General features: G+C 64.8%; 55 protein-coding genes (2 of these 55 cut by a window edge). 20 read left to right on the forward strand and 35 right to left on the reverse strand.

The window, feature by feature from the left end; genetic code table 11:
• The 7 genes from LZ016_RS14180 to LZ016_RS14210 all read right to left on the reverse strand — a co-directional run.
• Window positions 1–295, reverse strand: partial view of a thermonuclease family protein gene (locus LZ016_RS14180; RefSeq protein ID WP_241448105.1) — the 5' portion only. The gene continues 164 nt to the left of window position 1, outside the view; only the first 295 of its 459 coding nucleotides appear in the window; the start codon lies at window positions 293–295; its stop codon lies beyond the left edge, outside the window.
• Between the two features lie 182 nt (window positions 296–477).
• Window positions 478–1,374, reverse strand: coding sequence for a diacylglycerol/lipid kinase family protein (locus tag LZ016_RS14185; RefSeq protein WP_241448106.1), 897 nt, complete (start codon window positions 1,372–1,374; stop codon window positions 478–480).
• A gap of 16 nt (window positions 1,375–1,390) precedes the next feature.
• On the reverse strand, window positions 1,391–1,786 hold the full coding sequence (locus LZ016_RS14190; protein ID WP_241448107.1) for a VOC family protein: 396 nt from the start codon (window positions 1,784–1,786) through the stop codon (window positions 1,391–1,393).
• Window positions 1,783–2,295 (reverse strand): DUF3617 domain-containing protein, encoded by a 513-nt coding sequence (locus LZ016_RS14195; protein WP_241448108.1) that lies wholly within the window; start codon window positions 2,293–2,295, stop codon window positions 1,783–1,785. Before LZ016_RS14195 ends, LZ016_RS14190 begins: the two co-directional genes overlap by 4 nt.
• A 19-nt stretch (window positions 2,296–2,314) precedes the next feature.
• Window positions 2,315–2,866: a DUF3617 domain-containing protein gene (locus LZ016_RS14200; RefSeq protein WP_241448109.1), complete on the reverse strand. Its 552-nt coding sequence runs from the start codon at window positions 2,864–2,866 to the stop codon at window positions 2,315–2,317.
• 70 nt (window positions 2,867–2,936) lie between these two features.
• Window positions 2,937–3,197: an HNH endonuclease family protein gene (locus LZ016_RS14205; protein ID WP_241448110.1), complete on the reverse strand. Its 261-nt coding sequence runs from the start codon at window positions 3,195–3,197 to the stop codon at window positions 2,937–2,939.
• Window positions 3,190–3,912 carry an aspartate/glutamate racemase family protein gene (locus tag LZ016_RS14210; RefSeq protein ID WP_241448111.1) on the reverse strand — a complete coding sequence of 241 codons (723 nt, stop codon included), beginning with the start codon at window positions 3,910–3,912 and terminating at the stop codon, window positions 3,190–3,192. The genes LZ016_RS14205 and LZ016_RS14210 overlap by 8 nt, the downstream gene beginning before the upstream one ends.
• A 45-nt stretch (window positions 3,913–3,957) precedes the next feature.
• Here LZ016_RS14210 and uvrB point away from each other — a divergent pair, with 45 nt between their 5' ends.
• Window positions 3,958–6,153, forward strand: a complete 2,196-nt coding sequence (gene uvrB, locus LZ016_RS14215) for an excinuclease ABC subunit UvrB (protein WP_241448112.1) — start codon at window positions 3,958–3,960, stop codon at window positions 6,151–6,153.
• An 89-nt stretch (window positions 6,154–6,242) separates the two neighbouring features.
• Window positions 6,243–7,544 (forward strand): L,D-transpeptidase family protein, encoded by a 1,302-nt coding sequence (locus LZ016_RS14220; protein ID WP_241448113.1) that lies wholly within the window; start codon window positions 6,243–6,245, stop codon window positions 7,542–7,544.
• 34 nt (window positions 7,545–7,578) lie between these two features.
• Here LZ016_RS14220 and LZ016_RS14225 read toward each other — a convergent pair whose 3' ends face one another.
• The 3 genes from LZ016_RS14225 to LZ016_RS14235 form a co-directional block, all read right to left on the reverse strand.
• Window positions 7,579–8,025 (reverse strand): hypothetical protein, encoded by a 447-nt coding sequence (locus tag LZ016_RS14225; RefSeq protein ID WP_241448114.1) that lies wholly within the window; start codon window positions 8,023–8,025, stop codon window positions 7,579–7,581.
• Window positions 8,026–8,145: 120 nt separating this feature from the next.
• Window positions 8,146–9,975: an autotransporter domain-containing protein gene (locus tag LZ016_RS14230; protein ID WP_241448115.1), complete on the reverse strand. Its 1,830-nt coding sequence runs from the start codon at window positions 9,973–9,975 to the stop codon at window positions 8,146–8,148.
• A 107-nt stretch (window positions 9,976–10,082) separates the two neighbouring features.
• Entirely contained in the window at window positions 10,083–10,223 is a 141-nt protein-coding gene (locus LZ016_RS14235) for a hypothetical protein (RefSeq protein ID WP_241448116.1), read from the reverse strand.
• A gap of 184 nt (window positions 10,224–10,407) precedes the next feature.
• On the opposite strand from LZ016_RS14235, the gene LZ016_RS14240 reads away from it, so the two are divergent.
• On the forward strand, window positions 10,408–10,755 hold the full coding sequence (locus tag LZ016_RS14240) for a hypothetical protein (protein WP_241448117.1): 348 nt from the start codon (window positions 10,408–10,410) through the stop codon (window positions 10,753–10,755).
• On the opposite strand, the gene LZ016_RS14245 is transcribed toward LZ016_RS14240, so the two are convergent.
• Window positions 10,752–11,765: an MBL fold metallo-hydrolase gene (locus tag LZ016_RS14245; RefSeq protein WP_241448118.1), complete on the reverse strand. Its 1,014-nt coding sequence runs from the start codon at window positions 11,763–11,765 to the stop codon at window positions 10,752–10,754. The two genes, LZ016_RS14240 and LZ016_RS14245, sit on opposite strands and share 4 nt — an antisense overlap.
• A 99-nt stretch (window positions 11,766–11,864) precedes the next feature.
• Here LZ016_RS14245 and LZ016_RS14250 point away from each other — a divergent pair, with 99 nt between their 5' ends.
• Window positions 11,865–13,157, forward strand: a complete 1,293-nt coding sequence (locus LZ016_RS14250) for a L,D-transpeptidase family protein (RefSeq protein WP_241448119.1) — start codon at window positions 11,865–11,867, stop codon at window positions 13,155–13,157.
• Between the two features lie 4 nt (window positions 13,158–13,161).
• Here the strand turns inward: LZ016_RS14250 and LZ016_RS14255 are convergent, their stop codons facing one another.
• Window positions 13,162–14,190 (reverse strand): glycoside hydrolase family 43 protein, encoded by a 1,029-nt coding sequence (locus tag LZ016_RS14255; protein WP_241448120.1) that lies wholly within the window; start codon window positions 14,188–14,190, stop codon window positions 13,162–13,164.
• Between the two features lie 94 nt (window positions 14,191–14,284).
• Here LZ016_RS14255 and LZ016_RS14260 point away from each other — a divergent pair, with 94 nt between their 5' ends.
• Window positions 14,285–15,673 carry a glycoside hydrolase family 43 protein gene (locus LZ016_RS14260; RefSeq protein WP_241448121.1) on the forward strand — a complete coding sequence of 463 codons (1,389 nt, stop codon included), beginning with the start codon at window positions 14,285–14,287 and terminating at the stop codon, window positions 15,671–15,673.
• A 37-nt stretch (window positions 15,674–15,710) separates the two neighbouring features.
• Window positions 15,711–16,748, forward strand: a complete 1,038-nt coding sequence (locus LZ016_RS14265; RefSeq protein WP_241448122.1) for a glycoside hydrolase family 43 protein — start codon at window positions 15,711–15,713, stop codon at window positions 16,746–16,748.
• Window positions 16,749–16,777: 29 nt separating this feature from the next.
• On the opposite strand, the gene LZ016_RS14270 is transcribed toward LZ016_RS14265, so the two are convergent.
• The 6 genes from LZ016_RS14270 to LZ016_RS14295 all read right to left on the reverse strand — a co-directional run bounded on the left by LZ016_RS14270 (window position 16,778) and on the right by LZ016_RS14295 (window position 25,646).
• On the reverse strand, window positions 16,778–18,292 hold the full coding sequence (locus tag LZ016_RS14270) for a tryptophan halogenase family protein (protein ID WP_241448123.1): 1,515 nt from the start codon (window positions 18,290–18,292) through the stop codon (window positions 16,778–16,780).
• Between the two features lie 87 nt (window positions 18,293–18,379).
• The gene (locus LZ016_RS14275; protein ID WP_241448124.1) at window positions 18,380–21,424 is read right to left on the reverse strand and encodes a TonB-dependent receptor; all 3,045 of its coding nucleotides are present in this window, start codon (window positions 21,422–21,424) and stop codon (window positions 18,380–18,382) included.
• A gap of 134 nt (window positions 21,425–21,558) precedes the next feature.
• Window positions 21,559–22,866 carry an ABC transporter substrate-binding protein gene (locus LZ016_RS14280; RefSeq protein WP_241448125.1) on the reverse strand — a complete coding sequence of 436 codons (1,308 nt, stop codon included), beginning with the start codon at window positions 22,864–22,866 and terminating at the stop codon, window positions 21,559–21,561.
• Window positions 22,863–23,699, reverse strand: a complete 837-nt coding sequence (locus LZ016_RS14285; protein WP_241448126.1) for a carbohydrate ABC transporter permease — start codon at window positions 23,697–23,699, stop codon at window positions 22,863–22,865. Before LZ016_RS14285 ends, LZ016_RS14280 begins: the two co-directional genes overlap by 4 nt.
• On the reverse strand, window positions 23,683–24,567 hold the full coding sequence (locus LZ016_RS14290) for a carbohydrate ABC transporter permease (protein ID WP_241448127.1): 885 nt from the start codon (window positions 24,565–24,567) through the stop codon (window positions 23,683–23,685). Before LZ016_RS14290 ends, LZ016_RS14285 begins: the two co-directional genes overlap by 17 nt.
• The gene (locus tag LZ016_RS14295; RefSeq protein WP_241448128.1) at window positions 24,564–25,646 is read right to left on the reverse strand and encodes an ABC transporter ATP-binding protein; all 1,083 of its coding nucleotides are present in this window, start codon (window positions 25,644–25,646) and stop codon (window positions 24,564–24,566) included. Before LZ016_RS14295 ends, LZ016_RS14290 begins: the two co-directional genes overlap by 4 nt.
• A 155-nt stretch (window positions 25,647–25,801) precedes the next feature.
• Here LZ016_RS14295 and LZ016_RS14300 point away from each other — a divergent pair, with 155 nt between their 5' ends.
• Window positions 25,802–26,287, forward strand: a complete 486-nt coding sequence (locus tag LZ016_RS14300; RefSeq protein ID WP_241448129.1) for a hypothetical protein — start codon at window positions 25,802–25,804, stop codon at window positions 26,285–26,287.
• An 11-nt stretch (window positions 26,288–26,298) separates the two neighbouring features.
• Here LZ016_RS14300 and LZ016_RS14305 read toward each other — a convergent pair whose 3' ends face one another.
• From LZ016_RS14305 to LZ016_RS14335, 7 genes are read right to left on the reverse strand one after another with little or no spacing between them, the layout of a single operon-like run.
• A complete protein-coding gene (locus tag LZ016_RS14305; RefSeq protein WP_241448130.1) occupies window positions 26,299–26,697 on the reverse strand; it encodes a hypothetical protein in 399 nt (132 codons plus the stop codon).
• A complete protein-coding gene (locus LZ016_RS14310; protein WP_241448131.1) occupies window positions 26,694–27,998 on the reverse strand; it encodes a M20/M25/M40 family metallo-hydrolase in 1,305 nt (434 codons plus the stop codon). Before LZ016_RS14310 ends, LZ016_RS14305 begins: the two co-directional genes overlap by 4 nt.
• Before the next feature lie 31 nt (window positions 27,999–28,029).
• Window positions 28,030–28,866 (reverse strand): S-formylglutathione hydrolase, encoded by an 837-nt coding sequence (gene fghA / locus LZ016_RS14315; RefSeq protein WP_241448132.1) that lies wholly within the window; start codon window positions 28,864–28,866, stop codon window positions 28,030–28,032.
• Window positions 28,863–29,249 carry a VOC family protein gene (locus LZ016_RS14320; protein ID WP_241448133.1) on the reverse strand — a complete coding sequence of 129 codons (387 nt, stop codon included), beginning with the start codon at window positions 29,247–29,249 and terminating at the stop codon, window positions 28,863–28,865. Before LZ016_RS14320 ends, fghA begins: the two co-directional genes overlap by 4 nt.
• Before the next feature lie 12 nt (window positions 29,250–29,261).
• Window positions 29,262–29,618, reverse strand: a complete 357-nt coding sequence (locus LZ016_RS14325; RefSeq protein WP_241448134.1) for a cupin domain-containing protein — start codon at window positions 29,616–29,618, stop codon at window positions 29,262–29,264.
• Window positions 29,618–30,730, reverse strand: a complete 1,113-nt coding sequence (locus tag LZ016_RS14330) for an S-(hydroxymethyl)glutathione dehydrogenase/class III alcohol dehydrogenase (RefSeq protein ID WP_241448135.1) — start codon at window positions 30,728–30,730, stop codon at window positions 29,618–29,620. Before LZ016_RS14330 ends, LZ016_RS14325 begins: the two co-directional genes overlap by 1 nt.
• Before the next feature lie 34 nt (window positions 30,731–30,764).
• Complete coding sequence (locus tag LZ016_RS14335; protein ID WP_241448136.1) at window positions 30,765–31,442, reverse strand: type 1 glutamine amidotransferase; 678 nt, start codon at window positions 31,440–31,442, stop codon at window positions 30,765–30,767.
• 61 nt (window positions 31,443–31,503) lie between these two features.
• On the opposite strand from LZ016_RS14335, the gene LZ016_RS14340 reads away from it, so the two are divergent.
• Genes LZ016_RS14340 through LZ016_RS14360 form a run of 5 tightly spaced genes read left to right on the forward strand, consistent with a single transcriptional unit; the run spans window position 31,504 to window position 36,169 of the window.
• Window positions 31,504–32,274, forward strand: a complete 771-nt coding sequence (locus LZ016_RS14340) for an SDR family NAD(P)-dependent oxidoreductase (RefSeq protein ID WP_241448137.1) — start codon at window positions 31,504–31,506, stop codon at window positions 32,272–32,274.
• Complete coding sequence (locus tag LZ016_RS14345) at window positions 32,271–33,080, forward strand: enoyl-CoA hydratase family protein (RefSeq protein ID WP_241448138.1); 810 nt, start codon at window positions 32,271–32,273, stop codon at window positions 33,078–33,080. The genes LZ016_RS14340 and LZ016_RS14345 overlap by 4 nt, the downstream gene beginning before the upstream one ends.
• Window positions 33,070–34,200 carry an acyl-CoA dehydrogenase family protein gene (locus LZ016_RS14350; protein ID WP_241448139.1) on the forward strand — a complete coding sequence of 377 codons (1,131 nt, stop codon included), beginning with the start codon at window positions 33,070–33,072 and terminating at the stop codon, window positions 34,198–34,200. Before LZ016_RS14345 ends, LZ016_RS14350 begins: the two co-directional genes overlap by 11 nt.
• On the forward strand, window positions 34,197–34,589 hold the full coding sequence (locus LZ016_RS14355) for a RidA family protein (RefSeq protein ID WP_241448140.1): 393 nt from the start codon (window positions 34,197–34,199) through the stop codon (window positions 34,587–34,589). The genes LZ016_RS14350 and LZ016_RS14355 overlap by 4 nt, the downstream gene beginning before the upstream one ends.
• Window positions 34,586–36,169 (forward strand): AMP-binding protein, encoded by a 1,584-nt coding sequence (locus LZ016_RS14360; RefSeq protein WP_241448141.1) that lies wholly within the window; start codon window positions 34,586–34,588, stop codon window positions 36,167–36,169. The genes LZ016_RS14355 and LZ016_RS14360 overlap by 4 nt, the downstream gene beginning before the upstream one ends.
• Window positions 36,170–36,556: 387 nt before the next feature.
• On the opposite strand, the gene LZ016_RS14365 is transcribed toward LZ016_RS14360, so the two are convergent.
• Window positions 36,557–37,075, reverse strand: coding sequence for a Panacea domain-containing protein (locus LZ016_RS14365; RefSeq protein WP_241448142.1), 519 nt, complete (start codon window positions 37,073–37,075; stop codon window positions 36,557–36,559).
• A gap of 182 nt (window positions 37,076–37,257) precedes the next feature.
• Between LZ016_RS14365 and scpA the strand changes: the two genes are divergently transcribed.
• From scpA to LZ016_RS14380, 3 genes are read left to right on the forward strand one after another with little or no spacing between them, the layout of a single operon-like run.
• Window positions 37,258–39,390: a methylmalonyl-CoA mutase gene (gene scpA, locus LZ016_RS14370; protein ID WP_241448143.1), complete on the forward strand. Its 2,133-nt coding sequence runs from the start codon at window positions 37,258–37,260 to the stop codon at window positions 39,388–39,390.
• The gene (locus LZ016_RS14375) at window positions 39,387–39,749 is read left to right on the forward strand and encodes a hypothetical protein (RefSeq protein ID WP_241448144.1); all 363 of its coding nucleotides are present in this window, start codon (window positions 39,387–39,389) and stop codon (window positions 39,747–39,749) included. The genes scpA and LZ016_RS14375 overlap by 4 nt, the downstream gene beginning before the upstream one ends.
• Complete coding sequence (locus LZ016_RS14380) at window positions 39,750–41,756, forward strand: acetyl-CoA carboxylase biotin carboxylase subunit (protein WP_241448145.1); 2,007 nt, start codon at window positions 39,750–39,752, stop codon at window positions 41,754–41,756.
• A 6-nt stretch (window positions 41,757–41,762) separates the two neighbouring features.
• On the opposite strand, the gene LZ016_RS14385 is transcribed toward LZ016_RS14380, so the two are convergent.
• The 5 genes from LZ016_RS14385 to LZ016_RS14405 are packed head-to-tail and all read right to left on the reverse strand — an operon-like array spanning window position 41,763 to window position 45,148.
• Window positions 41,763–42,410 carry an alpha/beta hydrolase gene (locus LZ016_RS14385; protein WP_241448146.1) on the reverse strand — a complete coding sequence of 216 codons (648 nt, stop codon included), beginning with the start codon at window positions 42,408–42,410 and terminating at the stop codon, window positions 41,763–41,765.
• 20 nt (window positions 42,411–42,430) lie between these two features.
• Entirely contained in the window at window positions 42,431–42,850 is a 420-nt protein-coding gene (gene mce / locus LZ016_RS14390; protein ID WP_241448147.1) for a methylmalonyl-CoA epimerase, read from the reverse strand.
• The gene (locus LZ016_RS14395; RefSeq protein WP_241448148.1) at window positions 42,847–43,308 is read right to left on the reverse strand and encodes an OsmC family protein; all 462 of its coding nucleotides are present in this window, start codon (window positions 43,306–43,308) and stop codon (window positions 42,847–42,849) included. Before LZ016_RS14395 ends, mce begins: the two co-directional genes overlap by 4 nt.
• Window positions 43,305–43,646, reverse strand: a complete 342-nt coding sequence (locus tag LZ016_RS14400; protein WP_241448149.1) for a hypothetical protein — start codon at window positions 43,644–43,646, stop codon at window positions 43,305–43,307. Before LZ016_RS14400 ends, LZ016_RS14395 begins: the two co-directional genes overlap by 4 nt.
• Window positions 43,616–45,148 (reverse strand): acyl-CoA carboxylase subunit beta, encoded by a 1,533-nt coding sequence (locus tag LZ016_RS14405; RefSeq protein WP_241448150.1) that lies wholly within the window; start codon window positions 45,146–45,148, stop codon window positions 43,616–43,618. The genes LZ016_RS14400 and LZ016_RS14405 overlap by 31 nt, the downstream gene beginning before the upstream one ends.
• Window positions 45,149–45,537: 389 nt before the next feature.
• On the opposite strand from LZ016_RS14405, the gene LZ016_RS14410 reads away from it, so the two are divergent.
• Genes LZ016_RS14410 through LZ016_RS14425 form a run of 4 tightly spaced genes read left to right on the forward strand, consistent with a single transcriptional unit; the run spans window position 45,538 to window position 50,837 of the window.
• Window positions 45,538–46,626, forward strand: coding sequence for a glycosyltransferase (locus LZ016_RS14410; protein WP_241448151.1), 1,089 nt, complete (start codon window positions 45,538–45,540; stop codon window positions 46,624–46,626).
• Entirely contained in the window at window positions 46,623–47,807 is a 1,185-nt protein-coding gene (gene glf, locus LZ016_RS14415) for a UDP-galactopyranose mutase (RefSeq protein ID WP_241448152.1), read from the forward strand. Before LZ016_RS14410 ends, glf begins: the two co-directional genes overlap by 4 nt.
• On the forward strand, window positions 47,807–49,993 hold the full coding sequence (locus LZ016_RS14420; RefSeq protein ID WP_241448153.1) for a family 1 glycosylhydrolase: 2,187 nt from the start codon (window positions 47,807–47,809) through the stop codon (window positions 49,991–49,993). The genes glf and LZ016_RS14420 overlap by 1 nt, the downstream gene beginning before the upstream one ends.
• A gap of 19 nt (window positions 49,994–50,012) precedes the next feature.
• Window positions 50,013–50,837, forward strand: a complete 825-nt coding sequence (locus tag LZ016_RS14425; protein ID WP_241448154.1) for a phytanoyl-CoA dioxygenase family protein — start codon at window positions 50,013–50,015, stop codon at window positions 50,835–50,837.
• A 1-nt stretch (window position 50,838) separates the two neighbouring features.
• Here LZ016_RS14425 and glpX read toward each other — a convergent pair whose 3' ends face one another.
• The 3 genes from glpX to LZ016_RS14440 all read right to left on the reverse strand — a co-directional run bounded on the left by glpX (window position 50,839) and on the right by LZ016_RS14440 (window position 53,948).
• Window positions 50,839–51,828, reverse strand: coding sequence for a class II fructose-bisphosphatase (gene glpX, locus LZ016_RS14430; RefSeq protein ID WP_241448155.1), 990 nt, complete (start codon window positions 51,826–51,828; stop codon window positions 50,839–50,841).
• 65 nt (window positions 51,829–51,893) lie between these two features.
• Window positions 51,894–52,364: a DUF2721 domain-containing protein gene (locus tag LZ016_RS14435; protein WP_241448156.1), complete on the reverse strand. Its 471-nt coding sequence runs from the start codon at window positions 52,362–52,364 to the stop codon at window positions 51,894–51,896.
• 24 nt (window positions 52,365–52,388) lie between these two features.
• The gene (locus LZ016_RS14440; protein WP_241448157.1) at window positions 52,389–53,948 is read right to left on the reverse strand and encodes an alpha-L-fucosidase; all 1,560 of its coding nucleotides are present in this window, start codon (window positions 53,946–53,948) and stop codon (window positions 52,389–52,391) included.
• Between the two features lie 71 nt (window positions 53,949–54,019).
• On the opposite strand from LZ016_RS14440, the gene LZ016_RS14445 reads away from it, so the two are divergent.
• Window positions 54,020–54,580, forward strand: a complete 561-nt coding sequence (locus LZ016_RS14445; RefSeq protein WP_241448158.1) for a D-Ala-D-Ala carboxypeptidase family metallohydrolase — start codon at window positions 54,020–54,022, stop codon at window positions 54,578–54,580.
• Window position 54,581: 1 nt separating this feature from the next.
• Here the strand turns inward: LZ016_RS14445 and LZ016_RS14450 are convergent, their stop codons facing one another.
• A protein-coding gene (locus LZ016_RS14450) for an LL-diaminopimelate aminotransferase (RefSeq protein WP_241448159.1) crosses the window boundary here: on the reverse strand, window positions 54,582–55,620 show its 3' portion. The gene runs 140 nt beyond the window's last position; 1,039 of the gene's 1,179 nt are visible here — the last part of the coding sequence; the start codon falls outside the window, past its right edge — the gene reads right to left on this strand; its stop codon occupies window positions 54,582–54,584.

A 55,620-nucleotide genomic window follows, 5' to 3' on the forward strand; every position in this document is an offset into this window, starting at 1 on the left:
CGAATGCGCCCCGGTTGAGGAGTTCCTGCAGCCTGGCCGTCGCGAGTTCGCCCAGCCGCGCTTCCTCCGGACATCGCGCCGGATGCGTTTCGGGTGCGTCGATGCCGATGATCCGCACCTTCCGGTCGCCCAGCTTGAACGTGTCTCCGTCGATGACGCAGGCGTGCCCGCGGCCGGGTCCGCAGCGCGTGAACGTCTCGGCGACCCGCTCCGGGTCCGTCGAGAGCAAGGCGGGTGGCTCGACCAGCGCGGGATCGTATCCGACCCACAGGGCGCCGAGCACGGCGGCAAGCATGAAGGGCCGGGCGGCAAACGCAAGGCGGCGGAGAGGGCTTCGCCGAGGTTCGGGCCAGAATCGGATACGCTGGGGCGGGGCGAACTCGTTCAGGCCCTTGAGCCGGCGTCTTCCGCGGAACCGTACGATTTTGCTCACGCGGCCAGATGGCCGGAAAGTCCGCGGCTTCGCAACCGCTCTCCCTAAGGCGCGATGACGTTCAGGGCGCCCTTGCGGACCTTGTAGTCGAGCGGGGCAGGCGTGCTCTCGACTTCTCCGTCGACGGAGATGACCAGGCGGCTGCGGCGGCTGGCGACGCGAAGGCGCTCGACGTCGTCGAGGCGCACCATGTCGTCGGGACGGGTGCGATTGAACAGGGCGCGGATGCAGGCCGCGACGAAGCTGCGGCGGGTCTTCTTGCGCATGACGAAGACGGAGAGGCGGCCGTCCGACAGGCTCTCGCGATGGCCCGGCGCGCCGAGGTCGAGTCGGTAGTCGTTGTTGCCGACGAACAGCAAAGGCGTGTCGACCTGCGCCTTCTGGTCGTTGACCGTCAGCGTGAGCCGATGATGGCCGAAGCGGGCGAGCGTGCGGACGCTCGCAACGACCATGGCCAGGCGCTTGCTTCGGCCGAGGCGCTTCTGCTGCAGGTCTCGGTCGAGGACCATGAGCGGGTAGAGGCCGACGGCGCTGTTGTTGATGAAGATGCGTCCGTTCACTTCGGCAACGTCCAGGGCTTGAACCTTGCCGGCGGCGATGAGCTTCGCCGCTTCCTTGAGGTCGGGTGGAACGCCGATGTCGCGTGCGAAGTGATTGAGCGTGCCGAGTGCGAGGATGCCAAGCCGCGTCTTCGTGCCGGCGAGCACTCCAGCTGCTGCGCTGACCGAGCCGTCGCCGCCGGCGACGATGAGCAGTTCGGCGCCTTCATCGACGGCGCGCTGAGCCTGCTCCGTGATCCCGCCGCCGGGCAGCAGCTTCACGTCCGCATCGACGCCCGCATCGGCGAGCGCCGATCTGATTTCCTCGGCTTCCTTCTCGCCGCGCTCGAGCCCGCCGCTCGAGCGGTTGACACAGACCAAGACCTTGCGCGCGTTCGTCATGCGCGCGCTCTAACGCTCAAGCTTGCGGAGAGATGTTGAAGACCGCGAATTTATTGCCGTCGAGGTCGCGGAAATAGGCGAAATAGTAGCCGAGCTTCGCGTCGCCGCGGAAACCCGGATCGCCTTCGTTGCTTCCGCCGAGTTCCAGCGCCTTGGCGTGGAAGGCGTCGACCTTTTCCATCGAGTCCATCACCAAGGCGGTCATGGTGCCGTTGCCCGGATCGGCGGCCCGTCCGTCGTACGGGCGTGTGACGACGACCGAAGGCCGGTTCATCGCCACGCCGTACATGGTGAAGCCGCGCTGATCCTCCAGCTGCATCAGGCGGCGGCCGCCGATGCTGCCGAACAGCGCGTCATAATAGGCGCGCGCACGGTCGAGATCGTTGGTCCCGACCGTGACGTAGCCGATCATGCCTTCTTCTCAGGGGTCGCAGCGGCTGGCGGGCATTCCCCGATACGCTTGGCCGCGACGGTGCGGGTCATCGCATAGTCGCCGGTGCCCGACAGATAGGTGCTCGTGCTGACTTCAGTATCGAGGCTGTCCTTCGTGAAGGTGCCGGAGACCGACTGACGCACTTCGCCGCTGTTGCCCTTGCGCTTGCAGGTGAGGTCCAGGCTCATGCGGCCGTTCCCCATGTAGGGGTTCGCGGCCGTGCAGCTGTCGCCGTCCTCGGCGAACAGCGCCGGATCGACCGTGCCGTCTGCTGTCACGCAAGCGGTCGTCGTGCCGGTCGCGTCTACCTTGAGGTTCGTTGCGGGCGTCGTCTTGTCGACCGAGCGGATCGCGGAGACTTTCCAGTCTGCCTGGTACTGGCCCGGTGCGAGGCTCGCCGCCTCCTCTTCCTGCTTAGGCGCGGGCGCTTCGCTGCCGCACGAGGCAACCAGGACTGCCGCAGTCGCGGCGATGATCGTCTTACGCATGTTTCCCCTCCCGTTCGAACTAGCCTTGCTTGGCTTCACACTCCCCCACGCGCTTTGCGTCGACGCGCATGCGCATGCTCATTCCGGAAACCGATTCAGGACCGCCTTCGGTCCTGGTTTCCATCGTCATCTTGTAAGTCTCGGGCGAATAGGCGCCGCTCATGTTCATGACCTGCTGCATGCCCTCGTGTTCGCATTTCATCTGCGCGTCGATCTTGCCGCCGCCCATGGTGAAATGCTCGTAGCGGCATGAGTTGCTCTTGCCCGCGAAGAAGTCCTCCTTGGGCCGCTTCGCCTGCTCTGGAGTGAGGCAGCTTTCGTACGCCTGGTGCTGCGCCATCATGCCGCGCATTTGCTCGCGGACCTGCGCCGGCATGCTTGGCGCCGAGAAGTCTTCCATCGTCACGCTGGAAAGCCATTTGCCGGGCTTGATGAAACCGGGCTCGCTCGTGGCGCCGCTTACCTGCTCCGCGACTTCGGCGACAGACGCGTTGCGCGCATTCACTTCGGGCTCGGATTTCGAGCAGGCGCACGAGGCGCCCAGCGCAACCAGCAAAAGGAAATGCCTCAAGTCGCTGTCCCCCTGTTGCGGCGAAGCATAATACGCGCGCCGCCTATTACAATTGCGGCCCTCGCCAAGCCTACCGCGTCGTCGCGTGGAAGTCCGGTTCCTTGTTTGCGATCCAGGCGATGAAGCGGCCTATGCGCGGATCGGCCCGGATCGAACCGACGGCGTCACCGAATGCCGCCAGTTCCGCGTTCGAGAAGGTCTTGTGCAGCGTGCGGTGGCAGATCGGATGAATCGGCACGGTGTCGCGCCCGCCTCGGCTCTTGGGGATCGGATGGTGCCATTCGACGCGGCGGCCCAGCGGCCGTGAGCACAGCCAGCAAGCCTTAGCCAACCGGTCCGCCCCGCCAGGTGGGGAAGGGGCGCCGTCCGGTGCAGACTTCGAATGCGGCGCGGGCGAGCAGCCGCGTTGAGTCGAGAATGGGTAGTGGCGACACATCCGCGGTCACCAGCAGCGGGATTTCTGTGCAGACGAGAGCGACGCCGTCGCAGCCTCCTTCGCGCTTCAGGCGATCGATGATCTCGACGTATCGGCGGCGGGAAGGCTCGGTGAAGACGCCTTCCACCAACTCGTCGAAGATGATGCGATCGACGTCGGCGCGCTCCTGCTCATTGGCGAAGACCGGCTCGATCCCAACTGCGGGAAGCGATCGCCGGTAGACGGGGCCGCCCATGGTGAAGCGCGTGCCGAGCATGGCGACGCGCGTCATCCCGAGCGCCGCGGCCTGATCCGCGACGATGTCGCCGATGTTGAGACCGGGGAGCGGGAGGTCGGGTCCGGCGGACTCCAAGGCGATGTGAGCTGTGTTGTCGGGACAGGCAAAGAAGTCGCATCCGCCGTCCGCGAGCCGCGCAATCGACTGGGCAAGGAAGGCGCGGACCGCGGGATGATCGCCGGCGTCCCAAGCGGGCATGATCCGCCCCATCGCCTCGCAGTCGAGCATGACGTCCGGGTGCATGTGCGCTTCCTCGCGGAAGCCGTTGCGGCAGAATTCGAGGAAGCAGAGGGCCGCGCCTTCGGCGCTATGGGCCAGGATTCCGAACCGCATCGTTCCTCCGTTGTTCTACCGCGCAAGGCAACCATATAGGACGCAATGGCGATTCAAATCCGCACTTCGCTGGCAGAACCCGAAGCGGCCGAGAGCTTCGTGCCGCACCGTCCCGCGCGTCCCGACAAGGCGGAGGGCGGCAAGAAATTCAAGATCGTCTCCGATTTCGAGCCGTCGGGCGACCAGCCCACGGCGATCAAGGAGTTGGTCGAGGGCATCGCGGAAAACGGTGACGTGAGCCAGGTGCTTCTGGGAGTCACCGGCTCGGGCAAGACCTTCACCATGGCGAAGGTCATCGAGACCGTGCAGCGGCCGGCGCTGATCATCGCTCCGAACAAGATCCTCGCCGCGCAGCTCTACGGGGAGTTCAAGAGCTTCTTCCCCGACAACGCCGTCGAATATTTCGTCAGCTACTACGACTACTACCAGCCCGAGGCCTACGTCCCGCGCACCGACACCTACATCGAGAAGGAGTCGAGCGTGAACGAGGCCATCGACCGCATGCGCCACTCGGCGACGCGGTCGCTCCTGGAGCGCGACGACGTGATCATCGTCGCTTCGGTGTCCTGCCTCTACGGCATCGGCTCGGTCGAGACCTATTCGGCCATGACCTTCTCGCTGAAGAAGGGCAGTAGCGAGGACCAGCGCGAGGTCATCCGCAAGCTCGTCGCGCTTCAGTACAAGCGCAACGATGCCGCCTTCGCGCGCGGCAATTTCCGGGTGCGCGGCGATAATCTGGAGATCTTCCCGTCGCACTATGAAGACACCGCCTGGCGCGTGTCCTTCTTCGGCGACGAGATCGAGGAGATCGTCGAGTTCGACCCGCTGACCGGCCAGAAAGCGGCCAGCCTCGACAGCGTCAAGGTCTACGCCAACTCGCACTATGTGACGCCCGGCCCGACGCTCAAGCAGGCGATGGAGGCGATCAAGCATGAGCTCGAGGAGCGACTGAAGGAGTTGGTCGCGGAAGGGCGGCTGCTGGAGGCGCAGCGCCTGGAGCAGCGCACGAACTTCGACCTGGAGATGATTGCCGCGACGGGGAGCTGCGCCGGCATCGAGAACTACTCGCGCTTCCTCACCGGCCGCCTGCCCGGCGAGCCGCCGCCGACCCTGTTCGAATATCTCCCCGACAACGCATTGCTGTTCATCGACGAGAGCCACCAGACGGTGCCGCAGATCGGCGCCATGGCGCGCGGCGACCATCGGCGGAAGATCACGCTTGCGGAGTACGGCTTCCGCTTGCCGAGCTGCATCGACAACCGCCCACTTCGATTCAACGAGTGGGACGCAATGCGTCCGCAGACGACCTTCGTCTCGGCGACGCCCGGCCCGTGGGAGATGAACGAGACGGGCGGCGTGTTCTCCGAGCAGGTGATCCGCCCGACCGGCCTCATCGACCCGCCCGTCGAGATCAAGCCGGTCGAGGACCAGGTCGACGATCTCGTCCACGAGGCGAAGGAGACTGCGCGCAAGGGTTACCGGACGCTCGTCACGACGCTGACCAAGCGTATGGCCGAGGACCTGACGGAATACCTGCACGAGGCGGGACTGCGCGTCCGCTACATGCACTCCGACGTCGAGACGCTGGAGCGCATCGAGCTGATCCGCGAGCTGCGACTTGGCGTGTATGACGTGCTCGTCGGTATCAACCTGCTGCGCGAAGGTCTCGACATTCCCGAATGCGGCCTCGTCGCGATCCTCGACGCCGATAAGGAAGGGTTCCTGCGCTCCGAGACGTCGCTGATCCAGACCATCGGCCGCGCCGCTCGCAACATAGACGGGCGGGTGATCCTCTATGCCGACACCAAGACCGGCTCGATCGAGCGCGCGCTCGCGGAGACGGATCGCCGCCGCGAGAAGCAGCTGGAGTACAACAAGCTCCACGGCATCACGCCGGAAAGCATCAAGCGGCAGATCAGCGACATCATCGCCCACGTCTCGACCCGTGACGGCGTGGTCGTGGATACCGGCGACGAAGAGCGCCCGCACCTCGTCGGGCACAACCTCAAGGCCTACATCGCGGACCTCGAGCAGCGCATGCGCAAGGCGGCCGCAGACCTGGAGTTCGAGGAGGCTGGGCGCCTCCGCGACGAGATCCGCAGGCTTGAGGAGGACGACCTCGGTATCCCCCACGACCAGCGCGTCGCGCCGCGCCCGGCGGGCAATTCGACCGAGGGCAAGCCCGGCACCCGCAAAGGCCGCTTTGGGAAGCAGCAGCGCACGCGGTTCGGGCGCCGTTGAGTCGTTCAGCCTCGCGCAACCCAAACGACTGCACGGAGTTTGATCTGAAAGTCGCAACGGGAGCGCGCCGCACACGCGGCGCTAAATTTATGAACAAAAAGGTTCGATTGATTCTCGGCGCAGCAGCGCTGTTCGCTGCAACTCCGGCCTTTGCCTCCGGCGAGCCGCGTGGCGACGAGCCGGTCGCGGTGCCGCGGTCGATCAAGCAGGGCGTCGATTTCGTCTATGTCGACCCGCAGATGAGCACGGTCGCGCGGCGGCACCAGCGGCCGCAGAACTGGTTCGCCCGTCTGTTCAACCTAAACCTCGGGTCGAGCGGAAAGAGCTCGCCGAACCCGCTGTTCATCCAGCTGGCCCGGGGCATGCAGCAGTACCAGATGAGCTACGGCCGCCTGCCGCAGACGAAGATCCCGGCGGGTCCGGTGCTGAAGCGCGGGTCGACCGGCAAGCGCGTTTCGCTGCTTCGCCAACGGCTCGGCCTGTCGCCGAACGGCGGTTACGACGAGCAGCTGTTCCAGGCCGTCGCGAGCTACCAGACGGTCCACGGCATTGGGCCTGCCGACGGCATCGCCGGCAAAGGCACGATCGCCTCGCTCAACCGGGGCGCGGACTATTATCTGAAGCGGCTCGCGATCAACGTCGAGCGCGCCTACCGGCTTCCGACGACGCGGACGTTCGACCGCTACGTGGTCGTCGATTCAGGGTCGGCCGAAGCCTATCTCTTCGATCGCGACCGGGTCGTGGATGGGATGAAGGTGGTCGTCGGTTCGCCGAAGACGAAGACGCCCATGATCGCGGTCATCATGCGCAACGCCAAGGCGAATCCCTATTGGAACGTGCCGCCGGAGCTGATCCGCAGCCTGACCGCCAAGCGTATCGGCGAGCAGGGCCTCTCCTACCTGAAGGACTTCCACTACGAGGTCCTGTCGGACTGGTCGGGCAACGCCCAGATCATCGATCCGAAGACTGTCAACTGGAAGGCGATCGCGTCGGGCAAGAAACAGCCGACCGTCCTCGTCCGGCAGCTTCCGGGACCGTGGAATTCGATGGGCAACATGAAGTTCGAGATGCCCAACGATTACGGCATCTACCTGCACGATACGCCGCACAAGGAGCTCTTTGCGGAGAACGAGCGGCATCTCAGCAACGGCTGCGTGCGCCTTCAGGATTATCGGCGTTTCGCCACCTGGGTGTTCGGGCGAGTTCCGCAGCCGCAGGGACATCGCGAGGAATATTTCCCGCTGCCGCGCCCGGTGCCGATCTACCTGACCTACCTGACGGTCGAGCCGAGCAACAACGGCGTCGTCTTCAAGCCCGACCCCTACGGGTTCGACGCGCTTGCCATGCCGCAAATGTTCGGCGGAACGAGCCGGGTCGCCTCGCCGTCCTGAATTCGGGCGGCGCCCCAACGCCGCCCGCTTCAACTCACCTGAGCACGCCCTTCGCGGCCATGTTCCTTGCGTAGAGGAACAGCACGATCGCGATGATCCAGATGAAACCGGTCATCATGTACATGGCCGGCGTCGTCAGCGCTGCAGGCGGCGTGGACATGCCGAATTGGTAGATCGTCGTCAGCAGAAGGCCGAGCAATGACACCGCATAGAGCGGCACCGCCCACCGGCTGCGGATGAGCAGCGCTAGCGACCCTGCAAGGCTCCCCCACACGCCTATCGCCCAGAGGGCGACGACCCAGGCCGGGAAGCTGGTGAAGTAGGCGGCAGCCTCGTCCCCGCCCATCATCTTCAGATATTCGGCGTTCTGCTTCTGCGTCATCACATAGTCGTAGCAGCCAAACGCCGTCCAAAGCGTCGCAAGTACGCCGACGACCCAAAGATGTGTGGGCGTGCGTGCGGTCTCAGCAGTCGTTGCCATGATTTGCCCTCCCCAAGTCGCAGCACGACAGGCGCTGCTTCCAACGCAAACGGGGCCAGTGCGGGCGGTCCCCCGCACCGCCGGGGCCGATGAGGCCCCGGTTGGGGGCTCAAGTCAAGGCTAGAAGCCGGCGTGCAGTCCGACCTGCGCAGAGACGTCGTTGCCCTGGTCGCGGCCCAACGTGGCCGAGCCGATGGCGTTGATCGTCACGTTGCTGAACAGGCCCGCGCTGCCGCCGAACGACACGCGGCCGTAGGCCTTGGTCGAACGGTCCTCAAACGCCCAGGTGTTGACGATTCCAGGCGCGCTGGTCTGCGCGAACTGGACCGAGCGGCCGTCGTCGCTCAGTTCCTTTTCGAGCATTGCGGAAGCGAACGGTCTGATCGACGATCCGCCGCTTTCGAAGTCGCCGCGGATCTCGGCGCCGATGCCTGCCGTGAACGACTTGGCCGAGGTCTTGCCGACGTTGAGCGAGAGCGCCGCGTCGCCTTCCTCGGTGTAGCCGTCGACCTTTGCCTTGGCATAGTCGAGCGCGACGACCGGACCGGCGCGCATTGTGCCCAGCGGGAAGAGATAGCCCGCCTTCGCGCCCGCAAGCCAATGGTCCCCGTCGGGGCTGGAATTCAAGTTGTTGACGACGCCCGCGCGCTCGATGTCGTTATTGTCCTGGCCGTAGCCGAGATAGCCCTGCACGAAGCCGCCCGCGATCGAAAAGCCGCCGAAGCCGCCGATCTGCCAGGTGTCCACGTCGTTGCGCGACGCATCATTGCCGAAGCGCACGCGCGGACGGGTGTAGTTGGCCGCAATCCCGACGGTGCCGTTGCCGAAGCCGTAGGAGGCACCAACCGTGCCGCCGACGCCGTCGATGTCGAAGCCGTCCGTCGCGGCATCGGCCTTCACGTCGCGGGAATAGGTGTCGCCGACGATGAAGAGCTTCAGGCCCTCGGCGACATCGCCGTCGCGCGGCGCCGTGAGGTCGACGCGGCTGGAAAGGGTTCGGCCGAACTGGCGAGCCGTCTCCATCCCAGCCTCGCTCGGGGCTTCGAGCGTCAGCGGTGCCTGCAGCTGAGCAGCGATATAGCGCCCGACGATCGCGAAACCGGCGGACGTCAGGTGCAGGTTGTCCACGTAGAAGAGGAACTGGTTTGTAAGGTTCGAATCCGCGATGCACGCCGGAGCGGGAGCGCAGGCGCCGGCGCTTTGCAGGCCGTAGGCGCCAGGGTTCGCGACGATCTGCTGACCGATCGCGGTCAAGTCGAGATAGTGGACGATCACGCCATCGGCCGCGTAGCCTGCGAGAACGCCCTGCATCTGCGTGTTGAACGTGGTCGAATAGCTCTGCCGGATGGCCTGAGCGGCGGGATCGTTCGCGATCTCGGGCAGGATCGCCGTATTGCCGGCGAGGAAGCTGATGTTCTGCGCGCCGGCGTCGACCAGCGCATTGAGGCCAGCCGTAGCAAAGGCCGCCGAAGCTGTGGCAGCCGCGGGCGCTCCCGCCAGCGTTCCGCCTTGCTGCTGGTAGAAGCGTGCGTCGTTCCCGCCGACCGAAAAGGTGACGAGATCGCTGGAATCGAAGGTGCCCGACACGGCCGGGAACGGTCCGCCGCCGCCCGCGAGAAAGGCGTTCCACTCGGTGACGAAGCCGGGCAGGCCGACGCCGTTGGTGTTCGTATTGTTCGTGAGCGCTCCGCCGATCGCGAAATTATCCACCGGCACGTTGAGCAGCTGCGACAAGGTGTCGATGTAGTTGGTGCCACCCGAGAAGCGGCCGGTCGGATAGACCAGAGGCGCCGGGTTGAAGCCCAGGATCTCGAACAGGTTGCCGGTATCCGCATAGCTGTCGCCGAATGCGGTGATGGAATCGACGCGCTGCGCCGCCGCGGACGTCGCAATAGTCGCAAGTGCCGTTGCGCCCAGAAGGGCACGGCCAAAGAGGCTACAAACAGTCATGAATCCCTCCCCCAAACGGCCGCACGGCGGCCGCGGACGGGAGGGATTATGAGCCGGGATTCCGCGATCTTACAAGTGGCGGTCCGGCAACAGCCGTTTCCAATCGGCTAGCGGTGGCCACCGTGGCCGGCGTTCTGCTTGTGGCCCGTGCGGCTCGCGCTTTCGCCGTTGGCATGAGCTTTCTGGTTGCCGCCGATGTCGTTCTTGCGGGCCTGGTCGAAGTCGCCCTTCTTCTTGTGGTCGGTCATTGTTTCGATCTCCGGTTGGGGAGAGGCTGAACGCCCGCGGTGTGGCGCCGTTTCGAGGCTACGGCACGCTGCCCGACAAATCGGGCCAACCGTCTCAAAGCCTAAGAAACTAGTGCCGTCGCGGGCGTTGGAGGACCGTCGCCTGATTGCGGCAGACTCAATCCAGCCCCCGAGGAGGACTTCAATGCAGCAAGGACAATCGAGCGAGCAGACCGGCACGCGCGACGATACATATGACGTGATCTCGGTGGTTTACCACGCGCTCCAGGGCGCGGAGAATTGCGAGATCTACGCCGACGACGCTGAAGACGAGCGGCTCCGCAGCTTCTTCCAGCAGGCCTACGAACAACAGCGCCAGTTAGCCGAGCAGGGCAAGCAGGTACTGATGCATTGCCTGCAGAACGAAGGCGGACAAGGCGTCGGCCAGAGCGCATTCGGCTTCGGCAAAGGCCAGACGTCCGGCCAATCGAGCGACAGTCGCAGTGAGAGGGTGACCTCCGGCACCAGCCAGACCGACACCGGTATCGGCTAATCCACCAAGGCCCCGGCGGCTTCGGTCGCCGGGGAACTTTCCGGCCCTTCGAAGGCTGCCATGACTTCGGCGATCATCATCTCCTCCTCTTTCTCGTAGCGCGGGGAGAAGTGGAACGGCTCGAGCCGTCGCACGCCCGCAGCGCGCGCAATCTCGCCCGCAGCCTTGGTGGTCAGGTGCGCACGATGGCGCGCCTGGTCGGCATCGGCTGCCGCGAAGCGCGATTCCAGGAAGAACAGGTCCGCGCCCGCCGCGAGCTCGGCAATCGCCTCGCGGTTTTCCGGAGTATCGGCGACGTCCGTCACATAGGCGATCTTCTGACCGGGACCGATCTTCACGAGATCGCGCAACTGGCCGAGGGGAAGATGGCGGCCGTCAGGCAGGGCAATCATGACCTTGTCGTCCCAACCCGCCAGGATCCCTTTCTTCAACCGCTGCAGCCACTGGCCCGGCTCGACGTCGAGCTCGTCGAGGCGGTTCTTCCAGACGTTCGCATGTGCCGGTTCGCTCAGGGTGAAGCCGAGGCAAGGCCCATGGTGCTGGAGGAAGGTCGCGTGCACCTCGAACCCCTCGACGTTCAGAGGTGGCGGCGGGATGGGGACTTCCCAGGCGAAGCGGCGCTTGAAACGGAAGCGGGCCGCCCGTGGCGCCTCGTGCTCCCGCAATCCGGTGACCAGGAAGACGAGGTCTTGATCGTACTTGTCCGCGAGGTCCCAGTCGTAGCCCTGAAGCTTGTGATGGATGCGCTCGCAAAGACCGTCCGGGCCGATGAACCGGATGACCTTCTGGCGCCCGATATTTGCCCGGAGAAGCGCATCGAACCCGACGAAATGATCCATGTGCATGTGGCTGACGAACACATGGCTGATGCGCAGGAGGTCGCGGGTGCTGAGCGCCGACAGGTCGCCGATGTCGAACAGCAACGCTTCACGCCGGTGAAGAATTTCGACGAAGACGGCCGGGTCGCCGAAGCGGCCGTTCACGAGCCTTGGGTGGAAAGTCGGGGTCACGCGCACTCAGAACGTCGCAGCAAGCCTTCGGTTCGCCCTTGGATTCTGGAGCCGTTCATCTGGTGCTGCTACAAGACGGACGGGTGTGAAGGGGTGGTAATGCGCAAATTCGTCCTTGTTCTTGCAGGTCTCTGCCTGCCTGCTTCGGCGCTCGCCGCCGCTAGCCAGCAGCCGATCGAGCCGATCGAGGTTCCGCCGAGTGTCGAGCAGGGTCTCGACATGGTCTACATCGACCGCGAGATCGCGCCGTCGATGCAGCAGCGCGACGCGCAGCAGCACGACCAGGGAATCGACCAGTTCAAGGTCGCCGACGCCGACATGTTCGCGCCGGTGCACCCGCTCTACACCGATCTTCGGCGAGCGCTGGTTCGCTACGAGATGCGCTGGGGCGACCTGCCGCAGGTGCAGATCCCGGCCGGCCCGACGCTGAAGCTCAACATGACCGGCGATCGCGTCGCGCTTCTGCGGCAGCGGCTGGGGCTTCCCGAGGGGACGAAGTTCGACGCACCGCTGGCTGCGGCGGTCAAGGAATTCCAGGACGTTCATGGCTTGAAGGCAGACGGCGTCGCAGGCGCGGGGACGATCCAGGCGCTGAACCGTGGCTTCAAGCATTACGAGGATGTGCTGCTGCTCAATCTCGAGCGGGCGCGCCGCCTTCCGCAGACAACCGAATCCGGCCGCTACATCCTCGTCGACGCGGGCTCGGCGCGCCTGTTCATGTACGAGAATGGGAAGCCGGTGGACTCCATGCGCGTCATCGTCGGCAGCAAGGTAACCGAGACGCCGATGATGGCGGCGCTGCTGCGCTACGTCAGCCTCAATCCTTGGTGGAATACGCCGCCGGAGCTGGCGACGAAGTCAGTCGCTCCGGGCGTACTCAAGGAAGGCCTAAAGTACCTCACCGACCGCGACTATGAGGTCCTTTCGGACTGGACTGACGACGCGACGCCGATCGATCCATCGACGGTGGATTGGCAAGCGGTCGCCGACGGAAAGGCGACCGTTCGCCTCCGGCGTGGGCCTGGACCGTGGAATTCGATGGGCGACATGCGGTTCAACATGCCGAACGACTTCGGCATCTACCTGCACGACGTGCCCGACTTCGAGCACGCGCTGTTCGACAAGGACGACCGCTGGATCAGCAACGGCTGCATCCGGCTTCAGGACGCGCATCGCCTGGCGAAATGGCTGTTCGGCCGGACGATGGTCGCGGATTCGAAGACGGAAGAGAATGTCGACGTGCCGGATCCCGTACCCGTCTACGTCACCTATCTGACCGCCGAGGCGGGTGCGAACGGGCCGAAGTTCCGTGCCGATCGGTACAATCGCGACCCGGCTCTCCTGGCCCGCTATTTCGGCAAGGATCAGCAGGTCGCGTCCGCCGGAAACTGACGGCTCAGTTTCCGCGAACGGTGGGCCAGCCGTTTCGCCATTCGATACGATCGACCAGCATGACCCGGCGGGTGTTCACCTCGTCGGTGGGCTTGGTGCGCGGCCGGCCGACGTCGACGGCGTGATAAAGGATCCAGCTGTTCCCGCGAGCGTCGGTCGCGACGGAATTGTGCCCGGGCGCGATCCACTTGCCGCGCTTAGATAGGATGATGCTGTGCGGCGTGCCCTTCGCGTGCTGGAGCGTCTCGAACGGGCCCGTGGCGCTTTTGGAACGTGCAACCATCACCGCATAATTGGCCTTCGCGCCGCAGCAATTATCGCCCGAGTAGAACATGTAATACCAAGGCCCGTGACGGAGCACCCAAGGTCCCTCGACGAGCACAGGAAACTGGTCCTTCGCCGGGTTCGGGCCGATGAGATCCTTCGGAGTGGTGCCGGGCGCGAAGGCCATGCGGTTGGCCTTGAGCTCCTGAACCTTGATCGGCTTGAAGCCGGAACCCCAGTAGAGGAGCTTCTTGCCCGTCGCCGGATCGTCGAAGGCCATCGGGTCGATATTGACGAAGCTCTCTCCGCACTGGAGCGGATGACCCATGTCGGTGAACGGGCCTTCGGGGCGCGTCGCGGTGGCGACGGCGAGGCAGAGCCCGTGCCGCTCGTCAGCCGTGTCCGGCTTCGCAGAGTAGTACATGATATAGCGGCCGCCATCGCGCAGCACGTGCGGGGCCCAGAAGTCCTGCGTCTTGCTCGCCCAGTGCGGCTTGGTCGGTAGCGCATCGCCGAGCAGCCGCCAGCGCTTCAGGTCCTTCGACCGCGCGACCTGAAGGTTGATCCACTTGCCGTTGCGCTCGGTCTGCGTCGCATAGGCGTAGTAGAAGCCGTCGGGCGCCTTCAGGGCTGCGGGGTCCGGGAAGTCGGCGTCGATGACCGGGTTCGACGAACTCGCCGTTGCGCTTCGTGCGGAACTCGCCGCCGGCGCGAGGCAAAGAGCAACAGCCGCGAGGGGCGAGAGAAGCGACTGGACGCGTACAACCATGCGCGCGAGGTTATCGCGTGCGCGTGGCGAAACAATGATCTCTTTAAGCGAATTCAGGGTTTTATCGCCCGGCCAGCGCGCCTAGCGCGCACCCATGTTCGAGTCCCCCGAGTCTTACACGATCGATGCCGTCGAAGACGGTGAAGCCAGCCTCCTGAAAGTCGCATCGCCCGACGGCCGCACCTGCGAATATCGCATCGCCGGCGGCGAGCATCCCGACTACCTGCGATTCTTTGCCGAGCTCTCACGCGATTTCGAAACACGGGTGCCGGGAGCGCACGAAGGTCCTGCCGCGGCGATGGGCGACATCAAGTGGAAGCCGCTCGTCATCGAAAATCTCAGCGAGCGGTCGCTCTACGGGTACGGCGATCCCGCGGTGCTCAAGGTCGAAGACGGTTGGATCCTGACGGCGACCACGAACGACGCGCCCGACGCCTTCCCGATCGTGCATTCGCCCGACCTCAAGCATTGGGAGCATCGCGGCTTCGTCTTCCCCGAGGGCCATGCGCCCGACTGGACCGCGACCGGCAAGCATGTCGCCGACTTCTGGGCCCCGGAAATGGCGAAGGTCGGGGACGAATATTGGATTGCCTACACGGCCAGGCAGAAATCCAATGCGCTTGCGATCGGATTGGCGCGGGCACCATCACCGTATGGGCCGTGGGTCGACAATGGCGAACCGCTGATCACCGGTGGTGAAGTGCTCTACCCCGGAACCGCGGCAAGCGGCGGAGTGATCGACTCCCACATCTTCGTCGACGACGACGGCACGCCCTATCTGTTCTGGAAGAACGACACGAACGGCTTGTGGCCGAGGCCGCTGGCCGGATTGCTCCGCGAGCATCCGGAGCTGATCGAGGAATTGTTCGCGAGCGAACGCGATCGCCGCACCGCCGCATTCGCCGCCGCGATACAGCCCTGGGCGAACACGCGCAGGCCAATGGAGCGCTTCTTCCTGATGCAGCCGCTGATCGAGGCCGCGCTGGAGAATTGGCCGAGGGTCAAGAAGGCGCTTCTCGGCCTCGCCCATGCGTCGAAGATCGTCGAAGCGATGCGGACGCCGATCCATGCACGCCGCCTTTCACCCGACGGCCGCTCGCTGGCGGGTGAGGAGCATGTCGTCCTCGCAAACGACCTCGATTGGGAAGGGCATCTAATCGAGGGCCCGTTCGTGACGAAGCAACAAGGCCGTTACTGGATGTTCTATGCCGGCAACGACTTCTCGACGCCTGCGTACGGCATCGGTGTTGCCGTCGCCGATCATCCGTTCGGTCCTTACGTGAAGCGGCCGGAGCCTTTGCTGAAATCGGTTCGGGAATGGTGGGCACCGGGTCATGCCTCCGTTACCGAAGGCGCGGACGGAAGGCCGCAGCTGTTCTTCCACGCCTTCTTCCCAGACCGCTGCGGTTACAATGCCTTCCGCGGGCTGCTGACGGTCGGGCTGGACTTCACGCGCGACGAAGTCAGGCTGCGGCAAGTTTGACCGCTCTACCCGATCCGCATCCACGAATGAGTTCGCGATGCCTGTAAACCGTATCTTCGCCGTCGCAGCGGCGCTCCTCACCGCAGCATGGACGGTCCCGGCTGGCGCCGATCCGTCCTTCGTGCCCGTCTACGAGGACAATTTTCCTGACCCGTTCATCACATTCCACAATGGCGAGTTCATCGCCTACTCGACGAACGACGGTCCGAACCTGCCGATGCTGACGTCGAGCGATCTCGTGCACTGGAAGAGGGTCGCGGCAGCCGATGGACGGCGGATCGACGCGATGCCGAAGATGGCACCGTGGGCGAAGCCGGACCGGACGTGGGCGCCGGAGGTCATGAAGTCCGGCGACAAGTGGCTGCTGTATTACACGGCAGCGAGCGCGAAGAAGTCGATGCAGTGCATCGGCGTTGCCGTCGCCAGCGATCCGAAGGGTCCGTTCGTGGACAATTCCGCCGAGCCTTTGGTGTGCCAGACGGACGAGGGCGGAAGCATTGATCCCAATCCCTTTCGCGACGCCGACGGCAAGCTGTACCTCTATTACAAGAGCGACGGGAATGCGGTTGGGAAGCACAGCTTCATCTGGGGCCAGCGCCTGTCGGACGACGGCCTCAAGCTCGTCGGCGACGCCGTGCCCTTGCTGACCGACGACCAGAAATGGGAGTGGAAGCTGGTCGAGGCGCCATCGATGGTGAAGTCGCCTACGGGCTACCAGATGTTCTACTCGGCCGCCTATTACGGCTGGGATTATCCGGGCGAGCGGCTGTCGAACTATGCAACCGGGTACGCGAGCTGCTCGGGCCCTCTAGGCCCCTGCAAGGACGCGCCGGAAAATCCGCTGCTGCACAGTTTCAACGATCGCGACGCAGGGTGCCTCAGCGGCCCGGGGCATCCGGCCGTGTTCCAGGCCGGCAAGCAGCACTTCCTCGCCTTCCACGCCTGGGCGGCGACTTCGGGCTGCCGCCCGCTCGACCCCGAGCGCTACCTCTATATCGCGCCTCTGTTCTGGAAGGACGGCAAGCCGACCCTGGGGCCGAGCCTGCGTGAGAGGAAGGCGCAAGAACGGGGTTGATCGAAGCGACGGGCAGCCGCGGTGGTCGTTCAGCGGCTTGATTGGGCAGCACAGGCCTTGGCGATGAATTCGGAATGCGTTGGCATGTGCTCGGCCATGTGCCGGTAGCTGAGGTACATCTTGTCGAGCGCATCGCTCAGAACATCGGGGGCGATCGCCCTGGCGGCTGGCTCCTGCTCCTCGGGGACGATTCCTTGGCCCAGCAGAACGGCGACCCAGCTCGCTGTTCCGAACAGCTCGCATCCCTCGCGAAAAAGCCTGCCCTTCGCCCGCCACAACTCGAGCCTCCGGGCAAGGCTGTCGGGCACGTCCATCGTCCGGCAGTAGTTCCAGAACTCGGAATCGTCTCGCCTGGTTGCCTTGTAGTGAAGGATCACGAAGTCGCGGACGTCCTCGAAAACGTGCTGCATCTGGCGATTATATTCATCCCGTTCGACGGGATCGAAGCGCCTGTCGGGGAAGAGCGCGAGCAGCTTCGCAATGCCGCTTTGGACGAGATGGATGCTGGTCGATTCGAGCGGCTCGACGAACCCGCTGGACAGGCCCAACGAAACGATATTTGCGTTCCACGCGAGACGCCGACGCCCGGCCGTGAATGACAGATGCCGCGGCGCGGCCAGCGGCTCGGCTTCAAGGTTTGCCAGCAGCAACTGTTCAGCCTGGCTTCGCTCGAGGTGCGCGCTCGAGTATACAAGTCCGTTGCCCATGCGGTGCTGGAGCGGAATGCGCCACTGCCACCCGCTTTCCCGACCCGTCGAGCGGGTAAAGGGATCAGCCGGACCGGCCAGGCGGCTCGGCACCGCCACCGCCCGGTCGCAGGGCAGCCAGTGGCTCCAGTCATCGTAACCGGTCCCGAGCTTTTCTTCGATCAACAGGCCGCGGAATCCCGAACAATCGATGAATAGTTCGCCCTCGATCGTCCGATCGTCCGCGAGCGTGACGCTGCGCACGTGACCGCTCTCGCCATCGAGCGTTAGGTCGACGATCTTGCCTTCGAGACGCTGCACGCCGGCCCGTTCGGCATGCGCGCGAAGGAATTTGGCATAAAGTCCCGCGTCGAAGTGAAAGGCGTAGGCCAGCTGCGACAAAGGGAGGCGTGCATCCGGGCCCGGCCTCGCAAACTTGCCAAGTGCTGCCGCAACGCCGCTCATCGACCATTCGCGAATGTCCGGGAGCGAGCGCCGCTTCGATTCACGCAGGTACAATTGGTGGAAGTGGACGCCGCGCAGGTCCTGGCCATGCGGTCCGAACGGGTGGAAATAGCGTTCGCCCTTCGCGCCCCAGTCGACGAACTCGATGCCGAGCTTGAACGTGCCCTGTGCCGCTGCAAGGAACTCGTCCTCCGCGATTCCGACCATCTTGTTGTAGGCGATGAGTGGCGGGATCGTGGCTTCACCGACGCCGACGGTGCCGATCTCGTCCGACTCGATCAGCACGATCTCGACCGAAACCTTTTCGAGCAGAGCGGAAAAGGCGGCCGCGGCCATCCACCCGGCGGTCCCACCGCCCACGATCACGATCTTGCGGATGGCATGGTCGCTCATGCGCCGTCATCCTGCATGGCGCAGCGGCTCAGGCAAGCGCTGAGCCGCGCACGCAGACCCGGGCGGTGATCCGGCCGAGGAAGCTGCCTAGCCTCGTTCGGGGGCTGGCGGTGGCGGCGGGGGCGGGGGCGGCGGGGCCGGTTCGACGACCGGTGGCGGCGGTGGCGGGGGCGGAGCGGAGACCGGCGGTGGCGGAGCACTTGCCCGGCTTTCCCCGCCGAAGCGGAACCGAATCCCGCCCGACATCACCGACTCATTGTAGCGGACGACCATCGGGAACTCTTCTCGGCTCGTCGGCTGGCCCGCAGCATAATTGACGCGGACGATATCGGAGCGGAACGGGATGTTCAGGATGTTCGTCCAGTCGAAGAACAAGGTTAGCTTGTCGTTGACGGCGTAGCTGCTGGACCAGTCGAGCCGGCCACTGCTCCTGCCCCGGCCCTGGAGGGTGTAAAAACCGTCCCGCGGGTCGAGAGTGCCTTCAGGATAGTCCGTGCGATGATTGTAGGAGAGCCTCGCCGAAATCGGGCCACTCTCGTACATGCCGACCAGGTTAAACGTCCATTTGGAAACGTCCGGAATGCGGGTCCTGAGCACTGTTGCGTTCGGACCCGCCGCGGGCCCTGGGACGCACTCCTCGGCCGCAGGCGCGCAGAACAGTGGGAAGTCCACCTTCGCGTCAATGTAAGTGGCATTGGCCTGAATACCGAAGCCGCGTGCCCACGTCGGCACAAAGCCCCAGTCGAAGAAGGTGCTGACCTGGGCCTCGAGGCCTTGAATACGGCCCTCATTGGTGTTCACCGGGCCCGTGATCCGCACGGGCAGTCCCGTCGCCTCGTCGGTCATCGCTTCAAACGTGCGATTGACGATGAAGCCGCGCATGTCGCGGCGGAACACCGCGACAGAAGCGAAGCCCGTCCGTGAGAAATAATATTCGAGACTTGCGTCGTAGTTGTTGGACTTCAACGGACTGAGGGAGGGATTGCCGCCCGACCCCGTGATCTCGCAAGCCGGATTTGCGGGATCGAAGCAGTTCGGTGTGCCGAGGGCGAAACCTGGATTCAGTTGCTCGAACAGGGGCCGCGTGATCGTCTTTGTGGCGGCCAGCCGAAGTACGATGTCACGGCTGAAGTGGACGTTCACGTTCGCGTTGGGCAACCAGTTCGTATAGTCGTTCCCGACGTCGAGCGGCTCGAAAAGAAAGTCGTCTGGGTTCGGCGTGGATGCGTTCGGCACCCGCTGGAAGCCGTTGATGCGATCCTTGGTGTGCACCACCCGGACACCGAGCAGCCCGTCGACCGGAACGGATCCCTGGAAGTCGAATTTAATCTGGGCATAGCCCGCGAGCGTCTTCTCGTTGATGCCGAAGTCGCGCGTCGGGACCGGCGCTGGCGGATTGGCGTCGTTGTTTTGCGAGCGGTTCGGATTGCGATCGAGCGGGATGCCCTGGTCTACGTTGAACTGGCGCAGCGCGCTCAGACTGTCCCACACGCTGTTGAACGTTGGTGCGAGCCAGCTAGTGGGAGTGGGCTTGTTGTCGTCGCCTCGGAAGGCGGAGTGGAACAGCGCGTAGTCCAGGGGCACCTGGCTAATGAGAATGTTGAATCCCCCGGCAGCGACGTTCCTGAAGTTAGCGTCCCAGTAGCGCTCGCCGTCAGAACGGCCGGCGTCACGGTCAACGTAGCGCACGCCGGCCTGGATGTTCGGCAGCCAGTTGAGACCTGGCTCATATTCCGCATCGAGGCGAGCCTGCCAGTCCTTGCCGTCCGCGACGAGATAGCGCTCGAAGAAGCCGCGGTAATTGTAATTTGCCGGGTCCGCGAAATCGAGGCCTGTGATCTCCAAAGTCGGACCGTCGCCGCCCGGGCGACCGGTGAACCAGTTGACCGTGAAATTCTCGTTGTTGATCCCGAAGTCCACGCTTTCCGCGCGCAGCTTGAAGGTACTGTCCGTGTGCGCAAGGTCAGCGGTAATCCGCAGGGGCCCAGCATCGTAGCGGCCGCCGACGGCGAATTGATACGTGTCCGTCTTGCGCTTCGTAGCCCCCTGGAAGCCCTGGGTCTGGTAGGTGTCGTTGCAGCAACTGCCCGGATTGGTGACCGTGCCGCTGATCACCTGGCCGTCTTCGACGACCAGGTTGGAGTAAGCCGAGCCGCCCCAAAGCGGCACTTGCCACATGCGGTCAGTGCTTTCCTCCCGATAGCCTTGCCACAGGCCCTCGGCGTAGAACTCCAGGTCGGCGCTCGGGCGCCACTGCAGCGCGCCGTTGATCGATGGCCGCCAGCGATCGGCCTCTTCGTAGTGAAGCTCCGGCCAGTCGGGCGAACGGCCGCCGGCAGCACCGCCAAGATTATCGGCAATGAAGAACGCGTGCCGCCTAATCGAGTCCTGGTAGTGCATGCGCGTGTAGGAGAAGTTGATCAGCGCGCCGAAGTCGCCCCAACGGTTGCTAAGCAGGAGCTGCGCATTCGGCTTAAAGTCTTGCGCCTGCTTCGTGTGGTTGCCCCAAACCGACCCCGCGACCTCCAGACCGGTGAAGTCGAAGGGGCGGCGCGAACGAACGTTGATGAGTCCGGCCAAGCCAGGCTCGACGAGATCCGCCGTCGACGTCTTGAACGCCTCGACGGCTGCGATCGCGCCGGCGGGGAAATCCTGAAGCGCGACGGAGCGAGTCTCGGCGGTGAAAATCTCGCGGCCGTTATACGTGGTCGTATAATAGGAGCGATCGAGCCCGCGCAGCAGCACACGGCTCGCTTCGCCACCCGTCCTCTCGACCTGGATGCCGGGGATGCGCGCCGCCGTGTCGGACACGGTGATGTCTGGGAGCTTGCCGATGTCCTCGGCGACGACTGCGTCGACAATCTGCGGGCTATTGCGCTTGATGTTCTGCGCGGACTGCAAGCTGCGCCGCAAACCCGTAACGACGATCTCGCCGCCGCCCTGATCCTCGCCGCTGGCAGTCTGAGTGGAATCGTCCGTTTGCGGGGAGCCGTCCGGAGCCGCCGGGTTGGTTTGCGCCTGAACTGTCGGGTCGGGGGGCGTTGCCGGCTGCGACTGAGCCCAGGAGGGCGTTGCAAGATTCGCGAAGGCTATGGCCGTGGTCGACCACAGGATGGTGCTCGTACGCAGCATGTCTCTCCCCTGTTCACCACGCACTCTCCAATGCGCGGTTAGCGGGAGGTATGTGCCTCACCAAAAATGCTTACAACCCATTGGATACAAACATAAGTTAGTTTCGGGTCCGAATTAATCGAGGTGTTGCCCGTTTAATCCAGTTCGCCGAGCAGGGTGTTCACCCGATTCTCGGCCTGGCGAAGCGCCACGTCAATCGGCTTCTGTCCCGTATAGGCAGCCGCCATTTCCTCGCCGACGATCCCCTCGATCGCGTTCTGCCGCCGGACGTAACCGGGCAGCGGGCGGCCCATCTGGGCTAGCGGCGAAATGTCCTCGCGGTGCGGGAGGGACCTGAACCGGGGGTCGTCGAGCACCGCCTTGAAGGCGGGCAAGTGGCCGGTGCGCGTCCAGTCGTAATTGTGATCGGCCATGAAGCGGAAAAAACGCGCGATCGCCGTCCGCTGCTGCTGCGTCCGGTTGCGCTTGGGCACGATCCATGTGTGGCCGCTGACGAACTCCACCCGCTGACCCCAAAGGCGGGGATAAGGGAAGACGGCGTAGCTGTTGAAGAGCGGCCGGCCGGGCGTCGTCGCCTCCTTCTCGAACGTGCCGAGCATCCAAGTGCCCGTCGGATAGATGCCCCCCTCCCCGTTGATGAACGCCGCGATCGCCGCGGGCGTGTCCATGTTCTGCGTGCCGAGCCGCTCGTCGTTGATGCGCTTGAAGAAGGTCGCGACCGAATGACCGATCGGCGTGGCGAGGCGGACATGCTTCGCGTCCGGGAAAAGCACGGCGCCCTCGGCCATCATGTAAGTGAACTGGTTGCGCGCCGCGTAGGCGGGGTCGGCGACGTTACTCTGGATGAGGTAGGGCTTGCCGGTGCGCTCCTGAAACTGGCGCGCCTGCTTCAGCAATTCCTCGGCGGAATTCGGAAGCACCGGCTTGCCGCCGCGCATCAGTCCCGCCTTCGCGAACAGGGCCGTGTTGATGTGGAAGAGCCCGCCATGCGTGTCCCACGGCAGCGCATAGATGCGGTTGTCGATCGTGACTGCCAGGCGCGTCGCATCGGTGAAGTCGCTTGGACTGATGTGCGCCTCCTTAAGGAACGGTTCGACCGGCTCGAGCAGCCCGTCCGATGCGTAATCGGAGATGACTCCGGAGTGCATCGTCACCAGGTCCGGCGGGTCGCGAGCCGCAATCTGCGCCGTCAGCTGGGGATAGCCCGGCCAGGCGATGACGTTCACGTCGATATGGACGTCCGGGTTCTCGGCGTTGAAGCGGTTGATGAGCGCGGTCATGATTCCGCACTCGCCCTCCGCCTTCGCGACGTCAGTGGCGCCGCCATATTCGGCGCCGCACTCTCCAAAGAAGCGCTGGAGGTAGATGTGGGTCTTGCCGTCGTTCGGCGAGCAGCTGCCCAGCGCAAGCGCGGCGCAGATGGCCAGCAGCAGTCGTTTCATCGGACCGCCGCGCCGGCCATCGCGCGGACGATCTGCTTCTGGAAGACGATGTAGACGATGAAGATCGGGACCGATGCGAATACCGCCTGCGCCATCAGGAACCCGAGGCCGCTCGTCTGCGCATAGTTCATCTGGCTCGCCGCGAGCCCGACGGTCAGAGTGTACATGTTGCTGCGCGTCGCGGAGATCAGCGGCCACCAATAATCGTTCCACGACCCTAGGAAGGTGAAGACGGCGAGAGTCGACTGTGCCGGGATCGTCAGCGGCAGGATGACCGACCGGAAGATCTTCCAGCGCGACGCTCCGTCGAGCATTGCCGCCTCGTCCAGTTCCTTCGGAATCGCGCGCATGTAGGTCGTCATGAAGAACACGCCGAACGGCGCGACGAGGCCGGGCAGGACGAGTCCCGGATAGCTGTTGTGGAGGTGCAGCCAGGCGAACAGCTGGTGCTGCGGCAGGATGACCGCCTGGCTCGGGATCGCGAGGCCGACCAGTACGAAAACGAACAAGGTCCGGCGGAACGGGAATTCGAGCCGGGCGAAACCGTACCCGGCTAGGCTTGCGAGGATCAGGACGCCCGCCGTCGTGCAGAGCGACACGATTATGCTGTTGAGCAGCCAGCGCATGGTCGAGCTGTTGCCGAAGATCGCGGCGTAGTTTTCGAGCGTGTAGGGCGGATGGAAGGCCGCGCCGCTGTTGCCGACGAGCGACGCATTGCTCTTGAGCGAGAGCAGCAGCGCCCACAGCAAGGGCGACACCATCAGGATCGCGCCGATGGTCAGCGCAACATAGCCCGCGCGCGTCAGCCGGGCGCGATCAACCTGCGCGGCCACGTCCGCCAACCCGCATCTGGCCGGTCGCCCAATATTGGGTGAGCGTCACGGCGAGGATGATCAGGAACAGCACTTCCGCTGCGGCGCTGGCGTAGCCGAGCTCCCAGCGGCCAAAGGCGCTTTCAAAGAGGAAGAGGACGGCCGTGCGCGATGCCCCGCTCGGGCCGCCGGCCGTCAGCAATTGCGACTGGCCGAACATCTGCAGCTGGGCCGCAGTCTGCAGCATGACGACGAGGATCAACGTGCGCTTCAGCGACGGCAACGTAATGCGAGAGAAGGTCGTCCAGCGGCTCGCGCGGTCGAGCGCCGCGGCCTCGTACATGTCCTGCGGAATCTGCTGCAGCCCAGCCAAGAACAGCAGCATCGGAAAGCCGACCGACCACCAGATCGTCGTGATCGCCAGCGCCGGAAGCACGAGGTGCACGTCGCTGAGGAAGGGCAGGGGCTCCCAGCCAAGGCTCTTCCAGATTTCACCCAGCAGTCCGGCGTCCGGCGCCAGGACGAAGCGCCAGATGAGGGTGACGATGGTGACGGACAGAACCGCCGACGAGAAGAAGATGCCGCGGATGAACGCGGCCGTCCGGCCCGCTCGGTTCAGCGCCAGCGCCAAAGCCAGCGCGATCACTGTCAGCGGCGGAACGATCATCAGCGTGACGAGGAAGGTGTTGATCAGCGACTGCTGGAAGATCGGATCGCCGAACAACCGCTCGTAATTGCCGAAGCCGATGAAGTGCCCCGGCCCGAACAGCTCGATGCGGAAGAGACTCAGCCACAGGCCGCGAAGCAGCGGGAAGATCAGGATGGCGCTGTAGACGAACAGGAACGGCGCAACGAAGAGCAGGCCTTCCCAGCGCCGCGACTGGGTCATTCCGCCCGCCGATGATAGCCTGTGCCGTCAGGCCCGAAGAGGTGGGCACGCTCGCCGTCGATGGTCAGCGGCACAAGCTCGCCGACGCGAACGCCGGTCATTCCGGAATCCTCGGCCGTGATCGAACGTCCGTCCTTCAGCTTGCCGTAGATGATCGACCGCTCCCCAAGGCGTTCGACCAGCAGGACTTCGGCGGTCGTCGCGCTCTCGCTCTTGGCGACGCGGACGTGCTCGGGTCGCAGGCCGATCTCGACGTCGTCTGCAGGCAAACCGTCGCGCGGGACCGCGGTCTGAACGACGGTGCCGTCACCGAGCTTAACCTTCGCCACCGGGCCATCGTCCAGGATGATCGCCGGTGCCAGCGACATGGCGGGAGAGCCGACGAAGCGCGCCACGAACGTGTTCGCCGGCCGGCTGTAGATCTCGACAGGCGTGGCGACCTGCTGGATGCGGCGGTCGTTGAACACGACGATGCGGTCCGCGAGCGTCATCGCTTCGGCCTGGTCGTGGGTGACCATGATCATTGCTGCCTCTACGCGCTGGCGAAGCTGGGCGAGCTCGACCCGGGTGCGCAGCCGCAAGGCTGCGTCGAGGTTCGATAGAGGCTCGTCGAGCAGGAACAGCTTCGGGCGCTTGACGATCGCGCGGCCGATCGCGACGCGCTGGCGCTGCCCGCCCGAAAGCTGGTCGGGCTTGCGCTCGAGCAGTTGTTCGATCTCGAGGACTCGCGCCGCGTCGTCGACCAGCGTGTCGATCTCGGCGCGTGGAACGCGGGCGTTCCGGAGGCCAAACGCCATGTTCTCCCGCACCGACATGTGAGGGTAGAGCGCGTATTGCTGGAACACCATCGCCACGCCGCGCTCACCGGGCGGGAGCGTGTCGATGCGTCGCCCTTCCAGCCAGACTTCGCCCGCATCCGCGGTCTCCAGCCCGGCGATGATACGAAGGAGCGTCGACTTGCCCGAACCCGAGGGGCCGAGGAAGGCGATGAACTCGCGCGACTGAAGGGTCAGGGAAACTTCGTCGAGGACTGGGGTCGCGCCGAACGCCTTGCGGATGTTCTTCAGCTCGAGGCTCAACGCACACTCCTCTCCCGCGGCGACTTCTACAGAAAGGCCGTTGGGCTGCAACGCCTTAGGTTAGGCGCTTCGGCGTAGAGCGCGACGGATTGATGAGAACCAAAAGTATGGCATCATGACCGGACTTCCCGGCGCATCGGGGAAGAGGGGGAAATATGTCGACACACCGGCTTACGGCGAGTGTGCTTATGCTTTGCCTGGCGTTGCAGGCCTGCTCATCGAGACCTCGAGAATTCACGCCTGAGCTCGCAAGGGCTCCGGATAGCCAATCCGACTTCGAGACTGCCTATGGGACCTGTCAGCAGTTGCTCGTCGAAGGCAAGCTGGACTCCAGCGGCAGAGGCGTTTCGGCAGCAGCGGGCGCGGGGGCCGGGGCCGGAACAGCGGCGGTCGGCGCTGCAACGGCGACGGCCGTGGGCGGCTATGGCGGGCTCGCGCTTGCCAGCGCCACCATCGTCCTGCTGCCTTTCGCAGTGCTTGGCGGGGCGTGGGGAATGTCGCGGATGAAGCGCGCGAAGAAGGAGCACGCGATCCAGACGGCGCTTCGGGGATGCCTGCACGAACGCGGGTATGAGGTCGCCAGCTGGACCAAGGCGCCGAAGAAGAAAGGCGTCCCTGTGGCCGACCTCGCGAGCAAGTGAGGCGCGGCGTCTTAGGCCGTCTCAGCCAGCGGATCGTGAACGAAGACCAGCCAGGCGAAGCTGACCGCTAGTAGCGCGAACGTGGCGGCTACGACGGTGACCGCCAGCGGCAGGTCGCCGGAGATGGCCGGCTTTCCCAATGAGAGCGCTGCCGTGAGGAACAGCAGCAGATTCCCGATGCCGGTCGGCCGCGCATAGATTCCGCCGATCCGGTTTCCACGGCTCATCCAATTTAGCGCCGCAAATCCCAGCGAGCCGCTTCCGGCGAGCTGAACCATGAGAGGCATGGAGCGCGACGGAGCGGGGTCGAGCAGCCGCGCCACCTCATCTGCCGCGAAAAGCGCTGCCCCGCCGGCGATGAACAGGATGAGGGCGCTCAGGGTGAGGATGAAGCGCCCGGGCGTTTTCACCGCCGCTCCTTCGAAAGCCGGCTCATCAGAATGGCCGCCCGCTTCGCCTGGCGGGAGATCGACGGGATGTCGACGGACTCGCCCGGCGCATGGCTGCCTGCGCCAGCCGGCCCGAGCCCGACCAGGCCATCCACGTCCTTGGCGACGAAGCTGATGTCGCCCGCGCCGCGATCCATTGGATCGAGCTCACCCATTTGCGGCAGGCCCATGTCCGTGTTGATACGGTTGAGGCGCGCAAGAATGGCCCGATTGCCTTCGGTCGGCGCCATCGGCGGATAGCCGCCCTTGTCGAAGCTGATCTGCGCTTTCGTGCCGGGCAGCGACTGGGCCACGATCGTCATCATCCGCGCTTTCGTGCGATCGATCTGGTCCTGCGAGATGGCGCGGAGATCGCCGCGCGCGACGGCGGTCGCGGCAATGATGTTGGACTTGCCGGTTGCGTTGAGACGGATGCGGCCGGCGTCCAGTTCAGCCGATGCCCCACCACCAATCAGGCCGACGTTATAGGTCAGCTTGTCCTCGCCGAGTTCACGGCGGAACGTGTCGATGATCCGGGCGAGCTCATAGATCGCGCCATAGCCCGGATGCATGACGGTGCTCGAATGGCCGGTATTGCCGGTGACGGTCACCGTCCAGCTGTCGGAGCTGCGGCGAGCGGTCGAGCCCATGTCCTGCTCGTTCTTCCGAGCGAGCCCTTCGAAATCGAGCGCGACGTCGGCCCATTTGCCGGCCTCGATCAGCGGCGCGCGCGTGACCTCGATCGGGTCGCCAGCGTCTTCCTCGTCGCCCGTCAGGACGACCGTGATGTCCGCATTCTTGAGCGTTCCGGCCGCCTTCATTGCCCGGAGCGAGGCGATCATCACGGCCATGCCGCCCTTGTCGTCGCCCGAGCCCGGTCCGATCCCGCGATCGCCCTTGAGCTCCCATTTCTGAAAGGGAGAGTCCGGCTCGAACACTGTGTCGAGGTGGCCGATCAGCAGCATGCGCTTGTCGCGGCCATTGCCCTTGTGGCGCGCGACGATGTGGCCGGCGCGGCCGGCGGCCTTCATGTCGATCGAGTCGACCTTGAATCCGAGCGGCTCCAGCTCCGAACGAAGCATCTTGCCGACGGCTTCCACGCCCGGCGAGTTCAGGCTTCCGCTATTCTGGTTCACCCAGGTGGCGAGCATGTCGACCGTGCGCTGCTGCTCGGCATCGACGGTCTGAACCATCTTCTGCTCGGCCGAGGAAAGCTCGGCTGCGGCGGGCGTGGCGAACAAGGCGAAGGCGGCGGCAACCGCCGGGAGGAGACGCGGACTCATTCTATTGGGTCTAGCGGCGCTCGGCTCAGGGTCAAAGCCGCTCGGCGTGCCAGCGGATGTGGTCGGCCATGAAGGTCGAGATAAAGTAGTAGCTGTGGTCGTATCCCTCGCGCAGGTTCAGCGCGAGGCGGATGCCGGCCGCATCGCAGGCACGCTCCAGCAGCTCCGGTCGCAGCTCCTTTTCGAGGAACGGGTCGGCGGTACCGATGTCGACCAGCAATTCGTCGAGCCGGGCGCCGTCTTCGATCAGCGCGACGGCATCATGCTTGCGCCATGCCTGCTCGTCCGGGCCCAGGTAGCCCGCGAGCGCCTTGTGCCCCCAGGGCACCTGGCTCGGAGCGACGATCGGCGCGAAGGCCGAAGTGCTGCGAAAGCGGCCGGGATTGCGCAGCGACACGGTCAGTGCACCGTGCCCGCCCATCGAATGCCCGGTGATCCCCTGCCGGTCTATGTCCACCGGGAACTCGGCGGCGACGAGCGCGGGAAGCTCCTCCGTCACATAGGTCCACATGCGGAAGTGCTGCGACCAAGGCTCCTGCGTCGCGTCGACGTAAAAGCCGGCACCCTGACCGAAGTCATAGTCCTCGGCATTCGGCACACCTTCGCCGCGCGGGCTCGTGTCCGGCGCGACGAACACGATGCCGTGCTCGGCGCAGGCGGCGCGATACTCGCCCTTCTCCGTGACGTTCGCGTGGGTGCAGGTAAGTCCGGACAAGTACCAGAGCACCGGCAGATTCCCCCCATTCCCCGCCTGCGGCGGGAGGAAGATCGAGAAGGTCATGTCGGTGCCAGTAGCCGACGACGCATGCTTGACGACGAGTTGGCGCCCCCCGTGCGAGCGGGCTTCGCTTGTGATCTCGAGGCTCACTGGTCGGCCGGGATCCGATAGAAGCCGCAGAGCTTGTTGCCGTCCGGGTCGCGCAGGTAGGCGAGGTACATCTTGCCGAACCCCGCGTCGCGAATGCCGGGCGGATCCTCGATCGCCGCGCCGCCGTTGGCGACGCCCGCCGCGTGCCACGCGTCCACCGCCTCCGGGCTTTCGGCCTTGAAGCCGATGGTGGAGCCATTGCCGTGGCTGCAGGCCTCGCCGTTGAGCGGCGGCCCGATGCCGAGCGAAGCATCCTTGTTACCCCACCAGTCGGACTTGCCGAAGTCGGCGCCCGGCTTGAAGCCCAGCGCCCCGAGCGTCGCGTCGTAGAATTCCCTCGACCGTTCGCGGTCGCTGCATCCGAGCATGACGTGGCTGAACATGCGTCTTCTCCCCTAGATCTCGACCGCCTTGGTGGCGGTGGCTTCATCGCCCGTGTTGGGCATGTCCCGTGGATCGATCAGCAACAGCTTGGTCTCGCCGCTGCGCGATACCGGGCGGTGCTCCGTTCTCCGCGGAACGACGAACAGCTCGCCGGGCTGCAGGTGCACGGTGCGGTCGCGAAGCTCGATGTCGAGCGCGCCTTCGATCACGAGGAACAGCTCGTCGGTGTCCTCGTGCTGGTGCCAGATGAACTCGCCCTCGACCTTCACCAGGCGAACCTCATTGTCATTGTAGCGCGCCACGATCCGCGGCGCCCAATGATCGGAGAAGCTGGCCAGCTTCTCGGCGAGGTTCACCTTGTCGGCCATCAATAGACGACCACGCTCCGGATGCTCTCGCCCGCGTGCATCAGGTCAAAGCCCTTGTTGATCTCCTCGAGCGTGAGGACGTGCGTGATCATCGGGTCGATCGCGATCTTCCCGTCCATGTACCAATCGACGATCTTCGGAACGTCGGTGCGGCCCTTGGCGCCGCCGAACGCCGTGCCGCGCCAGTTGCGGCCGGTGACGAGCTGGAACGGGCGGGTGGAGATTTCCTTCCCGGCTTCCGCGACGCCGATGATGATGCTGGTGCCCCAGCCGCGGTGGCAGCATTCGAGCGCGGTGCGCATCACTTCGGTGTTGCCGGTCGCGTCGAACGTATAGTCCGCGCCGCCGTCGGTAATCTCGACGACCTTCGCGACGATGTCCTCCCGGCTCATGCCCCGCGTATTGAGGAAGTCGGTCATGCCGAACTTGCGGCCCCACTCCTCACGGTCCGGGTTGATGTCGATGCCGACGATCTTGTTCGCGCCGACCAGCTTCGCGCCCTGGATGACGTTGAGGCCGATGCCGCCGAGGCCGAAGACCACCACGTTCGCGCCCGGCTCGACCTTGGCGGTCTTCACCACCGCTCCGACGCCAGTCGTGACGCCGCAGCCGATGTAGCAGCTCGTCTTAAACGGCGCGTCCTCGCGGATCTTCGCGACCGCGATCTCGGGCAGGACGGTGAAGTTCGAGAACGTCGAGCAGCCCATGTAGTGGAAGATCTGCTGGCCCTTGTAGCTGAAGCGGCTGGTGCCGTCGGGCATCAGCCCCTTGCCCTGGGTCGCGCGGATGGCGGTGCAGAGGTTGGTCTTGCCGCTGAGGCACGACTTACACTGGCGGCATTCCGGCGTGTACAGCGGGATCACGTGGTCGCCGACCTTAACGCTGGTCACCCCCGCGCCGACTTCGCGGACGACGCCCGCGCCTTCATGGCCGAGAATGGAGGGGAAGATGCCCTCGCTGTCGAACCCGTCGAGGGTGTAGGCGTCCGTGTGGCAGATGCCGGTTGCCATGATCTCGACCAGGACTTCGCCGTGCTTGGGGCCTTCGAGATCCACCTCCACGATCTCGAGCGGCTTCTTCGCTTCGAATGCGACGGCGGCGCGGGTCTTCATGGAATCGGTCCCCCAAAGTGAGATTTGCGGGTGCCTATGCCTCCAAGAAGCGCCGTATCCAACCGGCAACTCGCGCATTGTCGTTCGGAGCGTCGAGCGACGCCATGGCAGCATCGGGGTTCGGCACGATGTCGTAGCGTTTCTCGATCAGCGCCTTGGCGAAGGCGGGCGAGAATTCCGGATGGAATTGGAACGAGATAGCCGGGCGGTCGGTCCAGGCGAGGCCCGCGAAGGGCGTGAAGTCGGACGCAACGGTCACGTCTGTATTGGGTGGTTGGACGACCACCTGGTCCTGGTGCGACGCGGGGTCCGCGATCGAGCTTGCGGCATCCATCCAGGGTTCCTGACGAACCACATCGTAGCGATGCAGGCCTGCACCCCAACCCTTGTCGGACTTCTCGACGCGCCCGCCGAGTGCCTGCGCCATCGCCTGGTGCCCGAAGCAGATGCCGACCATCCGACTCTCTTTGGCCGAGCGGATGAACTCCAGCAGCGGCTCGATCCACGGATGTGGATCGTAGACGCCGGCGGGCGACCCGGTGATCAGCACCGCATCGTGAGCGTTCCGGTCCGGAAATTCGCCGGCCTCAACGTCGAAGACTTCGATCTCGAATCCCCGTCCAAGCATCTCGTCGAACATTGCCGGATAGTCGCCGAACTCTTCGGCAAGCTGACCGGGCGGACGGCCGGTCTCGAGGATCGCAAGCTTCATGGCGGCCGCCTTGCCACCTCATTGGGGTTCGGCCAATGCAGTTTCGCGAAAGGGGAGAGCGATGCACGCTGACCATCCGCTCGACGGGCGTCATGCCCTGATCACAGGCGGCGGGACCGGGATTGGAGCTGCCGCTGCGGAGCTTCTGAGCGCCGCCGGGGCCAAGATCTCGCTGCTCGGCCGCCGGATCGAACCGCTTCAGGAGGTTGCCTCGCGCGTCGCCGGAGCGGCCATCCGTTGCGACGTTGCGGTTCCGGAGAGCATCCAAAAGGCGTTCGAGGAAGCGCGGGCGGCGAACGGGCCGATCGACCTGCTGATCGTCAATGCCGGCATAGCCGAGAGCGCGCCCTTTCATCGCATGACGCGGGGGGCCTGGGACCGGATCATCTCCGTCAATCTGACTGGCGCGTTCGACACGGTTCAGGCGGGCCTGCCCGACCTTCTCAACACGGAAGACGCGCGCGTGGTGTTCATCGCCTCGGTCGCCAGCCTTCGGGGCGTGCCCTACGCGGCACACTATGCGGCTTCGAAGCATGGCCTTCTCGGCCTGATGCGGTCGATGGCGGCGGAATATGCCAAGTCGAAGATGACGGTGAACGCCATCTGCCCCGGTTACGTCGACACGCCGATGACCGACCAGTCGGTCGCGCGAGTGTCCCAGATCACCGGCCGCGGCGAAGGCGATGCCCGATCGGCCATCACGAACATGAATGCGAGCGGGCGGCTGGTCGATCCGAAGGCCATCGCCAACTTGGTGCTGACGCTGTGCCTTCCGCTCAGCCGCGACATCAACGGCGCCGCGATCACCATCGACGGAGGCACGAGCGCGTGACCTTCGACGCGGCGAACTTCCGGCCCGAGCACTTCCTGTGGGAGTTCAAGGAGGGCGTCGCGATCGTCACGCTGAACCGGCCGGAGCGGAAGAACCCGCTCACGTTCGAAAGCTATGCCGAGCTACGCGACACCTTCCGTGCGCTGAGCGATGCCAAGGACGTAAAGGTCGTCGTGATCCGCGGCGAGGGCGGCAATTTCTGCTCCGGCGGCGACGTCCACGAGATCATCGGCCCGCTGACGAAGATGGACGATGCCGGGCTGCTGCAATTCACGACCATGACCGGCGACCTGGTCAAGGCGATCCGCGCCTGCCCGCAACCGATCATCGCGGCCGTCGAGGGCGTCTGCGCAGGGGCGGGAGCGATCCTCGCCATGGCCAGCGACATCCGCTTCGCCTCGCCCGGCGCGAAAGCGGCCTTCCTGTTCACGCGCGTCGGTTTGTCGGGCGCGGACATGGGCGCTTGCGCGATCCTGCCGCGAATCATTGGTCACGGCCGCGCGGCGGAACTGCTCTTCACAGGCCGCAGCATGAGCGCTGACGAGGGCCTCGCCTGGGGCTTTTGGAACCGCGTGATCGAAGACGTGATGGCCGAGGCGAACGCCCTCGCGCTGGAACTCGCGCGCGGGCCCACCTTCGCGCATGCGATGACCAAGCGGCAGCTCGACGCCGAGTGGCATGTGTCGATCGATGAAGCGATCTCGATTGAGGCGGAGGCGCAGGCCATCTGCATGAAGACGAAGGACTTCCACCGCGCCTACGAAGCCTTCGCGAACAAGCGAAAGCCGGAGTTCCATGGTGACTGACTGGCTCGACTGGCCGTTCTTCGAGGACCGCCATCGCCGGCTGGCGGAAGAGCTGGAAAAATGGTGCGCGGCGAACCTCGATGAGCCGGGCGAGGACGTCGATGGATATTGCCGATCGCTCGTCGGGAGGCTCGGGGACGCAGGCTTCCTGAAGCTGTGCACGGAGGGCGATGTCCGCAGCCTCGCCATTGCCCGGGCGACGCTCGCCTACCATTCCGGTCTCGCCGATTTCGCGTTCGCCATGCAGGGGCTTGGGTCGGGTGCGATCCGCCTGTTCGGCACCGAGGAGCAGAAGGCGGAATGGCTGCCGAAGGTGGCGAGCGGTCAGGCCATCGCGGCCTTCGCCATGACCGAGCCTGAGGCGGGGTCGGACGCTGCCAACATGGTGACTAGCGCTGCGAGTTGTGACGGCGCATGGGATCTCACCGGCGAGAAGACGTACATCTCGAACGGGGGCATCGCCAATTTTTACGTTACCTTTGCCCGCTCGGGCGGGGAAGGATCGCGAGGCCTGAGCGCGTTCATAGTGCCGGCCAACAGCCCCGGTCTCACCGTCGAGGAGCGGATCGAGGTCATCGCACCGCATCCGTTGGCGCGGCTCAAATATGACGACGTGCGGCTTCCGCCGGACGCGTTGATCGGTGAGCCGGGCGAAGGCTTCCGTATCGCCATGGAGACGCTGAACCTGTTCCGCGTGACGGTCGGCGCCGCCGCCCTCGGCATGGCCGGTCGCGCGCTGGTCGAAGCCGTCGATTTCGCGAGCAGGAGGCGGCTCGGTCAGGGCACGCTCGCCGACAACGCAGTGACGCAGGCCAAGCTCGCCGACATGGCGCTCGCCCTCGATGCCTCAGCGTTGTTGATCGCTCGCGCTGCGTGGCAGCAGGACGAGCGGAGCCGCGACAATCGCCGCGCTGCCGCCATGGCCAAGCTCAACGCGACCGAGAAAGCGCAAAAAATCATCGACGCAGCGGTGCAGATGCATGGAGGCATGGGCGTCACCAAGGGCGCCAAGGTCGAAGAGCTCTACCGCGAGATCCGCGCGCTGCGCATCTACGAAGGCGCGAGCGAGGTGCAGCGGCAGATCATCGCCCGCGACCTGTTGAAGGAGCAGCGCACATGAAGGCGCTCCAGCCTCCGGGTTGGCCCCGGCCGAAGGGCTATTCGAACGGCATGGCGGCGCGGGGCCGCATCATCGTCACGGCGGGCGTCGTCGGCTGGAACGAGGAAGAGCGCTTTACCTCCGACCGCCTGGCGGATCAGTTTGCGCAGGCGCTTCGCAACATCCTGGCTATTCTCGCGTGCGACGGAGCAGGCCCCGGCCGCATCGCGCGACTGACATGCTACGTGACCTCCATCGACGAGTATCTGGAGAGCGCGAAGGAGATTGGCACCGCCTGGCGCGAGATCATGGGCAAGCACTATCCGGCGATGGCTTTGGTCGAAGTCGTTCGACTGGTTGAGCGCGACGCGAAGGTCGAGATCGAGGCAACGGCGGTGGTGCCGGAGTGAGAGACCGGTTCGTCGAAGAACGCCTGCCCGCGCCGGACCAGCTGCCGGAATTCCGCTTCGACCTGCCCGAGCTTCAATATCCCGAGCGCCTGAACGCCGCCGCCGAGCTGCTCCAGGGCGGTGCGCCGGATGCCCGCGCGATCGTCAACGATCATGGCCACTGGACCTACGCGGATCTGGACGACTTCAGCGGCCGCATCGCGCGGCTGCTGGTCGAGGAAGAGGGCCTGATCCCCGGAAATCGCGTGCTCCTGCGTGGGCCGAACGGCTACACCATGTTTGCGGCATGGCTCGGCGTTCTGAAGGCTGGCGGTGTCGTGGTCGCGACCATGCCGCTGCTCCGTCCCGGCGAGATCGCCACGGTGATCGAGCGCGCGCAGATCAGCCACGCCGTTGTCGACAGCCGCTTTATCGGCGACTTCCGCGATGCGGTCGACCAGACGCACTTCGTCAAGCACATCGTAAAGTACGATGGCGACTACGGGCGCGGTGAATTGGAAACGCGCACAGCGTCGCACGACCCTCTTCCACCCGCTGACACCCACCGCGACGACCCGGCGCTGATCGCCTTCACCAGCGGCACGACGGGCGTGCCCAAGGGGTGCGTCCAGTTCCACCGCGACGTGCTCGCGCCTTGCGACACGTTCGCGAAGCATCTCATCGACCCCAAGCCCGGCGACGTGTTCATGACCAGCGCGCCGATGGCCTTCACCTTCGGCTTGGGCATTACGCTCATGTTCCCGCTGCGCTTTGGCGCGGCGGCTGCGACGATCGAGCAGGCGAGCCCGCCGAAGATGCTCGAAGCCATGACGAAGTTCGGCGTCACGCACCTCGGCACCGCGCCGACGGCGTACAAGGCGATGCTGTCGCAGCCGGGTCTCGACAATGCGCTGAAGACCTTGCGCTACTGCGTCTCGGCCGGCGAGCACCTGCCCGAGGCGACCTGGCGAGCGTGGAAGGAACGGACGGGCATACCGATCACCGACGGCATCGGCTCGACCGAGATGATGCATGTCTTTGTCTCGGCTGCGGGGGAGGACGTTCGCGCCGGCTCCACGGGCAAGGCCGTTCCGGGATATGCGGCCGCTATCCTGGATGAGGGCGGCAACGCTCTCGACGAGGGGATCGGACGCCTTGCGATCAAGGGCCCGACCGGCTGCCGCTACCTCGATGACGAGCGCCAGCGGAACTACGTCGAGAACGGCTGGAACATCACCGGCGACACCTACCGCCGCGATGCCGACGGCTATTATTGGTACCTGGCGCGCAGCGACGACATGATCGTCAGCTCCGGCTACAACATCGGCGCGCCCGACGTGGAGAATGCGCTGCTGGCGCACCCCGCCGTCGCCGAATGCGCGGTCATCGGCGTGCCCTGTGCGGAGCGCGGGCAAAGGGTGAAGGCGTTCATCGTGCTCGCCGATTTCGCCGAGCCCAGTACCGAGCTCGCCGAGAAGCTGCAGGCCTTCGTGAAGGACCGCATCGCCCCCTACAAATATCCGCGCGAGATCGAATTCGTGGGCGAGCTTCCGAAGACCGCGACGGGGAAAGTTAGACGGGGCGAGTTGCGGTCTCGATAGGTCGGCACAAGCGACCACCCCACGCCTACTTGCTATCAATCTCCATTCCACATCTCGGTGCCACAGACTTGGTGGCCACACCGAGATACACGATCAAGGCGATCAGAGCTCCGGTGGGTGAGCGATCGTCAATAAGACAAATTGCTTGCCAAATCGCCGCGGCGATCAACAGCGCCAAAAAACACGGATGATATGAAGACGCGATGGTGAACCAAAAGCGAAGCAAGCTCCTGGCGGCGACGCAAATTTTCGGTCTGTACTTCTACCCGGTAGCATTGAGCTTCTAGGAAACGCAGACGGGCCCGTTCCTAAGCAGCTGCTTCCATATCGCTGTTTTCTTGGTCGATGGAGCTGTCACGAGCATGCTTTGAGTGGCGAGCGGACGCCTCACCTTGCTTCTTGAGATCCGGCCGTTTCAGCGATTTTGACAAACTGATCTCTCACCAAGCTGTGCGGAATGTCTCGACGCTCGCCCGCACCAGCCGCGAATGTTTTGTGCCAAGGTGTTCCTGGTCGCTGAGTGATGGTGGCCAGTTGAGCCGCATCTAAACAGCTATAGTCTCTATAGACCATTGCGATTGTGTCCGATTCGGACCCATCGAGGTCCGCTTTGGCGACCTGCACCGAGCCTTGCACCGGCCAGGCTCGATGAAGATCCCCGACACAAATAGCGCTTGTGACAGGAGCGCGACCGTACCGCGCCAGTGCAATCGCGAGTCGGCGATAGACTGGGCCAAAAGACCAAGCTTCCGGACGATCGCCGGTCAGTGGATTGTCTGTATAGGCGAGGCACCAGCCGTGCGCGATGTAGACCAGCTTCTGAAGCTGCATCTGGTTGAGTGCATGCCTGTTGGCCTGCGCCATACGAATGAATTCATTGGCGATTTCTGGCGACCAGGCTGGCATGTCACCGTCATAGACACTTTCACGGTGCAAGAACAGAACAGGAACCTGAGACGTGTCCGGAATGGAGCAGATCGGGATTCCACTTGCGAGTTCGCGCGCTGGGTTCCGTAGGCGCGATTTCTGCAATTCCTGGCGTCGGATCGCTTCGCTTCGATTGCAATGGCGGCTAAGGAGCGGCGCAAATGAATGACAAGCCGACCAAATCCGACTGGGAAGCGCTCGCCGCGAAGGAGTCGCGCGGAAAGGACCTGACGCGCGAGACGTTCGAGGGCATCCGCCTCGACAACGTTTACGGACCCGATGCCGCGATCGACAGCGGCTACCCGGGCGTCGCTCCGTTCACTCGCGGGCCCTATGCGACCATGTACGCGGGGCGGCCGTGGACGATCCGCCAGTACGCCGGTTTCTCGACCGCCGAAGAGTCCAACGCTTTCTACCGCCGTAACTTGGCCGCGGGTCAGAAGGGCCTGAGCGTCGCCTTCGACCTAGCCACCCATCGCGGCTACGACAGTGACAATCCGCGCGTTGCCGGCGACGTCGGCATGGCGGGCGTGGCGATCGACAGCGTCGAGGACATGAAGCTGCTGTTCGACGGCATCCCGCTCGGCGAGATGTCTGTCAGCATGACCATGAACGGCGCGGTTCTTCCGGTCATGGCTTTCTTCATCGTCGCAGGTGAGGAGCAGGGCGTTCCGCATGCGCAGCTGACCGGCACGATCCAGAACGACATTTTGAAAGAGTTCGCGGTCCGTAACACCTACATCTACCCGCCCGAGCCGAGCATGCGGATCGTGTCGGACGTGATCGCTTTCTGCGCTCGCGAAATGCCGAAGTTCAACTCGATCTCAATCAGCGGCTATCACATGCACGAGGCCGGAGCGACGGCGGTGCAGGAGCTCGCCTACACGCTCGCCGACGGCATGGAATATGCGCGCGCGGCGATGAAGCAGGGGCTCGAGATCGACGCCTTTGCGGGCCGCCTGAGCTTCTTCTTCGGCATCGGCATGAACCTGTTCATGGAGGTTGCGAAACTGCGGGCGGCGCGCACCCTGTGGCACAGGATCATGACCGATCTCGGCGCGCAGAAGGACGAGTCCAAGCGGCTGCGCACGCACTGCCAGACCAGCGGCGTCAGCCTGACCGAGCAGGACCCGTACAATAATATCGTTCGGACGACGGTCGAGGCGCTGGCGGCGGTGCTCGGCGGCACGCAGTCGCTGCACACCAACAGCTTCGACGAGGCGATCGCGCTGCCGACCGATTTCAGCGCGCGCATCGCCCGCAGCACGCAGCTGATCCTTGCCGAGGAAAGCGGCATCACCGCGGTTGCCGATCCGCTCGGCGGAAGCTGGTACGTGGAGAAGCTGACGCGCGAGCTGGAAGAGCGCGCTTGGGAGCTTATCCAGGAAGTCGAGCAGCACGGCGGCATGACCAAGGCGGTTGCGGAGGGTCTGCCTAAGCACCGCATCGAGGAAGCGGCTGCAGCACGTGCGGCGAAGGTCGATACGGGCGAAACGGTGATCGTCGGGGTCAACCGCTATCGTCTCACCGAGGAGGAAGAGCATGACATCCTCGAGGTCGACAATGCGCGCGTTCGTGCGGGGCAGATTGCGCGGATCGAAAAGACCCGCGCGTCACGCGACGAGGAAAAGGTTCGTGCGGCGCTGACGGCACTGGAAGAAGGCGCGCGCGGCGATGCGAACCTGCTTGACCTTAGCGTCGCAGCGGCTCGCGAACGCGCAACGCTTGGCGAGATCTCGGATGCGCTGGAGCGGGCGTTCGGCCGCTACCATACGACGCCCGAGCCGGTGCGCGACATCTACGGCAAGGCGCGCAACGACGACCGCTGGAAAGCTGCGGAAGGCGGGACCCGCTCGGTCGCGGACCGTCTCGGCCGCAAGCCGCGGATCATGATCGCCAAGATGGGCCAGGACGGCCACGACCGCGGTGCGAACCTCGTGTCGTCCGCCTTCACCGACCTCGGCTTCGAAGTCATTCCGGGGCCGCTGTTCCAAACGCCCCGCGAAACGGCTCAGATGGCGATTGACAATGACGTGGACGTGGTTGGCGCAAGCTCGCTCGCCGCGGGCCACCGAACGCTCATTCCGGAGATGATCGAGGCGCTGAAGGACATGGGTCGCGCCGATATCAAGGTGGTCGCCGGCGGAGTCATCCCGCCGCAGGATTATGCTGCGCTAAGGGCTGCGGGCGTTCAGGCGATCTTCGGCCCCGGCACCAACCTCGCCGACGCCGCCGACGAGGTGCTCCGCCTACTCGGTCACAATCGGCCGCCGCTCGACGAGGCGGCTGAGTGATCGACGAAGACTCAAGCGTCGAGCCGAAGGCCGTCGCCGGCTCAGACCATTTCGACGCGGCGGTTCTCTACGATTTCTCGAAGTTCCTCACGACGCTTTCGCTGCTTGCGCTCGGCGGCGTGCTGACGCTGAGCCAGACCGCCGATCAGCACGTGGTGAAGAAGCCCGTCGTGGCGATGGTCGTTTCGTTCATTGCCCTGGCGGGCGTCAGTGCGTTCAGCGCGGCCGGAAAGCTTGCCAAGTTGGGTCTCAGCAGGCGAAAGGAGCGCCTCGCGCCGCAGCACTATCTGTTCGCTGCTGTCGCCTTTCTCGGCATGGGAGCAGGCGGGTTTCTGATAATGTGGTGGAAGAGCCTGTAGATGTTCTCGAAAATCCTGATCGCCAATCGCGGGGAAATCGCCTGCCGCGTCATCCGCACGGCGAAGCGAATGGGCATCAAGACGGTCGCGGTTTATTCGGACGCTGACGCGCGCGCGCCCCACGTCCTCATGGCTGACGAAGCGGTCCGCCTCGGCCCGCCGCCCGCGTCGGAATCCTACCTCAAGGCTGAGCTGATTATCGACGCCTGCAAGGCGACCGGCGCCGAGGCCGTTCATCCGGGCTACGGCTTCCTTTCGGAGCGAACGAGCTTCGCCGAAGCGCTCGAAGCCGCGGGCATCGCCTTTATCGGACCGCCGCCAAACGCGATCGCGGCGATGGGCGACAAGATCGAGTCCAAGAAGCTTGCGCAGGCCGCGGGCGTCAACGTCGTTCCCGGCTATCTCGGCGACATCGCGACGACCGACGAGGCAGTGAAGATCGCGGGCGACATTGGCTATCCGGTGATGATGAAGGCCTCGGCCGGCGGCGGAGGCAAGGGCATGCGCCTCGCATGGTCGGAGACGGACGTCCGTGAGGGCTTTGAGGCGACCAAGCGCGAGGGGCTCAACAGCTTCGGCGACGACCGCGTCTTCATCGAAAAGTTCATCGAGCAGCCGCGTCACATCGAGATTCAGGTGCTCGGCGACCAGCACGGCAACATCCTCTACCTTGGCGAGCGCGAGTGCTCGATCCAGCGCCGCCACCAGAAGGTGGTCGAGGAAGCGCCGTCGCCGTTCGTCACGCCCGATATGCGCAAGGCGATGGGCGAGCAGGCCGTCGCCCTCGCCCGCGCGGTCGGTTACTATTCCGCGGGCACGGTCGAGCTGATCGTTTCCGGCGCGGATACGACCGGCGAGAGCTTCTACTTCCTCGAAATGAACACCCGGCTGCAGGTCGAGCATCCGGTGACCGAGGAAGTCACCGGCCTCGACCTCGTCGAGCAGATGATCCGCGTTGCCGCCGGCGAGAAGCTGAAGCTCAAGCAGGAAGACGTGAAACTCAACGGCTGGGCGGTCGAGAACCGCGTCTATGCGGAGGACCCGTACCGCGGCTTCCTGCCATCGACCGGCCGCCTGGTCCGCTACCGCCCGTCACCGGAGAAGCGCGACGGCATCGTCGCGCGTGTGGACGACGGCGTTTACGAGGGTGGCGAGGTGTCGATGTTCTACGACCCGATGATCGCCAAGCTGGTGACCTGGGGGCCGAGCCGCGAGGCGGCCATCGACGCGCAGGTCGCGGCGCTTGATGCGTTCGAGATCGACGGCATTGGCCACAACGTCGATTTCCTCTCGGCGCTGATGCAGCACCCGCGTTTCCGCGAAGGCAACATCACGACGAACTTCATCGCCGAGGAATATCCGGAGGGCTTCGAGGGCGCTCCCGCCGACGATCAGCTGATCTCCGACCTCGCCGCGATTGCCGCGATGATCGAAACGACGCGCGAGGCGCGCGCAGGGCAGATCAGCGACCAGCTCAACACCAACATAGAGCCGCCGCGCGACCACAGCGTGAAGATCGCCGGCAAGGTGCATCGCGTGCACATCGAGCCGTTCGAGGGAGGAACGATGGCGAGCGTCGACGGCGGCGCTCCGGTCGAGATCTTCGGGAGCTGGACTCCGGGTCAGCGCCTGCTCGGCCTGACGATCGGCGGGCGCCAGCGCACCGTGCAGGTGAGGCGTGACGGCCGGAAGTGGGTGCTGACGAGCCGGGGCGCGAGCCACAAGGTGCAGGTGCTCGATCCCCACGTCGCCGAGCTGTCGGTGCACATGATCGAGAAGACGCCGCCGGACCTCTCGCGGCTGCTACTCGCGCCAATGCCGGGGCTGGTGACGAAGCTTGACGTCGCGGTGGGCGACAAGGTCGAGCCGGGCCAGCCCGTCGCCGTCATGGAGGCGATGAAGATGGAGAACATCCTCCGCGCTCCAAAGGCTGCGACGGTCAAGGCGACGCCGGTGAAGGCTGGCGAAAGCGTTGCCGTCGATCAGGTCATCGTCGAGTTCGAATAGGGCTCGCTAGGGCGCGGTCGCGAAGTCGAACGCGGCCTTCTTCATGTCCCGGTCGATCGCGTGACCGCCGTTGAACCAGTGAATTTCGGGTGCGTAGCCGGCGCGCTCCAGCGCTTCCGCCATCTGCTTCGTGTTGCTCGCCGGCAGGATCGGGTCGTGCCGCGCATGGGCGATGAAGATGCGCTGCTTCGTATCGAGCAGCGGAGGTCCGATCCCATAGCCCGGAGAGAAAGCGACGATCCGGGGGAACAGGTCCGAGAAGGCGAGGCCGACTGTCAGCGCGTAACTTGCCCCATCCGAGAAGCCCATGACGGTCGTGCGCCTGGGATCGACCGCGGCCTTCGCGGAGATTTGCGCCACTGCCGCCTTGATATTGGCGACGTCAGCTTCGCTGTCGTTGGGCGGACGCTTGGGCCACGTGTCGGCGCTCGATTGGACGGAAAGCAGGATGATGCCGCGGTCGTCGGCGTCACGCTTGAACTGGCTCAGGAAAGAACGCGCGTCGCCTCCCAATCCGTGGAGCAGGACGACGAGCGGGGCCGGTGACGCAGCGCTCGTCGGAACGTAGGCGAAGGCGTTCCGAGTGACCCTCTGAACGGAGGGATGGTTTGCAGCAAGCGATGCCGCCGGTGTCACGGTGAGGATTGCCGCCACCAGCCAAAGGGCAGATCGCGTCAGTGCGCCGATTTCGGCGTCTCCATGATCTCGGTGAGGACCCCGCCCATGTCCTTCGGGTGCACGAAGAAAACGAGCGTGCCGTGCGCACCGATGCGGGGCTCGCCGAGGATGCGGGCGCCCTTCTCCTCGAACTCCGCCTTGGCTGCGTGGATCTCGGGCACCTCGAAGCAGACGTGATGCTGCCCGCCTAGCGGGTTCTTCTCGAGGAACTTCACGATCGGCGAATTCTCGCCGAGCGGTTCGATCAGCTCGATCTGTGAGTTGGGAGTGTCGACGAAGCAGACGCGGACGCCCTGGGCGGGCAGGTCGAAGGCGGGACCGTGCGGCTCGGCGCCGAACAGGGTGCGGTAGAGCTCAAGGTTCTTCTCGATCGAAGGCGTGGCAACGCCGACGTGGTTGAGGCGGCCGAGGTTCATTGTTGGATTGTCACTTCCGTGTTGACCGAGTTCGCGATGAAGCAGGCTTCGTGGGCGCGATGGTGGAGGTCGGCGACGGTTGCTCCGTCCGGCGTCATCCCCCCTCCCCAAAGGACTCGCGGACGGAGCAGGACGCGGGTCATGGCCATTTTTCCGTCCCCGCGCTTTTCCAAAACGCCTTCCGCTTCATCAGTATAACCGTCGACGATCAGTCCGGCCCGTCGCGCGAAGTCGATGAAGAAGAGCATGTGGCAGGAGGACAGGGAGGCGACGAACGCTTCCTCAGGGTCGACGGCGTTGAGGTCGGACCATGGTGCGGGGACGACGTGGGGGCTGGGCGAGGCGGGGACGGTCACGCCGCCGTCGAACTCCCACTCATGCGCGCGGCTGTACTGGCCCTTGGTGAAGTCGCCGTCGTCCTTGCGGGTCCAGCGGATCGTGGCGGTGTAGATGCTCATAGCAGGCTAAGGCTCACGAACAGGCCCAGAAGGGCAAGTCCGGCCGCAATCACCCCAAATCCCATCATCAGCCAGTAGCCGATCGGGCTGGTTTCGCGACTGCAAATCCGTGAGCCCCACTCCTTGAACTCTCTCTTCTGCCAACTCCAAGTGAGAGACAGCGCGATTCTCAGAAACGCCGTCGCGCAAAAGATGGCGAAGACGTATGGGAAGACGTTGCCGAAAAAGAGGCTCATCAACGAAACCGGCAGAAGAACGAGCGTCGCGAGGACGCTGGCTGCAAGGACTCGTGCAAACCACGGCCGGTCTACAAAGGTATATTGTCGTGCTTCTTCCATGGGTTCTCGAGCTGCTTGTTCCTCAGCTTTCGTAGCCCCAAGGCAACCCGCCGCCGCGTGGAGTGGGGCATGATCACCTCGTCGATGAAGCCCTTGCTCGCGGCCACGAAGGGGTTGGCAAAGCGCTCTTCATATTCGGCGGTGCGCGCAGCGATCTTTTCGGCATCGCCGATGTCCTTGCGGAAGATGATCTCGACCGCGCCCTTGGCGCCCATCACCGCGATCTCAGCGGTCGGCCAAGCGTAGTTCAAGTCGCCGCGAAGGTGCTTGGATGCCATAACGTCATAGGCACCCCCATAGGCCTTGCGGGTGATGACGGTGATCTTCGGGACGGTTGCCTCGGCATAGGCGAAGAGCAATTTCGCGCCGTGCTTGATGATGCCGTTATGCTCCTGCGCGACGCCAGGGAGGAAGCCCGGCACGTCGACGAAGGTCAGGATCGGGATCTCAAACGCGTCGCAGAAGCGCACGAAGCGCGCGCCCTTCTTCGACGAGTTGATGTCGAGGACGCCCGCCAGCACCATCGGCTGGTTGGCCACGACGCCGACGGTGCGGCCCTCGATGCGGCAGAAGCCGATGATGATGTTCCCGGCGTGGCCCGGCTGAACCTCGAAGAACTCGCCCTCGTCGGCGACCTTCCGGATCAGCTCGTGCATGTCGTACGGCTGGTTCGCGCTCGGCGGGATCAAAGTGTCGAGGCTCTCGTCGAGGCGGTCCCATGGGTCGCTGCAGGGTCGCTCGGGCAAATCGTGCCGGTTCGACAGCGGCAGGAAGTCGAAGAATTCGCGGGTGGCGAGGAGAGCGTCGATGTCGTTCTCGAAGGCCACGTCGGCGACGCCCGACTTGGTCGTGTGGGTGATGGCTCCGCCCAGCTCTTCCTGGGTCACCACCTCGTTGGTCACGGTCTTCACCACGTCCGGGCCAGTGACGAACATGTAGGAGCTGTCCTTCACCATGAAGATGAAGTCCGTCATTGCCGGCGAATAGACCGCGCCGCCCGCGCACGGGCCCATGATCAGGCTGATCTGAGGGACGACGCCGGACGCGAGCACGTTGCGCTGGAAAACCTCGGCATAGCCCGCGAGCGAGGCGACGCCCTCCTGGATGCGCGCACCGCCGGAATCGTTGAGGCCGATGACGGGGGCACCAACCTTCATCGCCATGTCCATGACCTTGCAGATCTTCTGGGCGTGGCGCTCGGAAAGCGAGCCGCCGAACACCGTGAAGTCCTGCGCGAAGACGTAGACGAGGCGGCCGTTGATCGTGCCGGAGCCGGTGACCACGCCGTCGCCGGGGATCCGCTGGCTCTCCATGCCGAAGTCGACGCAATTGTGCTCGACGTACATGTCATATTCTTCGAAGCTGCCCTCATCGAGGAGGACGCTGAGGCGCTCCCGGGCCGTCAGGCGGCCCTTGGCATGCTGGGCTTCGATGCGCTTCTCGCCGCCGCCGAGCTTGGCCGCATCGCGGCGCTTTTCCAGTTCTTCGATGGTTGTGGCCAAGGCCGATCTCCTTGGGCCCGCCTCCTTCCACGACGGCCGGAACGGGTCAATGCGGGAGACGTTTACTGAGGGTCGATCTTGAATAGTGCGTCAGGCCGCGGGCCTGTATTCCGCGCTTTGTCGCTCCCGACTCGCAGCTTGGCTTATGTTGCGCTGCACAACCCGTGATTTTGATTAACTTTGATCAAGGTTCCGGAACCGTAACCGCTGAATCCCCGTTGGACAGACAAGTTTCCAACAAACAGGAGGTTACACGCGAAATGCTGACCAGCGCCGGGGTCCCCACAGTGTCTGAAGCCGAACCCACGGCGCCCGATCAAGCACGCCCAACTCTCCTGTGCTTTTCGCACCTGCGGTGGGACTTCGTTTTCCAGCGCCCGCAGCATCTCATGAGCCGCTTCGCGCGCGACATGACGGTGGTGTATTGGGAAGAGCCGATTGAGATCGGGGATCGCGAGACTGCCTTCCTAAAGGTCCGTCAGGCCGACGACTTCCCGAACGTCCGGGTCGTCACGCCGCATCTTCCCGCGCGCCTCAATGATGAGCAGCGCGAGAATGCCTTGCGCCGCCTGCTCGACGCCCATGCGGCCAGCCTCGTTCGTCCGCTGGTGACCTGGTACTACACGCCGATGATGCTGCCGTTCTCGCGGCATCTCGACGCCAGCGCCGTCATCTACGACTGCATGGACGAGCTTTCGAAGTTCCGCTTCGCGCCGGAGCGCCTGCTCGACCTGGAGCAGGAGCTGATCGATCGCGCCGACCTCGTCTTCACCGGCGGCGCGAGCCTCTACGAAGCGAAGAAGAGCCGCCATTCGTCGGTGCACTGCTTCCCCTCGTCCGTCGACCGCGCCCACTTCGCAAAGGCGCGTAAGGAACTTCCGCAGCCCGCCGACCAGGCCGAGCTGAAGCATCCGCGCCTGGGCTTCTACGGCGTCATCGACGAGCGCTTCGACATCGACCTGCTGCGTGAGATGGCCGACCTTCGGCCCGAATGGTCCTTCGTGATGGTCGGCCCGGTCGTGAAGATCGGCGAGGACGAGCTGCCGCGGGCAGCGAACATCCACTACGTCGGCGGCAAGACCTACGAGCAGCTCCCGGCCTATCTGTCGGGCTGGGACGTCGCGCTGATGCCGTTCGCGATGAACGAGTCGACCCAGTTCATCTCGCCGACCAAGACGCCTGAGTATCTGTCGGGCGGAAAGCCGGTGGTCTCGACCCCGGTTCGCGACGTCGTCCGTTCGTACGGACACCTCCAGGGCGTGCACATCGCGCACGATGCGGACGGCTTCGTCCGCTGCTGCGAGAAGGCGCTCGAGCAGTCTCATGAGGTCGAGGGCGACTGGCTCGCTGAAGCGGATCTCCTGCTGTCGGCGACGAGTTGGGATACCACCCAGGCGCGCATGGCCGGGCTCATCACCGAGGTTCTTGGCGAGCGCACCGCTCGTGAGACCTCCGCTCTGCTGGTGGCCGCAGAATGAACGCGTTCAGCTTCACTCCGCCCGGCGAGCCCAAGCGCTACGACTATCTGATCGTCGGAGCCGGTTTTGCCGGCTCCGTTCTTGCTGAGCGTCTTGCAAGCCAGCACGGAGCGCGCGTCCTGCTCATCGATCGTCGCGAGCATGTCGGCGGCAATGCCTACGACGAGCCGAACGACGCGGGCATCCTGTACCACAAGTACGGACCGCACATCTTCCACACGAACAGCGAGCAGGTCTTCGAATATCTCTCGCAGTTCACCCAATGGCGGCCGTACGAGCATAAGGTGCTTGCCCACGTGCGCGGGCAGCTGGTGCCGATCCCCATCAACCGGACGACGCTGAACAAGCTGTTCGACCTCGATCTTCAGACGGATGAGGAGGCGGCCGACTATCTGGCGTCGCGTGCCGAGCCGGTCGAGGACATCCAGACGTCGGAAGACGTGGTCATCAACTCGGTTGGACGCGAGCTCTACGAGCTCTTCTTCCGCGGCTACACCCGCAAGCAGTGGGGCCTCGATCCGTCGGAGCTCGACAAGCAGGTGACGTCGCGCATCCCGACGCGGACGAACACGGACGACCGCTATTTCGGCGACACGTTTCAGGCGATGCCGCTGGAGGGCTACACGAAGATGTTCGAGCGCATGCTCGACCATCCGCTGATCGACATCCGCACCGGCGTCGATTTCGCCGAGCTGAAGGACCAGGCGTTCGAGATCGCCGATCACCTGATCTACACGGGACCGATCGACGAATATTTCGACTTCCGTTTCGGCAAGCTGCCCTACCGCAGCCTGAAGTTCGATCACCAGACCCTGGAGCAGGAACAATTCCAGCAGGTCGCGGTGGTGAACTATCCGAGCGAGGACGTGCCGTTCACCCGCATCAGCGAGTACAAGCACCTCACCGGGCAGGAAGCGCGGGTGACCACCATCACCTACGAATATCCGTCGGCCGAGGGCGATCCCTATTATCCGATCCCGCGGCCGGAGAACCAGGAACTTTTCAAGAAGTACGAGGCGCTTGCCGACGCGACAGAAAACGTGACTTTCGTGGGCCGGCTCGCGACCTATCGCTACTACAACATGGACCAGATCGTCGGGCAGGCGCTCGCGACCTTCCGCCGCATGGAAGAGAAGCTGGACAAGGAGCGGCCGCAGCCGACAGCGGTCGCAGCCGAATAATGGACGCCCGGGCCCCCACGAAGGGCCTGGGCTCCGCTCCACCACTCGAATTGTGGGGCGGGGTCGAGTGCAGCATCGTGCGCATCGGAGACGATTACCGAAACCAGGTAGTCGACACGGGCCATTCCTGCAGGCTGGACGATATCGACACGATTGCCGAGCTCGGCGTCAAGGCGGTCCGTTACCCGATTCTCTGGGAATCCGTTGCGCCGGAAAGCCCCGGCGAGCTGGACTTTACGTGGCACGACGAGCGGTTGAAGCGCCTCCGCGACAAGGGCGTGAAGGTGATCGCGGGGCTGGTGCATCACGGGTCGGGCCCGCGATATACGAGCCTGCTCGATCCGAATTTCCCTGACCAGCTTGCCGATTATGCTTCGCGGGTCGCCCGTCGATATCCCTGGATCGACATGTGGACGCCGGTGAACGAGCCGTTCACAACGGCGCGCTTCTCATGCCTCTACGGCCATTGGTATCCGCACCGGAAGGACATCGATTCTACCTTCCGGGCGACGGTGAACCAATGCCTCGCAACGCTTCGAGCGATGCGCGCCATCCGCATCGTCAGCCCGGAGTCGAAGCTCATTGCGACCGAGGACATCGGCAGGACCTTTTCGACGCCGGAGCTCGCGTACCAGGCGGAGCATGACAACGGCCGTCGCTGGCTGACCTTCGACCTTCTCTTCGGGCGCGTCGTCGAGGGCCACCAGTTCCGACGGTGGCTGCGCAACAAGGCGGCGTCGGAGGAGGTGCTGGAAGAGCTGGCGACGGGAGAGGGCCGTCCCGACATTATTGGGTTCGACCATTACCTGACCAGCGATCGGTTCCTCGATCACCGGGTCGAACGCTATCCGGGCGTCGAGCACGGGTCGAACGGACAGCACAGCTACGTGGACGTCGAAGCGGTTCGCATCGACAAGCTCCGCCCTCGTCTCGGTCCTGGCTTGCGCCTTCGAGAGACCTGGGAACGATATCGAACGCCGATCGCAATCACGGAAGTGCATCACGGCTGCACCCGCGAAGAGCAGGTGCGGTGGCTGCATGAAATGTGGTCGGCAGCCGAGCGGGAGCGAGCCCGCGGCGTGGACATTCGCGCAATCACACTTTGGGCGCTGTTCGGAATGATGGACTGGCGTTCGCTGCTGACCAGGCGGGAAGGCGATTATGACGTGGGCGCGTTCGACACGCGCTCCGAAACGCCGCGTCCAACGCTGCTGGCCAAGGCGGCAGCGCAGCTCGGCCGTGGTGAGCAGTTCGAGCATCCCGTCCTCGATCTGCCCGGTTGGTGGAAACGCCCCGGCCGAACTCACGCCCGTCGCCGCTTCGAGACCTTGCCGCGACAGGCGGTGAAGGCGCGACCAATCCTGATCACCGGCGCAACCGGAACGCTTGGGCAGGCCTTTTCACGGCTATGCGCGCATCGCGGCCTGGCGCACGTTCTCACCAGCCGCGGCGAACTCGACATTTCCGACGAAGCGTCGATCGCTGCGGCGCTCGAACGCTACCGGCCATGGGCAGTCGTCAACACGGCCGGGTTTGTCCGGACCTGGGAGGCCGAGCAGAAGGCCGACGAATGCTTCCGCGCGAATGTGACGGGTCCCGAGCTACTCGCGTCCGCATGCAAGCTGCATGGCATTCCGCTTGTCACTTTCTCGTCGGACCTCGTGTTCGACGGAAAGCTGGGCCGTTCCTACGTGGAGCCGGACGCAACTGCGCCGGTCTGCGAGTACGGACGGAGCAAGGCCGAGGCGGAGGCTCGCCTCATGGCCATCGACGCCGATGCGCTGATCGTGCGAACCAGCGCTTTCTTCGGCCCTTGGGACCGCCACAACTTCCTCGTGAACACCGTCGAGCGGCTCGTCCGCGGCGAAGATGTTTTCGCGAGCGCTAAGACCATCGTCTCGCCGACCTACGTGCCGGACCTCGTACACGCGACGCTCGACCTGCTGCTGGATGACGAGAAGGGGATCTGGCACCTTACCAACCAAGGATCGGTGAGCTGGCACGAGCTCGCACAGGCGGTCGCCGATCGCGCGCGTCTCGACGTGGGCAGGATCATCGTTCCCCAGGTGGACGAGCCGTCGGACACCAGCCTGACGAGCAAGCGCGGATTGCTGCTGCGACCGCTCGACCGCGCGCTTGACGATTTCGCCATCCATTCGGAATCGCTAAGCGCGCTGAACCGCTAGGCCTGCGCGAGGACATATGGTGCGCACGGAAACCTCCTTCGATGTCGCCAGCATCATGGGCGGACTTTACGGCGACGGCATCATCGCGCTGAAGGGCGCCTTCACTCCCGACTGGGCCGACGTTCTTCGCGAAGAGATCATGGCCCTGTTCGAGGAGGCGCGGAAAATCGAGGGCGGAGCGCTGCCGCGCGGTCCGGAGCGCTGGTACGTCGAGGTCCAGCCAGAGCGGATCAGCGGCTTCGTCGACATCGCCACGCACCCGTGGTTCGTCTCGGTCTGCGAGGCCCTGCTCGGCCCCGAGTACAAGATCGTGGAAATCGGGTTCGATATCCCGTTCCCCGGTGCGCAGGACCAGCCCTGGCATCGCGACTTTCCGTCGCCGCCGGAAACGCTCGAAGGACGCAGGCTCAACTCGCTCGCGTTCAACCTGACTGCCATCGACTCGAGGCCGGAGCATGGGGCGTTCGAGATCGCTCCTGGCACGCAGTGGGACGACATACGCGGCTGCAAGAACGACATGTTTCCGCCGAGGGAGCTATGGGACCGCTACATCGAGCGAGCAGTGCCCAAGCTGCCGCAGCGCGGTGACATCTCGGCCCGCTCTGCGCTGACCATCCACCGCGGCACTGCCAACCGCTCCGACGAACCGCGGCCAGTCCTGGTCGTGGGCGTAGACGCGCCCGACGGAATCAACGCGAAGCATCACGATCTGCAGGTCACACGCGCCTATCTCGACAGCCTGCCCGCGCAGGTGCGGGATCATCTGACCTATCGCGTTGCGGATGAACTGGAACCGGTGATCCAGCACCATGTGATCGAAGGGCTGCTGGAGCCCGACTACTGATCTACTCGTCCCACTTGTGATGCTCGGCCCAGACGCGGCGGACCGTTCCCGAGCTTGCGCGCATCACGATGCTTTCGGTAGTCAGGCAGTTCTTCCGGCGGTGAACGCCCTTCAGAAGCGATCCGTCCGTCACGCCCGTCGCGGCGAAGATGCAGTCGCTCTTCGCCATGTCCTCGAGGTTGTAGATGCGGTCGAGGTCTTCGATCCCCCAGCGGCGCGCCCGGCCGATTTCATCGTCGTTGCGGAAAACCAGCCGGCCCTGCATCTGCCCGCCCACACAGCGTAGAGCCGATGCCGCGAGCACGCCTTCCGGAGCGCCTCCGCTGCCGATGTAGATGTCGATGCCGGTGGCGGGGTCCGTGACTGCAATCACGCCCGCGACGTCGCCGTCGGAGATCAGCTTCACGCCGCAGCCCAGCGAACGAAGCTCGTCGATGATGGCGTCGTGCCGATCACGGTCGAGGACGCAGGCGATAATCTCATTCGCCGGCACGCCCTTGGCCTCGGCGAGCGAGCGGACATTGTCGGCTACGCTGCGCGAGAGGTCGACCGTGCCTTCGGCATAGCCCGGGCCGATCGCCAGCTTCTCCATGTAGGTATCGGGGGCGTTGAGCAGGCCGCCCTCCTCGGAGATGGTAAGGACGCACAGAGCGTTCGGTCCGGCCTTGGCCGTCAACGTCGTCCCTTCGAGCGGATCGAGCGCGATGTTGATCTTGGGGCCCGTGCCCTGCGCGGAGCCGACCTTCTCGCCGATGTAGAGCATCGGGGCTTCGTCGCGTTCTCCCTCGCCAATGACGACCGTCCCGTCGAACGGAAGCTCGTTGAGCGCCTCGCGCATGGCTTCGACGGCCGCTGCATCGGCCGCATCATTATCGCCGCGCCCGATCCACTTCGACGCCGCCACGGCGGCGGCTTCGGTCACTCGGACCATCTCGAGGACCAGGACTCGATCGAGAACGTGGGACGCCGGAACACGGGGGCTACGAAGCATAAGAATGCGGTCTCCTGTTGCCACGGGCGATAGGAGCCACCCGTGACCTTGTCGAGGCAGGCCGCTTACTCCTCGACGGCATGCTCCAGCAGCTCGGAGCGAATGCGAACTGCTCGCGCGGCGACCTGGGTCTCCCACAGGAAAATGGCGAAGCCGGAGCCGATGGCAATCATCGAAGCGATGAAGAGCAGGGCTACCGCGGTACCGAAGTGGGCATGCGCGAGCGTCGCCGCGAACAGCAGCACGACGACCATGCAAATGAGGAGGGCCGAGAGGACGGTGAGGAAGATCGCCCGGCTGACCAGGCGTATTCGCCGGTCGAGGACCCGGAGGTCGGCCACGATGCGATCGTGCTCCGTGCCCCGGCTGGCGAGAAGCAGCGGCTCCAGCACCCGGCCGCGATCGATGATCCGCGCGAGCCGAGTGGCGCAAACGTTCAGGAAGGCGCCGATGCCTGCCAGCAAGAACACCGGCGCGACCGACAGCTGAATGATCTGCGCAACCGTTGCGACGGAGGTCGGTGAGGTCGAGAGCATGCGGTCTCTATGCGCGAAGAGAAGTCATGCTGCCAATCCGGCACCGTCGATACGAAGGACCGGCACGAACTTGTCGCCCGCCGGTGGAAGCGTGAGCCTCAGCGCGTCGCGGGTCTGCTGGAAGGCGAGCGGCGGCCCGCCAAGCAAGGTGACGCGCTCCACACGGCCGCTCGCAGAGCCGAGCGAGGCGATCGCGACCTCGCTGGACGGCCAGTCGAGCAGAGCCGCGTAGAGCGTGCCACACTTGGCCGTGAAGCGGATGTCGTCGGCGACGAAGGGCTTGGCCTCACCTTCGGCCATCACGCCGAGCGGCGGCTTGGTCGGGCCTTCGCCGAAGCGTCGCCAAGGCCGGCTGCCGTAGATGGCCTCGCCGTTGACCCGGAACCATGCGGCGAGGTCGTCGAGGATGCGCTCCTCCTTGTCGTCGATGGCGCCATTGCCGCGAACGGGAATGCTCAGCAGCAGGCATCCGTTCTTCGACACCACGTCGGCAAGGCGCTGCACCACCTGCTTCGCGCTCTTGTAGCCGCCGCGCTCGTACAGCGGGCGATCGTAATGCCAGTTGCCGATGCACGTGTCGGTCTGCCACGGGCGCGGCTGGATATCGGCGACGAAGCCACGCTCGACGTCCTCGACGATGATCCTGCGCTGCTCGTCGGTCAGACGCTTGGCGGTGAGTACGCCTTCGGGCGCGTGGGCGTAGAAATCGCGCATGGCGTCGAGGCCCATGGGGCCGAAAGGGATGCCATAATCGTCGAAGTAGACGAGGTCCGGACGATATTTTGCGACGAGGTCCTTCTGGCGGAGCAGCCAGTTGCTCACGAACGCCGGGTTTTGGGGCGCGTCCTCCAGCCACTGGCCGTCGCGAGCGCCGTGCCAGTCGTCCATCGCCTTGATCGTGTCGATCCCATCGGGCGGGACGAAGCTCGGCCCGGTGTAGAGGTCCTGCGGATCGAGGCCGTCCCACCACGTGCCCGCGCCATGCTTCTTGCGCAGCCAGAAGGCGTCGTAGCGCCGGCCCTTCAGCGGTCCATCGGCGTCGTATCCATAGGCTGTCTGCCACCAATGCCAGGCGTGACCGCTGTGGTTGGAGACGCCGAACTTCAGGCCGGCCTGTCGCGCCAGCTTCTCCCACGTCCCGACGATGTCGCGCCTGGGGCCGGCACGCACGCTGTTCCAGCCTTGGTGCGTGCTGTCGAACATGTCGAAATTGTCGTGGTGATTGGCCATCGCCATGAAGTATCTGGCGCCGGCCTGCTTGTAGCGGCGGAGCAGATATTCCGGCTGCCATTCCTCCGCCTTCCAGCGCCCGATGATGTCGAGGAAGCCGGTCTTGCTCGGATGGCCGTAGGTGCGGACGTGATGCTCGTATGCTGCGTGGCCCTGCACGTACATGAGCCGCCCATACCAATCGCCCATCTCCGGAACGCATTGCGGGCCCCAGTGCGCCCAGATCCCGAACTTGGCGTCGCGGAACCAGTCCGGGACTTCGGTCGGCTGCAGCGTCTCAGCACGGAGGCCGGTAGCAGAACTCGCCAGCAGTGCGGCGGCCCCCGCGGCGATGCTGTCCCTTCTTGAGAACATGTTGTGTTTACTAATGATTGTTCGCCCCCTCGCAGGGGTGTAAGTAAGAGCCGCTGAGCGGGGGCTTTGCAATGACTCGATTCGCTATCGGGCTGGTGTTGGTGATGGGCGCATCCGCCGCCAATGCGCAGGCTACGGACTTCGGAATTCGAACGGTTGATGGACGACGCGCTGTCGTCGAGGTCGCGGTTCACCAGAAGGCTGGAACCATGGACAGCGCCACCGTGCAGGCCGCCGTGGCTCGTGAGCCTGCGGGCTCCTCCGCCTCATGGGCGCCGATCGGCGGCTCGGGCAATCTCAGTTCGGCGGCTCGTCTCGGCGACAACTGGGGCCGGGTGACGAGCACGCTGCGCTCACCCGCGCATAATCGGGCGGTCGGCGGCGTCCCGAACAGCTATCACCTCCGCGGACGCGCGATCGACATCGCCCGCCGGCCCGGCGTCACGCACGCCATGATCGCGGCGGCGTTCCGCAATGCGGGATACAGGCTCGTGGAGTCGCTCGACGAGGGGGACCACAGCCACTTTGCCTTCGCATGGGGCGGAGGATCGCGGACGATCGCTGCGCTTCCCGACAAGCGCGAGCTCACGCAGTGGGGCGTCGTGACGGTTTCCAGCGCGCTGCTGCGCTAGCTCAACCGCTCGCCAGCATTTTCTTCACGCCGCGCGCCGCTTGGCGTAGCCGCTGCTCGTTCTCGACGAGGGCGATGCGGACATAGCCTTCGCCTTCCTCGCCGAACCCCACGCCCGGGGCGACGGCGACATGGCCTTCGACCAGCAGGCGCTTGGAGAATTCCATCGCTCCGAGGTTGTGGAAGCGCTCGGGGATCGGAGCCCATGCGAACATGCTCGCCTGCGGCACGGGAATGTTCCAGCCCGCGCGGCCGAAGCATTCGACGAGCACGTCGCGGCGCTTGCGGTAGAGATTGCGGTTGGCCTCGACGATGTCCTGCGGACCGTTGAGTGCCGCGACCGCGGCCGCCTGGATCGGCGTGAAGGCGCCGTAGTCGAGATAGGACTTCACACGAGCGAGCGCCGAGATCAGCTTCTCGTTGCCGACGGCGAAGCCGATGCGCCAGCCGGCCATGGAATAGGTCTTGCTCATCGAGGTGAACTCGACCGCGACCTCCTTCGCGCCTTCGACCTGGAGGATCGAGGGGGTCGGCTCGTCGCCGAAATAGATTTCCGAATAAGCGAGGTCGGAAATGACGATCAGCTCATGCTCTCGCGCGAACGCCACCAGACGCTCGTAAAATGGCAAATCGGCGACATACGCGGTCGGGTTGGAAGGATAGCCGACGACGAGCACCTTCGGCCGCGGAACCGTGTAGCGCATGGCGTTGGTCAGGCGCTCGAAGAACTCCTCGCCGGGCGCGGCCGGGATCGACCGGATCGCGGCGCCGGCAATGATGAAGCCGAAAGTGTGGATGGGGTAGGATGGGTTCGGCGCGAGGACGACGTCGCCGGGGGCGGTGATCGCTTGCGCGAGATTGGCCAGGCCTTCCTTAGACCCGAGCGTGACAATGACTTCCTTGTCGGCGTCGACCGTCACGCCGAAGCGGCGCTTGTAATAGGCGGCCTGCGCTTTCCTGAGGCCCGGGATGCCCTTGCTGGCCGAATAGCGGTGCGCGTTCGGCTTGTGCGCAACCTCGCACAGCTTTTCGATGACATGC

This window comes from Sphingomonas telluris, assembly GCF_022568775.1.
Taxonomy (GTDB): Bacteria; Pseudomonadota; Alphaproteobacteria; order Sphingomonadales; family Sphingomonadaceae; genus Sphingomicrobium; species Sphingomicrobium telluris.

What these genes read in the sequence shown, in the direction of transcription:
- LZ016_RS14280 (WP_241448125.1), bottom strand. Translation starts at nt 22,866, where the DNA reads ATGAAACGACTGCTGCTGGCCATCTGCGCCGCGCTTGCGCTGGGCAGC.
- LZ016_RS14225 (WP_241448114.1), bottom strand. Translation starts at nt 8,025, where the DNA reads ATGGCAACGACTGCTGAGACCGCACGCACGCCCACACATCTTTGGGTC.
- LZ016_RS14185 (WP_241448106.1), bottom strand. Translation starts at nt 1,374, where the DNA reads ATGACGAACGCGCGCAAGGTCTTGGTCTGTGTCAACCGCTCGAGCGGC.
- LZ016_RS14335 (WP_241448136.1), bottom strand. Translation starts at nt 31,442, where the DNA reads ATGAAGCTTGCGATCCTCGAGACCGGCCGTCCGCCCGGTCAGCTTGCC.
- LZ016_RS14220 (WP_241448113.1), top strand. Translation starts at nt 6,243, where the DNA reads ATGAACAAAAAGGTTCGATTGATTCTCGGCGCAGCAGCGCTGTTCGCT.
- LZ016_RS14410 (WP_241448151.1), top strand. Translation starts at nt 45,538, where the DNA reads ATGAGCCGCTTCGCGCGCGACATGACGGTGGTGTATTGGGAAGAGCCG.
- LZ016_RS14395 (WP_241448148.1), bottom strand. Translation starts at nt 43,308, where the DNA reads ATGAGCATCTACACCGCCACGATCCGCTGGACCCGCAAGGACGACGGC.
- LZ016_RS14435 (WP_241448156.1), bottom strand. Translation starts at nt 52,364, where the DNA reads ATGCTCTCGACCTCACCGACCTCCGTCGCAACGGTTGCGCAGATCATT.
- glpX (WP_241448155.1), bottom strand. Translation starts at nt 51,828, where the DNA reads ATGCTTCGTAGCCCCCGTGTTCCGGCGTCCCACGTTCTCGATCGAGTC.
- LZ016_RS14350 (WP_241448139.1), top strand. Translation starts at nt 33,070, where the DNA reads ATGGTGACTGACTGGCTCGACTGGCCGTTCTTCGAGGACCGCCATCGC.
- LZ016_RS14290 (WP_241448127.1), bottom strand. Translation starts at nt 24,567, where the DNA reads ATGACCCAGTCGCGGCGCTGGGAAGGCCTGCTCTTCGTTGCGCCGTTC.
- LZ016_RS14240 (WP_241448117.1), top strand. Translation starts at nt 10,408, where the DNA reads ATGCAGCAAGGACAATCGAGCGAGCAGACCGGCACGCGCGACGATACA.
- LZ016_RS14235 (WP_241448116.1), bottom strand. Translation starts at nt 10,223, where the DNA reads ATGACCGACCACAAGAAGAAGGGCGACTTCGACCAGGCCCGCAAGAAC.
- LZ016_RS14230 (WP_241448115.1), bottom strand. Translation starts at nt 9,975, where the DNA reads ATGACTGTTTGTAGCCTCTTTGGCCGTGCCCTTCTGGGCGCAACGGCA.
- LZ016_RS14210 (WP_241448111.1), bottom strand. Translation starts at nt 3,912, where the DNA reads ATGCGGTTCGGAATCCTGGCCCATAGCGCCGAAGGCGCGGCCCTCTGC.
- LZ016_RS14420 (WP_241448153.1), top strand. Translation starts at nt 47,807, where the DNA reads ATGGACGCCCGGGCCCCCACGAAGGGCCTGGGCTCCGCTCCACCACTC.
- LZ016_RS14340 (WP_241448137.1), top strand. Translation starts at nt 31,504, where the DNA reads ATGCACGCTGACCATCCGCTCGACGGGCGTCATGCCCTGATCACAGGC.
- LZ016_RS14265 (WP_241448122.1), top strand. Translation starts at nt 15,711, where the DNA reads ATGCCTGTAAACCGTATCTTCGCCGTCGCAGCGGCGCTCCTCACCGCA.
- uvrB (WP_241448112.1), top strand. Translation starts at nt 3,958, where the DNA reads ATGGCGATTCAAATCCGCACTTCGCTGGCAGAACCCGAAGCGGCCGAG.
- LZ016_RS14400 (WP_241448149.1), bottom strand. Translation starts at nt 43,646, where the DNA reads ATGGAAGAAGCACGACAATATACCTTTGTAGACCGGCCGTGGTTTGCA.
- LZ016_RS14445 (WP_241448158.1), top strand. Translation starts at nt 54,020, where the DNA reads ATGACTCGATTCGCTATCGGGCTGGTGTTGGTGATGGGCGCATCCGCC.
- LZ016_RS14440 (WP_241448157.1), bottom strand. Translation starts at nt 53,948, where the DNA reads ATGTTCTCAAGAAGGGACAGCATCGCCGCGGGGGCCGCCGCACTGCTG.
- mce (WP_241448147.1), bottom strand. Translation starts at nt 42,850, where the DNA reads ATGAACCTCGGCCGCCTCAACCACGTCGGCGTTGCCACGCCTTCGATC.
- LZ016_RS14255 (WP_241448120.1), bottom strand. Translation starts at nt 14,190, where the DNA reads ATGGTTGTACGCGTCCAGTCGCTTCTCTCGCCCCTCGCGGCTGTTGCT.
- LZ016_RS14320 (WP_241448133.1), bottom strand. Translation starts at nt 29,249, where the DNA reads ATGTTCAGCCACGTCATGCTCGGATGCAGCGACCGCGAACGGTCGAGG.
- LZ016_RS14310 (WP_241448131.1), bottom strand. Translation starts at nt 27,998, where the DNA reads ATGAGTCCGCGTCTCCTCCCGGCGGTTGCCGCCGCCTTCGCCTTGTTC.
- LZ016_RS14365 (WP_241448142.1), bottom strand. Translation starts at nt 37,075, where the DNA reads ATGCCAGCCTGGTCGCCAGAAATCGCCAATGAATTCATTCGTATGGCG.
- LZ016_RS14300 (WP_241448129.1), top strand. Translation starts at nt 25,802, where the DNA reads ATGTCGACACACCGGCTTACGGCGAGTGTGCTTATGCTTTGCCTGGCG.
- scpA (WP_241448143.1), top strand. Translation starts at nt 37,258, where the DNA reads ATGAATGACAAGCCGACCAAATCCGACTGGGAAGCGCTCGCCGCGAAG.
- LZ016_RS14260 (WP_241448121.1), top strand. Translation starts at nt 14,285, where the DNA reads ATGTTCGAGTCCCCCGAGTCTTACACGATCGATGCCGTCGAAGACGGT.
- LZ016_RS14355 (WP_241448140.1), top strand. Translation starts at nt 34,197, where the DNA reads ATGAAGGCGCTCCAGCCTCCGGGTTGGCCCCGGCCGAAGGGCTATTCG.
- LZ016_RS14270 (WP_241448123.1), bottom strand. Translation starts at nt 18,292, where the DNA reads ATGAGCGACCATGCCATCCGCAAGATCGTGATCGTGGGCGGTGGGACC.
- LZ016_RS14275 (WP_241448124.1), bottom strand. Translation starts at nt 21,424, where the DNA reads ATGCTGCGTACGAGCACCATCCTGTGGTCGACCACGGCCATAGCCTTC.
- LZ016_RS14250 (WP_241448119.1), top strand. Translation starts at nt 11,865, where the DNA reads ATGCGCAAATTCGTCCTTGTTCTTGCAGGTCTCTGCCTGCCTGCTTCG.
- LZ016_RS14325 (WP_241448134.1), bottom strand. Translation starts at nt 29,618, where the DNA reads ATGGCCGACAAGGTGAACCTCGCCGAGAAGCTGGCCAGCTTCTCCGAT.
- LZ016_RS14380 (WP_241448145.1), top strand. Translation starts at nt 39,750, where the DNA reads ATGTTCTCGAAAATCCTGATCGCCAATCGCGGGGAAATCGCCTGCCGC.
- LZ016_RS14330 (WP_241448135.1), bottom strand. Translation starts at nt 30,730, where the DNA reads ATGAAGACCCGCGCCGCCGTCGCATTCGAAGCGAAGAAGCCGCTCGAG.
- glf (WP_241448152.1), top strand. Translation starts at nt 46,623, where the DNA reads ATGAACGCGTTCAGCTTCACTCCGCCCGGCGAGCCCAAGCGCTACGAC.
- LZ016_RS14195 (WP_241448108.1), bottom strand. Translation starts at nt 2,295, where the DNA reads ATGCGTAAGACGATCATCGCCGCGACTGCGGCAGTCCTGGTTGCCTCG.
- LZ016_RS14190 (WP_241448107.1), bottom strand. Translation starts at nt 1,786, where the DNA reads ATGATCGGCTACGTCACGGTCGGGACCAACGATCTCGACCGTGCGCGC.